The organism is Chryseobacterium formosum (assembly GCF_026460885.1).
Taxonomy (GTDB): domain Bacteria; phylum Bacteroidota; class Bacteroidia; order Flavobacteriales; family Weeksellaceae; genus Chryseobacterium; species Chryseobacterium formosus.
This window is the reverse complement of record NZ_JAOVZW010000003.1, coordinates 1-57,671: the sequence shown is the minus strand read 5'-3', so window position 1 is coordinate 57,671 and position 57,671 is coordinate 1. Positions and strand designations below refer to the sequence as shown.

The window sequence follows — 57,671 nt, the reverse complement described above, 5'->3', positions numbered from 1 at the left end:
GACGAACTTTGTTCCATAATTAAATTAAAATATTTCAACATGGAAAAAAGAATCATCAACCCGTGGACGTGGCAAGACGAAAGAAATTATGTACAAGCCGTAGAAGTAAAAAATGTTCAGAGCACATTGTATGTTTCCGGGCAAACCGCAATTAGCGACGAAGGAGTTTCGAGCGATGCAGATATGAGAACGCAAATCATCAAAACCTTTGAAAATATTGAAAAGGTGATCTTGCAGGCTGATTTTGAAGTTAAAAATATTGTACGACTAACTGTTTACACAACAGATCATCCAGCATTTTTTGAGAATTTTGACATTTGGCAAAACTGGATTACAAAACATGAAATTCAGCAAGCAGCTACCGTAATTGAAGTAAAAACTTTGTTTGAAACCCTGAAAGTGGAAATGGAAGCGACAGTTGTGAAGTAATTTTTAATTTACAACGTCTTAAAAACTAGAATCTGTTAAAATACCGGTAAAACTTAATTATATTCTAAATGATAATATTTATAAAATATTTGAATATATTTTCTGTCATAGCATATTCTTTCATTATGCTAATAGGGCAAATGATACCAATTCCTTTTATTATATGGTTAAGTTTTACTGTATTTGACTTTGGAAATATAGATCAGCTTTTTGCTTTTTCAGGTCTTGTAGGAATGATTTTAAATCTAGTAAAATCTAAGTATGAAATTTTATTTTCATTATTAAGTGTAGCTTTGATGATTACTGCTGTTGCAAGCAGACTAATGTATGTATTTGCAGAAGCTCTAAATTATCCTGCTTTTACAATTCCATTTTTTACTTTTATTATCACTCAAGCTTTATTGATAATTCTAAAAATGAGAATAAAAAATCCTTAAAACATAAAATTGAAAAACAAAAAAGCCCCGAAACCAAAATTTCGAGGCTTTTTTTATATAAAATCAACAATTATTCATTGTCGATTAATCATTAATTATCCTAAATACGGGTATTTATAATCTTTAGGCGAAACAAAAGTTTCTTTGATAGATCTTACAGAAGTCCATCTCAATAAGTTCATTTTAGAACCCGCTTTATCATTTGTTCCTGAAGCTCTTCCTCCACCGAAAGGCTGTTGACCAACAACTGCACCAGTTGGTTTGTCGTTAATGTAGAAGTTTCCTGATGCATTTTCCAACGCTTTGAAAGCTTCATTTACAGCATATCTGTCTTGTGCAAATACAGAACCTGTTAATGAATAAGGTGAAGAAGAATCTACAATTTTTAAAGTTTCAGACCAATCTGCATCTTCGTAAACGAAAACTGACAATATAGGACCGAAAATTTCTTCAACCATACTTTCGTATTGAGAATCTGTAGTTTCGATAACTGTTGGATGTACAAACCAGCCTTTAGAATCATCAGTTTTACCACCGATCACGACATTTGCAACGCTAGAAGCATTAGCTCTGTCGATGTATCCTTTACATTTTTCGAAAGAATTTTTATCGATTACTGCATTCACAAAGTTTGAAGGATCTTCAGGAGAACCTACTTTAATTGAAGCAATTTGAGTTTCCATTACTTTTTTCACGTCTGCCCAAAGAGATTTAGGAATATAAGCTCTTGAAGCCGCAGAACATTTTTGTCCTTGATATTCGAAAGAACCTCTTACCAAACCAGTTGCAACAGCTTCTACGTTTGCAGAAGGGTGAGCGATAACGAAATCTTTTCCACCAGTTTCACCAACAATTCTTGGGTACGTTCTGTAATTGTGAATATTGTCACCAATCATTTTCCACATTCCCTGGAAAACTTTTGTAGAACCTGTAAAGTGAAGTCCCGCAAAATCTCTGTGAGCCATTACTTTTTCAGCAGTTTCTTTTCCGTCTGTAAAAATCATGTTGATAACTCCGGCAGGAAGTCCCGCTTCGATCAAAACATCCATAATTACTTTTGCAGAATAGATTTGTTTGTCTGAAGGCTTCCACACCACTACATTTCCAAGCATTGCCATACAAGTTGGCAAGTTTCCTGAAATTGCTGTAAAGTTGAATGGTGTAACTGCAAAACAGAATCCTTCCAAAGGTCTGTATTCTACTCTATTCCAGATTCCTGCGTCAGAAACCGGCTGTTCAGAATACATTTCAGTCATAAACTCTACATTGAATCTCAAGAAATCGATGAATTCACAAGCGGCATCAATTTCAGTCTGATGAACATTTTTAGACTGTCCAATCATTGTTGCCGCGTTTATTATATCTCTGTAAGGTCCTGCCAAAAGATCAGCAGCTTTTAAGAAAATTGCTGCACGGTGCTCCCATCCAAGGTCATTCCAAGCTTTTTTTGCGGCTAATGCTGTATTGATAGCATCATCTACATGCTGCATTGTTCCTTTATGATAAAAACCGAAATCATGAGCATGATCCTGCGGAGACTGAAGCTGAACAGTATCACCCGTTTTCACTTCTTTTCCGTTGATAATCATTGGGATTTCTGTCTTTTCTGCCCACATTTTTTTGTAAGTTGCAAGAAGAGATTTTACTTCTGCTGATCCCGGTTCGTAAGAAGTTACCGGCTCATTTACTGCAAATGGTACTTGCGAAATTGCTTTTGACATATGAGTTGTATTGTTTGTTTTTGCTTTTTTACAAATTTACAACATTTAAAATTTATTTTGAAGAATTGTCAATAGGCAATTTAATAGTGAAGGATAATAATAAAATTATCTAAACGCAAAAAAAGCTAAGTTTTAATTTAAAAAAAATGAAAATATTTTCGTTCGCAGAGGCGTTTCACTTAGCAAAGGCTTAAATTTCATTTGCTGAACGCAGTGCCTTTGCGAACGGAAAATAAACAGTTATAATGAAAAATTTCTTTGTGAACTTAGCGTTAAAATATTTTATTGAATTTAAAATCAAAGCACGAAACGAATTAACCATTCACAATTCACTTTCTCACATCTTCTCAGTTTCCAGAATTTTTAGAACTAATTTTTCTTCGTGTGTTAATCCAGCTTTTCCGTCATTTTCTTCAATAATTTCCAATTCGTCGAGATATTTTTTAATCGTATTATTCTCATAAAGATTAATGACTAAAGGATGGACGTAGTATTTTCGGCAAACGGTACTTGTATTTCCTAAATGTTCTGCAACAATATCTAAAGCTGCCTTCACTTTCTTTTTATACTGAGAATTATTTTCAGCATAGCCAATTTCTTTAAAAGCAATCAAAGCATTTACTGTTCCCGACCAAGTTCTGAAGTCTTTTGCCGTAAAATCTTCTCCGCTCAACTCTTTGATGTAGTCATTCACCATTCCTGAATCTACAGAATGTCTGTTTCCATCATCATCAAGATATTGAAACAGTTCTTTGCCGGGAATTTCTTTGCATTTCATAATCAGTTTTGCCAGTCTTTTGCTTTTAAGATTGACATTATGCATGACACCTTTTTTTCCTTTAAACGAAAAATTTATCTTTTGACCTTCAACTTTTACATGCTTTTCCTTTAAAGTGGTCAAACCAAAAGAACCGTATAGTTTTTCATAAATATTATTTCCTATTCGGATGTTGGTGCGCTGCATTAAACTGACAATCAATGCCAAAACTTTTCTCTTATCGAAATTTCTTAAAGCTAAATCTTTCTCAAGCTGTAAACGGATTTCAGGCAAAGCATACCCGAACTGAAGCATTCTGTAAAATTTTGTATGATTTCTCAAAGCACTCCAAAGTGGATGATATCGATATTGTTTCCTGTTTTTAACATCAAAACCAGTTGCCTGAAGATGACCATTATCTAAAGCACAAATCCATACATTTTCCCAAGCCGGCGGAATAACCAAACTGTTTATCCTTTTGATTTCATCTTTATCTTTAACCCTTTCATCACCTTTAAAGTATTGAAATTTTTTGCCTCTTCTTCGCCGAATAATACCGATGGCTTCTGCATCGGAAGTGTAAATTAAATTTACAGCCTTTGCAGAAGCCACCGGATCTTTCATGATTTTGATGATCTTGGAAGGTTTTAAATGTGAAATAATTTCAAGATCTGAATTTTCCATAAGATCAATTATGAGTTTTTACCCCTTGAGAATAACCATAGAATAATTCCCAAAATTCCAACAACAACGATGATTCCCCACCACATTCCAGCTTTGAAAATTGTTTCCACTGCTTCACAACTTGTAAGAAGCATTAAGCAAATAGCAGTCATGCTGTATAAAGTCCACTTTTTCATAATATTTTATTTTAGGTTTATTATTTTAAATTCGATGAAGATCTGCTCTCCAGTTTTTAATTGATTTTTTAATTTGATCTCCAGAAATATTTTCATGTAAAGCTTTTTCTAAAAGTTCTTTAAATTCATCATCATAAGCAAAACGTAATGCGGCAATTTGCCCGAAAGTAAGCTTTTCCTCCACTTCATCTGATCTTTTGTTAAAAAGCTCAAAATATCTTTGTTTAAATTCTAATCTCACCAAACGATTTTGTAATTCCAAAGCATAGTGTTGACGAATCATAATCGCCAAATAAAAGATTAAAAATATAATAACTGAAAACAGAATCCATACAATTTGATCTTCTGAATCACTGAATGTTTTATAAATTCCAAAAACTTCTAAAACCAGCAACAATGGTAGATAAACAAAGTGATGTGGCAGATAATATTTCCTATGATTATTATAGTTTTGCGTTCCCATGAAGGCGATACTGCAATAATCTTTCCAAAATGTTAATTTTTCGTAATGAAGAATTATATGTGGTATGTAAAAATGTTAAAAATTGGATATCGAAATTAATTTTCAGTCTGCAATTTTATGTTGTTTTACTTTTCTAAAAAATGAGAAATATTAATATAATATTCTAATAGAACTTCTTACTTCAAGCTTCTAACATCTAGCAAATCATTCAAAATTTTGTAAATATTTTAACTCTTGAAATCAGCTTTAATTCGTAACTTCACGTCTTTAAAATTATTAAAATAATGACTTCAAAGGAAAAAATAGCTGCGCTTCGTGAAGAAATGCAGAAAAATAATGTTGATGCATTTATAGTATATTCTGCAGATCCTCATATGAGCGAGTATTTACCTGAAGAATGGCAGGAAAGAGCTTGGCTTTCTGGTTTTCTTGGTTCTGCAGGTTTTGTGGTAATTACAAAAGATAAAGCAGGACTTTGGACAGACGGAAGATATTTCACACAAGCTCCGATTGAATTGGCTGGTTCAGGAATTGATCTTTTTAAAGACGGAATGGAAGGAACTCCTAATTATATCGACTGGATTATTTCTGAAATTCCCGCAAACGGAAAAGTTGGCGTAAATGCTTTGGCAACATCACATTCAAACTGGGAGCTTCTGTATCAAAAACTGAATGCAAAAAGCATAACTTTAGCTGATCTTCCTTTATTGAAAGAAGTCTGGAAAGAAAGAGGAACTCCTTCAAAAAACCCTATTTATACTCATCCAGTAGAAAGAGCAGGGAAATCTGTGACTGATAAAATTTCTGCTATCCGCCAGAAAATGGAAGAGCAGGAAGTTGGGATCCATGTGATTTCAAGTCTTGATGATGTTGCTTGGACATTAAATTTGAGAGGAAGTGACGTTGAAAGTAATCCTGTATTTTTAGGATATATTTTAATTACTAAAAATGATGCAATTCTTTTCACTGACCTTGAAAAAATGGAAGTTGAAGCAAGAAAACAAATGGATGAAGCGTGGGTGAAAATGATGCCGTATGAAGAGTTTTATAATCATTTAAGAACAATTAAAAACGAGAAAATTTTAGTTTCACCAAACAGCAATCAGTCGATTTTTGAAGCTTTAAAAATTGATAATACGTTTGTAAAAGCTGCCGTTCCTGGAAATCTGATGAAAGCTCAAAAAAACGAAACAGAGTTGGAAGGTTTCAGAAAAGTAATGGTGAGAGACGGTGTTGCAATGGTGAAATTCCTTTACTGGTTGGCTCACAATGCCGGAAAAGAAGCTATGAATGAATATTCTATCGGTGAAAAACTAAGAGGCTTCCGTGCTGCAGGTGAAAATTTCGTGGGTGAAAGTTTTGGAAGCATCGTTGGTTTTAAAGAAAACGGTGCAATGATGCATTACTCAGCAAAAAACGAAGGAAGCAAAGAGGTAACGAACGATGCAAGTATTTTGGTTGATTCTGGCGGACAATATCTTGAAGGAACAACAGATATTACAAGAACTTTGGCTTTAGGAGCAGTTTCTGAAGAGTTTAAAATCAATTCGACCTTGGTTTTACAGGGAATGATCCGTTTATCGATGGTGAAATTTCCGAAAGGAACTAGAGGTGTTCAGTTGGATGCGATTGCAAGACTTCCGTTGTGGATGAATGCAAAAGATTACAATCATGGAACCGGACATGGTGTTGGAAGCTTTATGAACGTTCATGAAGGACCTCAAAACATCCGAAAAGATATGAATCCACAGGAACTTTTGGTTGGAATGGTTGTTTCAAACGAACCTGGTTATTATTTGGAAGGCGATTACGGAATCCGTCACGAAAATCTAATTGCCGTAAAAGAATCTGAAACTACTATTCATGGTACTTTTTATGAGTTTGAAACCTTAACATTCTGTCCGTTCTTTAAAAATGATATTGTGAAAGAAATTCTTTCTCAGGAAGAAATTAATTGGTTGAATTCTTATCATAAAACTTGTGAAGAAAAGCTTGCTTCGCATTTAGAAGGTGAAGTTAAAGAATGGTTTTTGGAATTGGTAAGCCCGATTTAAGTATGAATTTTTAATTTAAACCATTAAGATTTAATTAAGAAGTTTAGATTATTAAGATTGCTTCGCAACTAATAATTGATCATATAAAAATGTCCTGCAAATTTGTTGCAGGACATTTTTTATTTTGCAACCGTATTTTCACGGTTTTATTTTTAGGATAAACCCTGAAAATAATCACACTCTTCTCCCCTACTTTTGTACTTACAAACCGACCACTTTATATATAAGAAAGTTTATCTCTTTTGAAAATCATCTCAATTTATGGGATGATTTTTTTATTTAAAATTGAATTATTGATTCTGTTTTCTTCTTTTATAAATCTGCCACATCAGTATCCAATAAAATAAAAGCAAAAGAGGATACGTTACAACATATAAAAATACATAACCGTGTTTTGTATAACTTTTTCCTAGACTAAAATCGATGAGATCAAAAGACAGAAAATAAATAACATAAAAAAGTATCGGAACCAATATAATCCCTACAACCAAAATATATTTTTTAGAACTTCTTTTTATTAATTTTAAATGGATAAGAAACATTCCAACAAGAGCAATCAATGCAATTCCAAAGGGATCTAGAAGTAAGAGTATTTTTGAGATAAAAGATGTTTTCTCTGAAACTGTGATTGCAATATTTTCATGATTTTGAGGCGAAATCTTCCATTGATAGATGTTTCCCTCTTTTTTCTCTGAGCCAAGATTTGAATCTTTAAATTCCACTCCGTCATCTAAAATCAGATTAACTTCAATTTGTCCAAATGATTTCCAGAATTTTGATGGATAAAGGGAATATTCTAATTTATAATTTTTGATAAACCCGTAAGTATTATATTCTAAATCTGCGTTGTATGTTACCTCAATGATATTTTCACCTTCTACTAAATCGGCAGAAAAATAAAGCAGATCACTCGGATTTACCGATACTTTATCGGATTGATCATATTTAACAAAAAATCCTGATTCATCTTTTTGAATAAATGAATATTTCTTTTTCTCGATATTTAAAAGCTCAGTGGTTTTTGAAACACCATTAACTTTCACTTCTTTTTCATCATTAAGATTAATCGCTATGAACAATAAAGGAAGCGTTTGTTTTTGAGGTGAATAGATTCGATATTTTATAGAATATTTAGCAAAATAAATTTCATCAACAGATTCTTTTACCAAACGAATATTGATAATTTCACCCTTCACTGAGGCATTTCCCACACCGTATAAGACAGAATGTTGAGAACCATCCATCCATGGTTTTGCCATATTTCCGAATAGTAACAACGGAAAAAGAAGGAAGAAGAATAATTTTTTCATCGGTTTAATGTATTAGTTTTTATCAGTTCAATATATTTTTCTCCGCACTCTTCCAATTTCATATAGTAATTCATAGAATTTCCATAATTCTGAATGATAATTTCATTTTTATATAAAACTCCATCAAGATCTTGAGGTAATGATAAATCTTTTTGAATTGGTTCTCCCTCATTATCTAGTCCACCCAAATATTCGCTCCATTCAATATTTTTGAATGTAATATAATAACCGTCTTTTTTCTCATTTAATTCAATTTCAGCATCATCTGAAAATTCTCGAGTATTGGTTTTCAACTTATACTTCAACTGATTTTTTTTGTAATATAAAGTCAGATTCATTTTGCAGGTTGTTTCTTCCTTTTTAAATTCATAGTTACCCTCAATATTGAATAACAATGTTTTTATTTGTTCTGAATTATATTTTGGAGGATTTTCAGAAACCGTAGTGATTGCAGTATCTGATTTTTTTATGGTATCAAAATTTTTCTGAGCTTCTTCGACTTCTTCCCTCTTCGGCATTCTTCCACTGTCAAAACCTGTTATAAAAATGACAGTTAAAGTGATTATACACAGCAATAAAACCGAAATTACGATAAGTATTTTCTTTGCAACATTAAGTTTAGGGATTTTTAAGATAAAGAATATCAATACGATGATAACGATTAAAACCAATGCAACGATACCCATATAAATTTATTTTTTATGAAATGATATTCTAAAATTTTCAGTCAAAACCAAATCAATAATCTGAATTGTATTTGTCTTATTTAAATCTACAAAAAAGATGACAATTTTTCATTATTCAGAGAAATTTTGAATTACAGAGAACTTTTTAGCCCTGATTGAACGGCATGTTTGAGCTCTTTTCGGGATATTTTGCGGCGGCTTTGCCGCCGCAAAATATCCCGAAAAAGCGAGTAGTGAAAGCAGGTTCCCGGCTCCTGAAAAGAAAGTTAGAAGTTGAAAGTAAAAAAGTTTGAGAGTTTGAGAGGATTTGAATAGCTGAATTTTGAACATAAAATTTTGGATGTTTTGCCATATAAATTTCCGTAATTTTGCAGCATGAATAACGATACCATTTGCGCGCTTGCAACCGCCAACGGAATAGGAGCTTTAGGAATCATCAGAGTTTCGGGAAATGAAGCATTAACTGTTGTACAGAAATGTTTTCCTTCAAAAAATCTCGAAAAACAGAAGTCTCACACCATTCATTACGGTTATTTTATGGATGAAGATGAGGCGATTGATGAAGTAATGCTTTCTATTTTTTTGGCGCCAAGAACTTTTACAACGGAAAATTCTGTGGAAATTACTTTTCACGGTTCGCCGCATATTGGGAAACGTATTCTGGAAACTCTGATGAAAAACGGAGCGAGAATGGCAAAAGCAGGAGAATTTACGCTTCGTGCTTTTATCAACGGTAGAATTGACCTTTCTCAGGCTGAAGCGATTGCTGATGTGATTGCTTCTGAAAATGAAGCTTCAAGAAAAGTGGCAATTAATCAGCTTAAAGGCGGAATTACGAATGAAATTTCGTTTTTAAGAACCGATTTGCTGAATTTTGTATCATTAATTGAACTGGAACTTGATTTTGCAGAAGAAGATGTGGAATTTGCAGATCGTTCTGCTTTAAATCAACTTTTAAATAAAATTGAATTAAAATTAAATTCATTAATTGAAAGTTTCCAATACGGAAATGCCATCAAAAACGGAACTGCGGTTGCCATTATCGGAAAGCCAAATGCCGGAAAATCTACCCTTCTGAACGCTTTACTGAAAGAAGAAAGAGCTATTGTAAGCAGTATTGCAGGAACAACGAGAGATACCATTGAGGAAGTTCTGCATATTAAAGGGCATGCTTTTCGTTTAATCGACACTGCCGGATTGCGTGAAACAATCGATGAAATTGAAGCAATAGGAGTAAAAAAGGCCAAAGAAAAAGTAGAAAATGCTGATGTTTTGGTCTATTTAGCTGATGCTGCAACAAAGGATTTTACAGATGACATCGAAATGATAAAATCTTTATTGAGGAATGATTTAAAACTGATTATTTGTGCCACAAAAATTGACGAAGTAATCCCGACTCATTATGAAAATGCAGAACAAATTTTCAGAGACGAAATTTCTCACGAATTTGATTTCATAAAAATTTCAGCTGTTGAAAATCAGAACATTCAAGATTTGAAAAATGAATTATCATCTTATGTTGAACAGTTAAAAACTTCTGAGAACAATGTTATTATCACCAATCAACGTCATTTTGAAGCGTTACAAAAATCTTTAGACGCTGTTGATAAAGTAAAAGAAGCAATTAATTTTCAAATTTCAACAGAGCTTTTAGCCTACGAGCTTAGAAATGCTTTGGAATATCTTGGCGAAATTTCCGGTGAGGTTACTAATGACGAGGTTTTGGGGAATATTTTCTCTAAATTTTGTATCGGGAAATAAAAGTTACCTAATTAACAAATCAACAACAACCGATATTCTCCATTATTTTCCACTGGAGCACGATGAACACAGGGCAAAACTTTTTGTTCGGGATGATCTACAGCCAATCTCCAAAGATTTCCTGTTCCTAAATTTGTATGTTGAGCATCAGAACTTGGTTGATAATGTAAGTCAAAGAAATTTTCTTGTAAAAAAGATTCAAAATCTTCATCATTTCCATCATGCAATTCTTTAAGTTTTTGTCGAATTTCGGAAATTAATATTTTTTGAGTTACCTGATTATTGGGAATAATATCACTTGCAGCTCCATGATAAGTACATAAAAAAGTATCAGTTCCAATCGGAGAACGGTCTACATGATAGGAATATACGTCTGTTGAAATAAAATCAAACTCATCATCCCTTTCGTAGTTTTTAAGCAAATTAAGTGAGGGAGATGCTCCGAAATCTGTTAATAACTGTATATCATTAAGAATAATATCTCTTGCAGCACTACCCTTTTCCGACAATTGTAATTCTAAAAGATTTTCAACTGAAATTTCTGTAACATTTTCTTTTAGTTGAAGTTGAGAAACAATTTCTTTAAAATCTCCTATTAAACTTCTTTCCCAACAAAGTGCATTTACGTTTCCTTCAAAATTGGTATTGACAAGCTCAGAAAATGTAGAAACAACTTCTATTTGATTATGGTCAGAAAATGTATTACTCATCATATGGAATTGCTTAGGCTATTAAATTCTATGCAAAAATAGTAAAGAAGCATAATATGAATATTCAGAATGTAAAATTTATAGCTAAAAACAATTATTCAAATAACTCCAACATCCTTAAAAATATTTTCATCAAAAATCCGTAACTTTGCCGACTACGAAAAATTTTATGGAAAGTATTCAAGTTCACGACAAAACTTTTGTTCCCTATTTAAAGGATGCCGAGATTCAGGAAATTGTAAAAGCAACTGCTTTGAAAATCTATGAAGACTATAAAGATGAAGTACCTGTTTTCATCGGTGTTTTAAACGGTGTTATCATGTTTTTTTCTGACCTTCTTAAACATTATCCTGGAGAATGCGAGATTGCGTTTATCCAAATGAGCTCTTACGCAGGAACTAAATCTACAGGAATCGTTTATCAGAAAATGGAATTAACCAAAGACGTTAAAGACCGTCACATTATTCTTGTTGAGGATATCGTAGATACAGGAAATACTGTTGAAAGTCTATTTAAATATTTTAACGAAACTCAACGTCCGAAATCTGTAAAAATCGCTTCATTCTTATTAAAACCTGATGTTTACAAGAAAGATTTTAAGCTGGATTATATCGGAAAGGAAATTCCAAACAAATTTGTTTTAGGTTACGGATTGGATTATGATGAATTAGGCAGAAACTTAGCCAATTTATACCAATTGGAAGACGGACAAATCAACCATTAAACGCTGTTGGCTATTAGCTGATAGCTTTTAGCCTAAAAAAGTAAAATAAAGAAATAAATTTAATAATAACTTAAAAATGCTAAAGGCTAAAAGCAGATAAGCTAACGGTAAAAGCCAAAAGCAAACTGCCAATCGCCAAAAGCCCTTCAACACTATGATAAATATTGTTCTGTTTGGCCCTCCAGGAAGTGGAAAAGGTACTCAAGCTCAAAACTTAATCGAGAAATTTAATTTAAAACAAATCTCAACAGGTGATCTTTTCAGATTTAATATGAAAAATGATACTGAACTTGGGAAATTGGCTAAATCTTATATCGATAAAGGAGAATTGGTTCCGGATCAGGTAACAACAGATATGCTGATTGACGAAATCAGAAAACCAAGCGATGCTGCAGGATTTATTTTCGACGGATATCCTAGAACAGCAGTTCAGACAGAAGCTTTGGAAAAAATCGTTAAAGAAGAACTGAATGATAATATCGACGTTTGTCTTTCTTTGGTTGTAGAAGATTCTCTTTTGGTTGAAAGATTACTGAAAAGAGGAGAAATCAGCGGAAGATCAGATGACAGCAATGTTGAAATCATTGAAAATAGAATAAAAGAATACTACACAAAAACAGCAGAAGTAGCCGAACTTTACAAACAACAAGGTAAATATGTAGAGATTAACGGTGTAGGAGAAATCAATGAGATTTCTGAAAAACTTTTTGCTGAAGTAGAAAAAGTAAAGTAGTTAAAAGTTATGAGTGATGAGTTATAAGTTCTTAAAATTCATTCTCATAATTCATAGCTCATAACTCATAATAAGAAGAAATGTCAAATTTTGTAGATTACGTAAAGATTCATTGTAAAAGCGGTCATGGTGGCGCAGGTTCTGCCCATCTTCGTCGTGAAAAATATATTCCTAAAGGTGGTCCTGATGGTGGAGACGGAGGTCGAGGCGGTCATGTGATCATGAGAGGAAATGCACATGAATGGACTTTGCTTCCGCTTCGTTATACCCGTCACGTAAAGGCTGAACGTGGAGAAAACGGAGCAAAAAACCAATTAACCGGTGCTTTTGGTGAAGATGTTTATATTAATGTTCCAATTGGAACGATTGCAAAGAATGAAGAGGGAGAAATTGTAGGAGAAATATTAGAAGATGGTCAGGAAATCATCTTAATGGAAGGCGGTAAAGGTGGAAGAGGAAATGAATTTTTTAAAACATCTACCAACCAAACTCCCAGATTTGCACAACCAGGAATGGAAGGTCAGGAAGGTTACATTGTTTTCGAACTTAAAATCCTAGCTGATGTAGGTCTTGTTGGTTTCCCAAATGCCGGAAAATCTACTTTATTAGCCTCTGTTTCTGCTGCAAAACCCAAAATTGCTAACTACGCATTTACCACATTAACTCCCAACTTAGGGATTGTTGATTACAGAAATTACAAATCTTTTGTAATGGCAGATATTCCTGGAATTATTGAAGGTGCTGCAGAAGGTAAAGGTCTTGGTCACAGATTCTTAAGACATATTGAAAGGAATTCAATTTTACTATTCTTAATTCCTGCAGATTCTGAAGGTCATTTTCAGGAGTTTAAAATTCTGGAAAACGAGCTGAAGGAATACAATCCTGAGCTATTAGATAAAGATTTTATTATTTCGATTTCTAAATCAGATCTTTTGGATGATGAATTGAGAAAAGAAATTTCAGCAGAATTTCCAGAAAACAGGCAACCTTTATTTTTCTCAGGAGTTACCGGAGAAGGATTAGTTGAGCTGAAAGATGCTATTTGGAAAAGACTTCATGGATAGAAAGATATTCTTTTTTATAATAATTTTAATTCATCAATTTTACTTTTCACAAAGTAAAGTTTTATCAAAAATAGACAACCTCGAGACAACACTTGAGGTTGAGTCTTTTATAAGATCTCAATCTAAAGATAAAAGAGATTATTTATCTCAATTTGAATTAAGAACAATTGGGCGTTTTGATGATAATAATCTGTCAAAAAAAATTAAAAGATCTGCAGATAGTTTAGGCATTAACAAAAGCTTTTACAAAGGAGATTTCAATCATGACGGTAGAACCGACTTAATATTTATAGGCGATGATAAGTCTTGCCAATCATCTCGAAAAAATAGTGACGGCACGAACAGTTGCAATACAAGTACTAAAGTTTTTTTTGATTTAGGAAATACCTATATTTTAAAAAATCTTCAACCCAATCATAGTGATTTTGTAATTCCTGTAATTTCAAAAATTAATGGCCAAGATTATATTACTGTATTTTTTGAAGAATTTACTGAAGATTTAGAAGCTTCAACTTTTAGGTATAATTCTAAAATTATTAGTAAAACACTAGACTACAAATTTAATAATTTTGTTGAATACAACCCATATCCTACATCACATTTCATCCAAAAAATAGAATATTCTACTGGTATGTGTTACGGAACATGCCCTATGTTTAATATTGTCCTTAATAAAAATGGAAGGTCTACATTTATTGCTAAAGCTTTTAATTTTATTGATGATAACAACCCTAAATCTCAAGAAAAAGCTTATAAAGATTTAAACAAAAATAGAAATGAAGGGAGTTTTGAGGCGCAATTAAATATAGAAGATTTTGCTAAAATTGAAACTATACTTAATTATATCAATTTTTCTAATCTTAGTGATAATTATTTTGTTAATTGGACAGATGATCAAACATCTAATCTAAAAATAACTTACAACAACGGAGAAGTCAAAACTATTGAAGACTATGGTTTATCTGGAACTTATGGCCTAAAACTTCTCTATAAAAAGTTATTTGACATTCGATTCAGTCAAGAATGGAAAAAGATAAAATAATCTTTGGAACGTTTATTGACAGAAACTTTTCAAAATTTAAAACAATGAAATATTTATTAAGTCTGTTTGCAATTGTTGCATTATTTTCTTGTCAATCGCAGAAAATGCAGTCAAAATACTCAACTATAGAGTATGAAGCAGGAGCATGTTTTGGTTCTTGTCCGATTTTCAAAATGACAATTAATCCGGATCGTACAGCAGTTTTGGAAGCTGAACATTTTAATTTTTCTCAAGGATTTTCTAAAGGTGAATTTGACAAGCCAAGAGAAGGAACTTTTAAAACAACCATCAAAGAAGAAGATTATAAAAAATTGACTGCTCTTCTTGATGATTTAAATGTAAAAAGTCTTAATGAAAAATATGGAACACGAAATATTACAGATTTGCCAACTTCTTATCTGAGAATTAAATTTTCAGACGGTACCGCTAAAAATGTAGAAGATTACGGAAAACGTGGAACCGAAAAACTGACTGCAGCTTATAAATTTTTTGAAGATTTGAAACATAATCAAAAGTGGGAAAAGGTTCAGTAATTTTTGTTAAAATAATTTAGACTATCTTTGCAGTATATTTCGCGGCATTCTCAGCCAAATAGTAAATGATTTTACTTAAAAATTCTGTTAAAATTTTTAGCAGATTTGCTAAAAATGATGAAGTATACTGCTTCAACCGCATTATTTTAATACACAATAAACATTTTGTTATTTACAGACTTAAAATTGATTAAGCCCATTTTAGATGCGCTTCAAACTCAAGGTTACGAAAAACCAACACCAATTCAGGAACAGGCGATTCCATCAATATTAGAACAAAGAGACGTTCTAGGTACAGCACAAACGGGAACAGGAAAAACAGCAGCTTTTGCCATCCCAATTCTACAAAATCTTACAGAAAGAAAAGGACCGAAAAGCAATCATATAAAAGCATTAATTCTTACTCCAACGAGAGAATTAGCGATTCAAATTGAGGAAAGTTTCAATGCATACGGAAAAAATTTACCTTTAAAACATTTGGTAATTTTTGGAGGTGTAAAACAAGGAAGTCAGGTGACAGCTTTAAGAAAAGGTGTCGATATTTTAGTGGCAACTCCGGGAAGATTGCTTGATTTTATTGCTCAGGGAATTATTTCTCTTAAAAATCTTGAAATTTTCGTTTTAGATGAAGCCGACAGAATGCTTGATATGGGTTTCGTACATGATGTAAAGAGAATCATTAAACTTTTACCTCAAAGAAGACAGACACTTTTCTTCTCGGCAACAATGCCTACAGAAATTCAAAAATTGGCAGATTCTATTTTGAATACTCCGATTAAAGTATCTGTAACCCCAATTTCTTCAACTGCAGAAACTATTAAGCAATCGATCTATTTTGTAGACAAGGATAAAAAGCTTGATCTTCTTACTCATATTTTACAAAACAATATTTCGGAATCTGTTCTAGTTTTCTCAAGAACAAAACATGGAGCCGATAAAATTGCTAAAAAATTATTAGCCGGAAAAATCACCACAGAAGCGATTCACGGTAATAAATCTCAAAATGCGAGACAGAATGCTTTAAATAATTTTAAATCAGGGAAAACGCGTGTTTTGGTGGCAACCGACATTGCAGCAAGAGGTATTGACATTGATGAATTGAAATATGTCATCAATTTTGAACTTTCAGACGTTGCAGAAACTTACGTTCACAGAATTGGAAGAACCGGTCGTGCCGGATCTGAAGGAAGTTCACTTTCATTTGTTGATGGTTTAGATTTGCTTAACCTAAGAGATACAGAAAAATTAATTGGGATGAAAATTCCTGTTGTAAAAGATCATCCTTATCATACCGATGATTTGACTGTAGAAAAAAGGGACTCAAATAATAAACCTTTTACTCCAAGACCAAAACCTGCAAATCCTACTCAACAGAGAAAAGATGCCGGTTTTAAAAAGCCGAAAAATAAAAATAATTTTTCAAGAAATAAATAAAAGTAAAGCCTTCCGATTTGGAAGGCTTTTTTATTAGTATCAAAATTTCGTTTTGTATATGCTTACCGAATCATAATTTATCTGCCAAGTTTTTGCCGGGTTTTCATATTCTTTGATTTTAAGAAGATCCTTTTCTTGTAAACTGTCGGTCACACTTTTCTTCATGGTGTTTTTAATATAAAAAACATTTCCTGATTTTTCTTTTTTGATATTTAAACCCATGAAATAAATCTCCTTTTCATTTTTGGCAAGTCTGCTTGGAAAAAGAAGATAATTAATTCTATTTTTTTTGAGATAATCTTTAAAATCCCTGTTATCAATATCTTTAAAAAATGTAGGATTTCCAACTAAAGCATCCGCAGGAATAAAATTTAAATCAGAATAAAATGCGAATTTGCCTGGAAAATCGTAAATATAAATACGTGATTTAAAAGGTATCAAATTTGTGAGATCTTCAGAAATTTCTTTCATTTTATCCACTTGCTTTTTCTCAACTTTAGAATCATTCCCAAATAAATTTGACATAAGACTTACGTTGGTGGTAAGTTTCATATATCCAAAAAAACAAATTAAAATAACCAAAAAAGATGAGAAGAATGTCAAAAAAACTTTATTACGGGTAAAAGAAAAATTAAATCTAACAGAAATATCATTTATAAAAAAGCCAAAAAGCATAAACTGCGATACAAAATACCATTGCCCAATCTGAGATTGATAAAATATATTGTAAAAGAAGTGCAACAGACAACCTATAACAAAGCTAATCTTGAGAAATCTTTGCTCGGTTTTACTGTTTAAAAATAAAAAGACCAAGTATAGAAAGCATCCTGCAAAACAGAATTTAAATAATATTCCAAAAGGAATTTCATCTGTAATGATCGGAAATGAACTTTTAATTTTACCACTTATTGGCACTGCACTTTCAAAAAGATAAATATTTGAAAGAAGATACGGTAAAGATAAAAATGAAAACCCTAAAAGGATTATTATTAAACTTTTATAATTCCAATTGCGGAAGTTCCAGTAAAAAAATCCAAAAGGTATTATAATAAAAATATGGTCAAGTCGTGATAAGAAAACAAGGCTGCAAATGAAGCCAAAAACTACATCATTTTTAAATTTTCTCCAGACAAAAAACAATAATAATGATAAAGTAAAAAATGCAAGATGAGCTTCTGTAAGGTACAGTGCACCAATACCAAAAAATATAAAAGTGTAAAACGCCAAACCTAAAATCTTCCCTAATTCTGAGTTTTTGAATACCGTCTTTTCTAAAAGTTTAAAGCCACTAAAAATAAAAATTACCTGAAATAGCCAGAGAATATTTAATGCAAATTGTTTATCAAAAGGATTCAGAAGTTCTGCTATTACGCAAAAGACCATCCATAAAGGATGAAAACCATTGGTAAGATAGAGATCATTAAATCCCATAAAACCATGATGAACAATATTATAGGCAATCTGAGGATAAAAAAAACCGTCATCAACCGGAAACTTTGCCGGATTTCCTAAAAAGAAAACAGAAGAAAGTAAAAGTAGATAATGAAAATTCTTTTTAATAAATTCCATGGTTGATTATAATTAGTTTACACTGTCTAACTGTAAGTTTAAGTTTTCCGAAATCAGATAACAATAACCAATAATTGCAAAAGGTAATGCTGAAGCTAAATACGTTATTCCAAGATGATTGTAGACAATTCCGTTTAATGAAGACTCAATCAGGAAACTTCCAATTAATAAAAAATAAATTAACGCTGAATAAAAAAATACCTGCTTAATATTTTTAATAAAAAATGAAATAACAGCTGTTATAATTATGAAAAAAAGCATGATAAATTCACTCCCCTGTCCTTGTGTTTTAAGTGGATTATATTGTTGAAGATATTCAAAACTTTTAACAGGAAAAATAACTGTTGCCAAAAGTAAACTGAAACTAATCATGAAACCAATAATGGCTTTTAATTTATCTGAATTATTTGCTTTGAAAAATGGATTTAAAAGAAATAATAGAAGCGGAATAATCACAAGACTTCTTGTAAGACATAGAAACCCTAAAATAAGTCCCAGTAAAAAAGGTTTCACAAAATAATTATCCGGAAACTTTTTATGCCAAAAAACAATAAATGATGCTGTAAATATAAATGACGAAATAAAATCACTTTTACAGATTATTTCATAAATAAAAGATAATGAAGAAATCAATAAAAATGCAGCTACAAAACGAATATAATTACCTTTAAACAATGCAAAAATAGTTATCACAAATACAACGAATGCAAAAACCTGAAGATAACCTACATTCCCAATTAGATAAAAACCAACGGCAGCAAGTAATTGTCCCGGAAGATAAGAAGGCATTTGACCAATAAAATTAGGCTTATCATAAAAGAAATCGCCTTTCAGCCAATCTTTTAAACAATATTCAATAGTTTGCCAACGATCGATATTAACTTTATACGGACTGTCTATTAAATGACACAAAGCAACAGAGACAGAAATAATAATTGCTAAAAAAAAATATAAAACAGCTTTAGAAATCTTATTTTTTTTAATAAAAAATGATTCTGCTTTATAGATTAAAATATGAAAGCCTAAAAAGACACTAACTAAAATCCAAATAGAAATTTTTTCTTGTCGAACACCGTATTTTATAACAAATAATAAATTTACAGTGAAATAAATAATGAACAAAGCTAACTTCATTATGCTATTTTTATTAATGAAATTGAATTGATTCATTATTGGCTATTTAATTTTATTGAAACATTTTCTTCGCATTCTCACTCGTAATCCTATCAATCTCAGCAAAATCTGTTTTATAAATATCCACAAGTTTTCCTGCAACTAAATCTAAATACGAGCTTTCATTTCTTTTTCCTCTAAAGGGAACAGGAGCAAGATAGGGAGAATCTGTTTCCAGAACGATTTTATCTAATGGTATTTCATTCAAAAACTGATCGATTTTACCATTTTTAAAAGTCACTACTCCACCGATTCCCAAGATAAAGTTCAAATCTAAAGCGTGTTTTGCCTGTTCTAAATTACCTGAAAAACAATGGAAAATCCCGCGTAGCTTATGATGCTTTTTTCTTTCTAAAACTTCAAAAGTTTCGTCAAAACTTTCTCGGGTATGAATTACAATCGGTAAATCTTTTTCGATGGCCCAGTCAATTTGCTGCTCAAAAGCTTTTATCTGAATATCTAAAGTCGATTTATCCCAATATAAATCAATTCCTATTTCCCCGATTGCCGGAAAATGTCTTTGGTCGAGGTAATTTTTTACAATTTCAAGTTCTTTTTCCCAAGATTCCGGTTTTACGTAACAAGGATGTAATCCCATCATTGAGAAAATTTGGTTTGGATATTCACTTTCCAGTTGAAGCATTTTTTCGTGAGATTCAGAATCGATTGCGGGAAGATAAAATTCATGAATCCCTTTATTTAAAGCTCTTTGAATAGCTTCTTTTCTATCTTCATCAAATTCTTCAGCGTATAAATGCGTATGTGTATCAATCATTATTTTAAAATTTCAAAAGATCTTCGTAAGGATTTTCTAAATTCAAAAGCATTCCGAAAGCGGGCTCGGTTTTTATTCCTTTTTTCTTAAGATCTATTATTTTTTGTTTAAACTCCTCTCCTTTTTCCTGCAAAATTTTGTGTTCAGCAATCATGTGGAGATAAGCATTTTGTTGAGTTGTAGGTTTATTTTGTCCGAAAATTTCAATAGGAAAATCTTCCAAAATAAAATTAAGAACAATACATTTTTTGCCATTGATAATCGGGTAATCTACTTTTACTTCTATATCTCCGGGAATAAACCGGCTAAACATTAAATCATCCAAAAAGTCTTCTTCAAACTTAAGATCAACCTCACAAATAATATCTAAATCACTCCCTTCAATATCAATTTCAATAGGAATTGTTCCGGCTAAAATCGGTGAATAGAACTCGAGCTTTTCAAAAAGTTTATTTCTTGTGAGAAGTTCGTAAGCTCTTTTCTGTCTTTCATTTCCAACTTTCAGATAATCAAGTTTTGTAAAATCAATCATCTGAAAATATTTTATGCTTTACTTTCTGCCGCTGAACTTCAATTCTTTCATTTAATTTTTCTTTAAATTCAATGAATTTTGGATCTTTTTCATCATCAGTTCGATGTTCTAAAGCTTTATTAATTTTAAAATTTTCTTTGATAAAATCTTTAGTTTCATCTGAAAAATAAGCTTCACCAAATTTTTCAAAAATATAATTGACTGCCTGAGAATTAGGATGAATTAAATCATCTTTATAAAATCTGTAATCTCGCAAATCATCCATTAAAATCTCATAAATCGGAAGATAATGACAGTTTTCAAACTGAGAAATCACTTCATGAACCGAAGTAATTAATTTTGATTTGCTTAATTGATTTTCAATCATTCCGTCTTTGGTATGACGAACCGGCGAAACCGTGAAAAGAATCTGCACATCATCTTTACAAATATCAGTCAGGTTAATAATTGTATCGTAAATAGAATCTGTTAATTCCTGATTCGTCAAAAGTCTTTTCTCAAAGAATTTCTGTGGAATTTTATGACAATTGGCAACTAGCTTTTTTTTAGGTTCAAATTCATAGATAAATGAAGTTCCATAAGTGATAATTACCCAATTAGAGTCTTGTAGGAAATGATTTCCTTCCTCTATTTTTGAATTAATTTTATCTAAAGTCTGATGAATAAATCTTGTGTCAAAACTTGTGTGATGATCTAAAGAAATAAATTCATCATGATAAGTAATTAATTCGTCTTCATGGTAAAATTCTGAATCGTGAAGTCTTTTAACCGAATTATTAATAGAAAAAGGATTGAAAATTGTTCCAAAAGGATTATTAACCGTCTGAATCTGACCTTTTTGAAATAAATCTGACATTTCCGAGGCAAAACAAGAACCTATTGAAAATATTTTATCTTCAATCTCTATTTTTTTCTGCGACGGCTTTATGTCAACTTCGGTACGGAATTTCATTTTGTAGGTAAAAGGTTGCAGATTTTAGGTTATAGGAAAACTATTAACTGCAACCTAAAATCTACTATCAAAATTTAACTTTCTCTTCTCAGCAAATAGTTTGCAAGTTCAGAGAAAGGCTTTTTCTTTTCTTCCGGAACATCTATTTTAGCTAGATAGCTTTGTCCGATCTCGTTATGAGATTCGATCAAACGTAATGCTTTTTCATCAACTCTCGTTCTTCTGAAAATCTTTTCAACACCGTAAACTTTATCAATATTATCAGTCTTTTTAGAATACCAATAATCTAATTCTTTACGCTCTTCATCCGTTCCGTGCTCTCTTGCCAGAAGATAAAGTACCGTTTTTTTATTTTCATAAATATCTCCTGCATGTTTTTTACCAAACTGAGCCTGATCACCGAAAACATCCAAATAATCATCCATAATCTGGAATGCAATACCAATATGTTTTCCGAAATTGAAGATTGCTTTTGCATCTTTAAACTGCGCTTTTGCAATCATTGCTCCAATCTCAAAAGAAGAAGCACTTAGAACCCCTGTTTTATAAGTAATCATTCTGATATAATCATCAAAAGTTACATTTTCCTGAGTCTCAAAATTGATGTCGTATTGTTGACCTTCACATAAAAGCAAACCTGTATGAGTAAAAATTCTGATACATGCTTTAAAAATTTCAGGCTCCAAATCTTCAAAAAACTTATAAGCTTTCAGCATCAAACCGTCTCCCGAAAGAATTCCTGTATTAAGGCCGTGAATGGTATGAATTGTTGGTTTGTTTCTTCTTAAAGGTGCTTCATCCATAATATCATCATGAATCAGCGTGAAATTATGGAAAAACTCGATTGCCAAAGCAGGCTTAATCGCTTCTTTTAAATCACCTCCAAATAAATCACAAGCCATTAAAACCATAATCGGACGGAGACGTTTTCCACCGTGCGAAATGATGTAATTCATCGGCTCATAAAGCTCTGTAGGTTTATCTTTAAAAGTATATTTGGTAATGGCATCAGCAACAATCTGTTGGTAGGTGTCTAAAAATTCCATAAAATCTAATAGTTTGAACAAAAATACGATTTTCTGAGGGGTTTTAAAACAAAAAACTCTATCTGTTAGGATAAAATTTCTTTATCATTAAGATGAGTTTCTCATTGCAAAAATCAAATTTCAAAATGCATAGTGAGCAATTTTAAAATGCAGGTGTGCTTTTCAAAAATGGTTACTTAGCTTTTTAAAAATGTACGCCTGCATTTTCTAAAAGCTCTCAAGGATTTGTCTAAGTCGTCGAGAGCTTTTGTCATAATCGTCGAAGGGATTTTTCTAAAACCATCAAAACAGTACAATTATGATGAGTATTATAACAAAAAAAACTTTGCCCAAAAGAACAAAGTTTTAATTATAATAAAGATTTTTATTTAAGTCAAATAAGTAATGGCTAAATAAGTAATTCCTGCAACAATTGCTGAGATAGGAATCGTTAAAACCCATGCCCAAAGTAAACTTACAGTGATTCCCCAACGTACGGCAGAGATTCTTTTGGTAAGACCAACTCCGATAATTGAACCTGTAATGGTGTGTGTTGTAGAAACCGGAATACCAAAGTGATCAGTAATGAAAAGCGTGATTGCTCCCGCAGTTTCCGCACTTACCCCTTCCAATGGAGTTACTTTTGTAATTTTCGTACCCATTGTTTTGATAATTTTCCAACCTCCACTCATTGTTCCCAATGCAATGGCAATGAAAGAAACTAAGGGAACCCACATATAATGTTGAGAAAAATAATTAAATCGATCTGCAGCAGGAATATTCAGATATTGAGGATCCTGCAACATATTTACGTGGTAGTAAATAAGAGCCGCGCCAATGATTCCCATTACTTTCTGTGCATCATTCAAACCGTGTCCTAAACTGAATAGAGCTGAAGACGCCAACTGAAGTTTTTTGAATGCTTTATCAGCTTTGTAAGGATTTGATTTTTTATAAAGGTGTACAATGATTAAAGTGATGATAATAGAGATAACCATCCCGATAACCGGTGCCAAAAATATAAACAAGAAGATTGGGATTACTTTGCCGAATTTCACAACATCCTGCGTTGTAACTTTCATAATCGCTTCTTTTACTGTTGCAAACATTCCCAAATCTGGTTGGGTTGCAACAACTTCACGATAATCCATTAGAAAAGCATGCATAAGAGCCGCCCCCAAAAATCCGCCAATTAAAGTGTGAGATGATGATGAAGGAATACCAAACCACCACGTCAAAAGATTCCAGGCAATGGCTGCAATAAGACCTGAAAATATTACTTCAAGAGTAATAAAGTTTTCGTTTACGGTTTTTGCAATCGTATTACCGATTTTAAATTCTCCGATAATGTAAACAGCGATAAAAAATGCTGCAAAATTCCAAAGTGCCGCCCAAAGTACTGCCTGAAATGGCGTAAGAACTTTTGTGGAAACAATTGTTGCAATAGAGTTTGCCGCATCATGAAAACCATTGATATAATCGAAGATTAAAGCTAAAGCAATAATAACCGTAAGTAAAATAGGAAATTCCATTTCTGTTATATTGTTTTATGCGTATTTAATCATGATGTTCTCAATCGTATTGGCAACATCTTCTGCTTTATCTGTTACTACTTCAAGATAATTTAATACTGATGAAATTTTAATGATATTAATTGCATCATTTGTTTCAAACAATTCTACCATAGAATTTGAAAGAAGATCATCTGCAATGTTTTCAATAGAGTTTACTTTAATACAAGCTTCTTTTACCTGCTCCATATTTTTGAAACCTTTAAGGTTTTTCATTGCATTCTGAATCTCAAGACAAGCTTTGTGAATCAATAATGAAAAATCTGCATAAGCTTTCATCAAAGGAGATTTGTAAAGGAAAATATACTTTGCAGAAGCATAGATATAATCTGCGATGTCATCTAAACCTGTTGCCAAAGTGTGAATATCTTCACGATCGAAAGGTGTAATGAAGTTTTTCCCCAATTCAACGAAAATCTCGTGAGTAAGTTCATCATTTTTGTGCTCATAGTCGCTCATTAATTTCAACATAGAATCGTCGTTAAGATCAAAATCTTTGATTCCGTGATTAAAATCGTTAGACATAGCAACCAAGTTATCTGTAACTTTTTCGAAAAGCACAAAAAAGATTTTATCTTTCGGTTGAAAAGCGTGGAAAATATTACCAATGCCCATTTTATAGTATTTATAATTTCGTGTGCAAATTTCCTAAAAAACCATCTTACCAAAAAGCTTCTCGCGTTAATTTTTGTTCACATTGAGGGAATATTTGTTCACATAAAACAACAAAAAAGCCGACAAAATTGCCGGCTTCAAATATGTTTTAAGAATAAGATCAGTTCGCTTCTTCAGCTCTCATATCTTTTCCTTTGAATTTCATTGAAGAAATATTTCCTAAAAGCTCATTTTTGTAAGATTTTTCAATCTCAAAGAATGAGAATTTCTCAAGGATTTCGATGTTACCGATTTCCGCTCTCTTACTTCCTTTGCTTGAAGTAGCTTTATTGATGATTTCTAAAACATCTAGCTTTTTCAATTGGTCTTTTTTACCAAGGTTGAAGAAAAATCTAGTCATATTTTCGTCTCTCTGTCTTGGTTTTCCACCACGATCACTTCTACCTCTGTCGCTTCTTCCGTCACGATCTCCTCTTGGCCCTCTGTCACGATCACGATCTCTTCCTCTGTCACGGTCTCTACCTCTATCACGATCTCTTCCTCCTCTATCATCATCTCTGTTGCTCATTTTCTGCTCAGACAAATCTTGTCTGTCTTTGTAATACAAAGCCATGTCTTTCAACTGGAACTGTAGCAATTGCACAACCAATTCTTCTTTAGTGAAATTACTTAAATCAGGAACAAGACTTTGATCAAATTCAAAGATATTTTCGTGCTCTGTCATAAGTTTTTCAAAAACTCCTTTTACCTGAGCTGAAATTACTTCGTCACCTGTAGGAATTTTCTTCTCAACAATATCAATTTTCGTCGTAGATTTTATCTGCTTCAGCTTTCTGCTCTCTTCAGGTTTGATCAATGACATAGAAATACCGTCTTTTCCTGCTCTACCTGTTCTACCACTTCTGTGAACAAATACTTCAGGATCATCTGGTAATGAGAAATGGATAACGTGAGTTAATGAATCTACATCCAAACCTCTCGCTGCAACATCTGTCGCAACTAAGATATCGATATTTTTCAGCCTGAATTTCTTCATTACTGTATCTCTCTGCGCTTGAGAAAGATCACCATGAAGAGCATCTGCTGCATAACCATTCTGCATCAAGAAATCGGCAACTTCCTGAGTTTCCATTCTTGTTCTACAGAAAATAATTGAGTATTGATTAGGGTTTGAATCTATCAATCTCTTCAACGCCTCCTTTTTATTACGATAACCAGCAACATAATATTCATGCTTGATGTTCTTTTTAACTTCGTTAATAGAACCAACAGAAATTCTGTGAGGGTTTGTCAAATAATTTTTAGAAATTCTCTCTACTTCTTTGCTCATCGTTGCGGAGAACAAGAAAGTTTGTTTCGTTTCTGGAGTTTCTCTCATAATTGTTTCCAATTCGTCTTTGAAACCCATAGAAAGCATTTCATCTGCTTCATCTAAAACCAACCAGTGAATTGCTGAAAAGTCTAATGCTTTTCTGTTAATCAAATCGATTACTCTTCCAGGAGTACCTACAATAATTTGCGGCTTTTCCTTTAAAGAACGCATTTGATCCATAATACTGCTCCCTCCATAAACCGCTGTAGATTTAATGTTCGGCATGTACTTCGTGTAATTTTTTATGTCTTTTGCAATTTGAAGACATAGTTCTCGCGTCGGACAAAGCACCAAAAATTGGATTTTGCGACTCGTATCGTCAATCATATCCAAAATCGGAAGCGAAAACGCTGCTGTTTTGCCTGTCCCTGTCTGCGCAAGTGCGATTAGATCGCGAATATCTGAAAGAATGAAAGGGATAGTCTGTTTTTGGATTTCTGTCGGGCTTTCGTAACCCAGTTCGCCAACTGCCTTCAGAATATCAGGACTTAAATTGGACTCCGTAAATAAATTCATTAAATATTATAAAATTTTTTGCAAATATATAACTTTTTTCTGAATACTCAATTATGTAATATTAACGAATTAATAATTTTATTTTAGAAAACCTTAATCATTTTTATATTTAAACAAAAAAACCACATCTTTTTTATTTTTAATTTAAAAATTTTTCAACATTAATTAATTTTATTGAATTATACATTTTCCTTAGTAATAATTATGAATGATTGAAAATTTTACAAGAATCCATTTTCAATAATATTATTTACATTTGAGTAAAATATAAAATATGGCATCTCAGCTTTCAGCAAAAATATTCGATTTCTTAAAGCTTATTGAAAAGAATAATAACAGAGATTGGTTTAATGAAAATAAAAATCTTTTTCTGGAAGCACAATCAGATTTTCAGGATTTTGTAGAAGAACTAATTGCTGAAATGGGAAAATTTGATGAAAACATTTTAAAACTTGATGCAAAGAAATCTTTACTAAGAATTTATCGCGATACCAGATTTTCAAAAGATAAAACTCCTTATAAAACCTATTTCGGAGCCTCTTTGGGAATGGGAAAAATGAATTCGAAATCAGGATTTTATTTACATGTAGAATCCGGAAAGTCATTTCTTGGAAGCGGAATTTATTTACCCGACGCTCCTATTTTAAAAGAAATCAGAAAAGAAATTTCATTGTTTAAAGATGATTTCATAAAAACTATTGAAGACAAAGATTTTAAAAAATATTATGGTGAACTTGATCCGGAACACAAACTTAAAAACGTTCCGCAAGGTTTTGAAAAAGAAGATCCGATGGCAGAATTTTTAAAAATGAAAAGTTTCATCGGGGTTCATCATATCACAAACAAAGATTTAATGGATAAAAATGCAGTAAAAAATGTCTCAAAAATATTTGAAGCAGCAAAACCGTTGAATGATTTTCTTGACACCCCAATTTTAAATACTCAAAATTAGACAATAGCCAAATTACAACTGATAATCAACTTATTACAATTGCGATTTTTTAACACCAATTTAACATTTTTCATTACCTTTGCTGGTCGTCAAATAATCACACATGTCTTTATACCAACAATTAGCCGAAAAACTGCAGTATATCAGTCCAAGTTTTTACAAACAGAGGTATTTTAAAAGTTTAAAAAACCTTACGAAAGAAAATTTTTCAGGACGAAATGTAGAACCGGAATTGGTTTGGATTAAAGAATATTTACAAAACGACGCTGTAATTTTCGACATCGGAGCAAACGTTGGAACTTTCCTTTATCAGTTTGAAAACAAGCTGAATCACAAGAATATTTTTGCTTTTGAGCCTAATAAAAAACTCAACATCAGACTGAAGAGACTTTTTCCGTCGATGAATGTTTCTTCTGTGGCACTTTCAGATGAAAATACAACAGCAAAGTTTAAAGTTCCAATTATTAAAGGAAAAATAGTTGCTTCAAGAGGAACGCTTAATACTTCTTACAAAGAAAAAGACGAAGAAAACAGCTATACAGAAACTGTAGAAGTGGTAAAATTGGATGATTGGACGAAATCTAAAAAAGTCAACAAGATTGATTTCATCAAAATCGATGTAGAAGGAAATGAAATGAAAACACTTTTTGGTGGAAAAGAAACCATCCAGAAATTTAAGCCAACTTTAATGGTTGAAATGGAACAGAGACACCACGAACAACCCATTTGGAATGAAATTTCCGAAGTTGAAAACTGGGGGTTTGAATCTCATTATCTTAACCGAAAAACTTTCACTCTCGAAAAATTAACCGAAGAAATTTTACTTAAAAATATCAGCGACGAAAAAAATAAAACAGAATACATCAACAACATTATTTTCCTTCCTAAAAACATCTAAAATCTAAGTATGAGTGTAGTTGCAAGGCAGGGTTTTAAGTATTCGATTATAGGATATGCCGCGACGCTGATCGGGATGTTCTCGATTTTTATTTTCACAAACGACCTCTTTTTTTACGGAACATTACGATACATTATGTCGGCCGCAGAAATGCTGGTTCCATTTGTCGTTTTGGGAATTTCTTATTCTAACGTAAAGTTTTTTGGGAGAGCTCACGAAGATGATAAGCACCAAAATATGTTATCACTTTCTTTAGCATTGGTTTTTATCAATTTTTTCCTGTTTCTGATTATCTTTTTTCTCATCCCAAGTGTTTACCCGGATTTTACAAAAATGAAAATTTGGGAGAGTAAAAAATATATTCTACCACTTGTTTTAACGCTTTCTTTGTGTGCAATTTTCAATAAGTACATTTCCAATTATAAAAGAATTGTTGTTTCTAATATTTTCGATAATATGTTACCCAAATTAGCCAATCTCGGTGCATTTTGTTTGTTTTTTTATTTTCAGTTTTCAGAACAAGTTGCATTGGCATTTTTCTTTGGAATGTTTGCTTTAATGCTTACAGGGTACATTTATTACACCAACAAACTTGAAAAAGTAAACCTTGATTTAAGTAGAGATTATTTTAAAAAAGATAATTTTTATAAAGAATTTGCAGCATATAGTTTCTTTGGATTTTTAGGAACTTTCGGAAATCATATGGCAATTAATAATTACATGATTGGTGAGTTTATTGGTGAAGAAGAAATTGCAGTTTACAGCATTTTATTAGCTTTAATTTCTTTGATTTCTATTCCACAATTGGGTTTATTTAATATTTCTGCGCCATTAATCAGAAAAAATTTAGCTGATGGAGATATGCTGGAACTCGACAGATTCCATAAAAAAACATCTTTAACGATTTACTTTTTAGGAGCTGTTTTATTTGGATGCATTATGGTAGGATTTCCTTACTTAACTCATTTTATGCCTAATAAAGGAGATTTACTGAGAATGTACGAACCGGTCATTTGGATTTGGGGCTCTGCAGTTTTAATGGATTTGGCAACAGGTTTTAATGGAAATATTATTTCGCTTTCAAAATATTACAAATTCAACATCATTGTAATGCTTTTATTGGCTGGATTAACAATTGGATTAAATTGGTACTTCATCCATCATACAGATCTTTCTTTGATCGGGATTGCTCTATCTACGGCAATTTCGGTGACTATTTACAATCTTATTAAAGTTGTATTCAATTATTTTGTGTTTAAAGTTTCACCTTTTTCTATTGAGATGATTTTTGTTTCGATTATCTGTACTTTGGCGATTACAGTTGCGATAGTTTTACCGGTTTTTGATAATAATTTCATCAATTTAATATACAAACCAGCCGTTGTTTTATTGCTGATTTTTATTGGAAATCATTTCACAAAAATTTTCCCTATTGAACAATATATCAATATGAAATTTATCAAAAGTATTCTTAAATTTAAATAAGTCGAATTAGCAATTGTTCTAAATTCTCAAGAACATTTTTTTTGCTGTAATCTTTCTGAAAATCAAATTGATGATTTTTCAACTCGTTAAATTGTTGAATAATATTTTCTTTCTCAGGAACAATAAATTCAAGCTTTGATGAATAGTTTTTAGGAAAAACAGCTATTTTACCGAATTTGATCGCATCACCAATATTCCCCGTCATTTTTGTTGAACCATAAATTTCTTCTTGACTAAAAAACTCTGTTTTCTGTTGAATCGGGCACCAAAGAACATCTGCTTTTTTCATCCAAATTTCAAAATCATCCTGGGAAACTCTTTCTGTAAAATATTTTAGATTAAATTTCTCAGCAATCTTTTTAATATTCTCAAGCTCCTCACCTTTTGCTTTTCCAAGAAAAACAAAGTCAATATTCTCACCGCCATCAGATTTTTGAATTACATCTAAAACATGGTTATAATCACGTCTTTTTTGAGAAACTCCACCCGGAATTAGAACTGTTAGTTTTTCATTTTTATTCTGAAAAAATTCTTTAGAATAAAAAAGTGGTAGAAACTGATGTTCTGATGTTGAAAATTCTTTATCTAAAACCAAAAGCTGACTGGCATTTCTGTAAACTTTTGAAGAATTAAACAAACCTTCTTTCCACCATAATTTCAGTCGGTAAAGAACATCTTCTTTAAAAATATTTTTAATTAAATCTAATTTGGAAGCTTTAGAAAAATTAAGATTATGAACAATTACCGCAGTTTTATATTTCTGAGTAATATTTAAAAAAGTGTTGAAATAACGGTGAACAGTTCCGATAATAACCAAATCATATTTCTTCGTTTCTAACTGATCTAAAATCATCGAATTATCCGACAAAAAAACATTTTCATTACTTTCATGAATTTGCTTTTTAATCTTTTCCGAAAAATAATAATCCACAGAAAATCCTTTTGAATCTTCCATTAAATCCATAAAATCTGCAGCGATTTCTGCATGAGTGTCGATTTCTATGTAGGCTATTTTTTTCAAACTGAAAATTTACATTTTAGGTTTTGGCTAAAGCCAATTGTATTAATTTTATTTAAAAAACGGGCTAAAGCCCGTTCCTATTGAATCATATCTTAAACCATTTCTTTTTAAACTGATTCCAGCGTTGCTGATTAATCACTTTTTGCTCGTCTTTAGAAATTTTCAGTTCAAGATTTTGAGATTTACATTTTTCGTAATAACTAATGATTTGAAACAGAAACGAAGGCGATTTTATTTTCAACGCTTCTTTTGCAGAAGCAACATAAGTTAGAAATCGGTTTAATCCTAAAAAATAAAAATATCTTCCGTAGTAATCGGCCGGTTTTATAGTGTAATCCGCGCCTTTTACTTTAATTAATTTCACATGCAATTCAGGTAAAACCACTTCTTTCCAGCCTAAATTCTGCAACAAAATTGCATCGATATTATCCCAACCTAAAGTTTCACGCAAACCATTCATTTGTACAAAACATTCTTTTCTGTAGGCTTTCATCGGACCACGAACGTGATGTTTATTGGAGTTTCCTTCATAAACCCATTCTCCGTTTTTTTCAACATATAAAAGTCCTCCAACCAAACCGTAATCTGGATTTTCAACAAAAGCATTTGCAACAGTTTGCAGATAATTTGTTTCTAAAATAATGTCTGAGTCGAATTTACAAATGATGTCAAATTCATTAAAATTTTGAGTCTGTAATCCGCTTTTGAAAGCTGCAACGACTTTTGAACCCGGTTGATGTGAAGATTTTTGAAGATTTATGGTTTCAAATCTAACATCGGTTTCAGTATACTTTTTAATTACTTCCGAAGTTTCGTCGGTAGAGCCATCATTTACAACTACAACTTTAAAATCTTTAAAACTTTGTTGCTTTAAAGAATCTAAAGTAAACGGAAGATTATTTTCCTCGTTGTGAGCAGGAATTATGATTAAAAACCTCAACTTATTTTTTAATTTTTAGATTTACTTCAAACAGAAAATCAGGGCTTTTCAGCTCTTCAAATTCTTTTGTTTTAAAATTTTCTTTTGTAAAAACTGCGCACATTGTATTGGCCACATGATATAAATTTGAATGAAATTCTGTTGGCAATCCATCTAAAATCCCTTTGAAAACATCATATCGTACTTTCTCAGGATTGAATGCGTAATCATGCCAAACAACAACCGAATTTTCGTGTACAAGACTTTCAAAAACCTTCGCAGTGTCATTTTTCACCATTTCATACGAGTGATCTCCATCGATGAAAATCAGATCATATTTCTTATTTAAATCTTTAAAATCAAAAGTTTTAGAATTACCTTCCAAATGAAGAATATTCGGATTTTTTTTAGATATAATTCCATGCAATTCAGCATATCTTTTATCTAAACCTAACGTATTTATTTCTTCTTTTGAAAGATTAAAAGTTGTGCAATCTTTAATAATTTTGGCCACATTCCAAACGCTCTCACCTCTCCAGGTTCCGATTTCAAAGTAACTGTTTTTGCCTTTCGCCAATGTCTTCAACAAGGCCAAATCTGTAGGCAAAGATCCTCCATCTAAAAATGCCAAGTCAATGCTTTCATCAAAATCTTCAGCCAAATCAGTAAAATTAATTTGCGGAAGACTTTTTAAATGAGGATATTTTTCAAGAAACTCTTTTTTTCTTGATTCATTGTCATTAATTACCAAATTGAGCAAACTTGGTTTCTGCGCAATATTTTGTAAAGCCTGAAAAGTTTTCTTTATTTTACTCACCAGATACTATTTATTGTGTGGTTTCAGCATATTTTTAGGATCAAGAATTTCATCTAAACTCTCCTGTGAAAGCAAACCATGTTCAAGAACCAAATTGTAAACACTTTTACCGGTTTCCAAGGCTTCTTTTGCAATTTTTGTAGATTGTTTGTATCCGATATAAGGATTTAAAGCAGTTACGATTCCGATGCTGTGTTTTACCATATTCAGACAAACGTCTTTATTGGCGGTAATTCCGACAACACATTTGTCACGAAGCGTGTCTAAAGCGTTGCAAAGGAAATGGATATTTTCCATGATGGCATGAGAAAGAACCGGCTCCATGACATTTAACTGTAATTGTCCGGCTTCTGCTGCGAAAGTTACCGTAAGATCATTTCCGATCACTTTAAAACAAACCTGATTTACTACTTCCGGAATCACAGGATTTACTTTTCCAGGCATAATTGATGAGCCTGGCTGCATTGGAGGAAGATTTATTTCAGATAAACCAGCTCTTGGTCCTGAAGATAGCAACCTTAAATCATTACAGATTTTTGATAATTTTACGGCAAGACGTTTCATTGCAGAAGAATAAATCACGTAAGAACCTGTATCCGGAGTTGCTTCAACTAAATTTGGCGCAGAAACAACAGGATAACCAGTAATTTCAGCCAAATTTTTAGCGCAAAGAATTGCATATCCAATTGGAGCATTAATTCCTGTTCCAATCGCAGTTGCACCCATATTAACCTCAACAAAAAGATTAGCGTTATTATTCAGTTTTGAAATATCTTCTTCCAAAGTTGCTGCAAAAGCCTCAAATTCCTGTCCCATCGTCATTGGAACCGCATCCTGAAGCTGAGTTCTTCCCATTTTAATCACATCCTGAAACTCTTTTCCTTTGTCACGGAAAGCTTCAACAATGCTTTGAAGTTTTTTCACTAAAGTTTCGTTCATCTGCAACAATCCCATTTTGATTGCCGTTGGATAAGCGTCATTTGTTGATTGGGATAAATTGATATGATCGTTTGGTGAACAAAATTCGTATTCACCTTTATTTTTTCCTAATTTTTCTAAAACTCGGTTTGCAATCACTTCATTAGCATTCATGTTAATCGAAGTTCCTGCTCCACCTTGAATCATATCTATCGGAAACTCACTGTGAAATAATCCCCCAATTAATTCATCACAGGTTTCTGCAATTTTAAAATATAAATCCTGGTCTAAAAGCCCTAATTCGTAATTGGTTTTTGCTGCAGCTTTCTTCACGAACGCCAAACCTTTGATAAATTCTGGATATGATGATAAAAGCTGTCCTGAAATTTTAAAATTATCAATAGCTCTTTGAGTCTGAACACCATAATAAGCACCAATCGGAACGTTTAATTCACCGAGAAGATCACTTTCCTGTCTGAAATTTTCCATTAAATGATATTTAATAGTTTATTGTATTTAATTAATAAAAAACGCACCGTAAAGATGCGCTTTAAAAATTTATTTTGTTGGATATTTTTGATTTAAAGCTTGAAGAATTGCCCATGTTTCGGCATCCATAATTCCGTTATAGTTTTGAGGACGGAAATGATATTGTAATGCTTCAATAGTTTTTTTTGTCGCATCATCCCACTTTCCGCTGCTGTCAAGAGCATAACCAAACTTTTGCAATGCCATCTGAATTGTATAAATAAATGCGGCATCATTATATTTTGTAGAAATATCAGTTTGTGCCGCAGTAAGCAAAGTTTGTTTTGCTGCTTCATCATACCACATTCCTATTTGATAATCATCATACAGTTTTTTCCAAGGGAAAAGTGGTCCCGGATCTTGCTTTCTAGTCGGTGCAATATCTGAATGTGCTAAAACATTGGTAGCAGGAATTTGATATCTCGTCACAATATCCTTTGTTAGAGCTGCCACTTTTTTGATTTGATCATCACTAAACGGTTCAAAAGTTTTTGCGCCAGTTGCATCTGCCTTATAACCCATGTTTACAATTTCAATTCCTATGGATGTATCATTAAGGTTTTTATCGGCACGCCAAGCGCTTACTCCCGCATGATAAGAACGTTTATTTTCATCAACTAATTGATAAATTTCGTTGTCACCCAAGTTATTGACTAAATAATGCGCACTTACAGACTGTTTTGTAAGAACTTCAATAGATTTATCATCCGGTAAAACCGTGTAATGCAAAATCAGATATTTTTGTCTGAAATTTTGGGCAATCGCAGGGAAATGCGTTTTTACAACTTTATATCCCGCAGGTTTTGCCGACACGATGGAACCATAACTTGCGGTGTTATCATTTTTCGTAACATCTGCAATATTTGTAGTAAAAAATTCCACGCCATGTTCTTTTGTGACTTGTGGTTTTATTTTTTCCTGTGAATCAGAATTAACAGCTGTTTTTGGCTGTACGACAGCTGTTTTAGTACGATAAATATTTTTATTATTATTTTTCTGCGATGTACATGAAAAAACCAATGTACTTAAGCCGATGATATATAATGTTTTACGCATCAGATTAGATTTTTAATCATTTATAAGCGTAAAAATACACAATTTTTTCTTGAATTTTATTTGGTAAATAAAGAAATCTATTCTATATTTGCACTCGCAATAACGGAACAGCGATCTTTACAAAAACGTTATTATTGGAGAGTTGCCTGAGTGGCCGAAAGGACATGTTTGCTAAACATGCGTACTGGTAACGGTACCAAGGGTTCGAATCCCTTACTCTCCGCAGCATGACTTATTCGGGGCGTAGCGTAGTCCGGTCATCGCGCCTGGTTTGGGACCAGGAGGTCGCAGGTTCGAATCCTGCCGCCCCGACTGTTTTAGTAATTTTCTCAAAATTACAAATGGGTGCGTAGCTCAGCTGGATAGAGCATCTGCCTTCTAAGCAGACGGTCTCAGGTTCGAATCCTGACGCGCTCACTTAAAACTCATAACATCTGTTGTGAGTTTTTTTGTTTATAGTAATTTCATGTGTTTTTGCTATATACTTTATTCAAAATCTCTTGACCAATATTACATTGGACATTCTTGTGAAGTTTTACAAGAGAGACTAAGAAAGCATCTTTCAAATCATAAAGGATTTACTTCAAAAGCTAAAGACTGGATTATTATATATTCTGAAAATTATAATTCTAAATCTGAAGCTTATAAAAGAGAATTTAAAATAAAAGCTTGGAAGAGTAAATTGAAAATAATAAAGTTAGTCGAAAGCTCAACTAGATAGAACATCCCGATTTTAATCGGGACAGTCTCAGGTTCGAATCCTGATGCGCTCATATAAAACTTACAACGTTTGTTGTGAGTTTTTTTTATTTATATTTTCTAAAGATTATCCAAATCCGGAACTCCATTGCCAATCATTAAGTAAGATTTCACTCATTATTAAAACCATAACTTGATAAAATATTCTGCAAAAAGTTTCAATCCACGCTCTACTTTTTCATTAATATCTTTAAGCTCTAAGTGTTTAAAATTCTCGGGATAAACTTGATATTCGAAGGGAATGATCATTTCACCTAATATCTCACTCCAATACTTTTCTTTTTCTGCAAAAGATCTCTTCTGAGAAAAATGTTCAACGTTTGAAAAATCTGGAACTGAAGGCGCACTTTTACTGTCTACTTTATCTTTAAACTCTTTTAATCTGGGATAAATAAAATCTGACAGTGTATATTTCAGATCATAAAGCTCTTCTTTTGTCATTATATAAAATTTAAAAACCACCGTAAATATACAGTGGTTTTCAAATTTATGATTAAAAATTTTATTTTAGTTTGTAAGAATTTCCGTTCCAAAGATAGGTTTTCGAAACCTTTTTCTTCTTCTCCCGATCTTTCTCATCTTTTTCCATTTCCTCCATTTTAAAAATAAAAGCATTTGGAACTCCACCTTTATCATTCGGGAAAATAAATTCTTCGGAGTGATAATATACATCGGCATCTCCAACATTCATTAATTGTGGAAGAGCAACCAATTTTTTATCTTTAAAGAAAACATATTGATCATAACTTGCAATTCCGCACGCTTCCCCCGAAACAGTAGCTTTAATAGTCAATTCTACATTTTGTAGTTTATGATTACTTTCAATATTGAATGTTCCATAACTCAGACTTTCACCCGAACCTGTTTCAAAAGAAACCTCATCAATTAAAATATTTCCTTTAACAACTTTTACAGAAGCATAATTCTGTTGAATATTAATTTCAGGATATTCTTTATCTTTTTTATTAACTGTTTTTGTTAAACCAAAAAGAAAATCGTAGCCATTTTTATTTCTAAAACCCACACAAAGATTTCCACCCCAAATGTAACCTTCAGAAGTTTTATCGCCTTTCTGATACGATATTTTATACCAATTAGCTCTTCTTTCGCCCAATTTTAAAATAGTTTCATCTTTTTTAAGAATCAAAATTTGCTGATTGGTTTGCAAAGAATCCAAAATTTGAGCATTGACATTCGGAGATCGTCGAATTCTCGTCCAGTCGGTGAATATTTTCTGGGGTTTATTTTCTTCAAAACTGAAAACTCCGTTTGCATAAACGTAATCTTCTTCCTGCGCAGAAAAAATCTGAACAGTGAGTAGAAATAAAACGGTGAATAAGCTTTTCATAACTTAAGGTTGAGGCTAAGTTTAAGGTTTACGGTTAGCTACTTCTTTTCAAGTAATAAACTTACCCATTCTTCTCTCTGCAATTTCTTTTTCAGTTCTAAATTGTTTTCTTTACAAACTTCAAGAATATCGTCAACATCAAAGAAACACAATCCTGAAAGCAATAATTCCCCACCTTCATTCAATACAGAAACGTAAGTCGGAATGTCTGAAATCAAAATATTTCTATTGATATTCGCCAAAATAATGTCGTAATTTTCTTTTCCTAAATTTTCTGCAGTTCCCAATTCAATATCCAATTCTACCCCATTTCTTACAGCATTTTCCTTTGAATTTTCAACTGACCATTCGTCGATGTCAATTGCTTTTGTATCACCTGCTCCGATTTGTTTTGCATAAATCGCTAAAACTGAAGTTCCACAACCCATGTCCAAAACTTTTTTGTCATTGAAATCAATATCCATCATTTGTTGGATCATCAAATGCGTTGTTGGATGATGTCCCGTTCCGAAAGACATTTTTGGCTGAATGATAATTTCGTGCATTCCGGGAACAGATTCGTGAAATTCGGCTCTGATTAAAACTTTATCATCAATATTGATCGGCTCGAAATTCTTTTCCCATTCTTCGTTCCAATTGATATTCGGCATTTCTGTGAAAGTATACTCAATTTTCACTTCTTCATTTTGGAAAAGTGGCAAAGCTTTCAATTCTTCTTCTTTAAATAAATCTTTCTGAATATATCCTAAAATACCATGAATTTCTTCCGTGAAACTATCAAAACCTATCTCAATAAGTTCTGCCATTAATATATCACTCCAAGGCTGAAGCGGGAAAATCCTGAAATCGAATTCTAAATAATTTTGCATGTGAATAATTTGTTGCAAAAATAAAACTTTAAAAACGGAATACTTTAATGATTTTAGATTTAAATAACAAAGATTAAATCAGTAAAACAAAAATAAACTATGAAAACATCAACTTGATTTTAAATTTACACAACATCATAATTATTGGTTCATATTTTGAATGAAATTCACTTGAAAAATGATTTCATTTAAGCTTTAAATATTTTGATTTAAAAGAGAGATGAGCCAAAACTAAGTTTTAATACTAAATAAAACTGTATTTTTGTGTCACCAAACCCAATATTCATAAGCCTTTCATGGAAAAGTTACTCAGCATTTATAATTCGATAGAAGGTCTTTCTCAGGAAGAAGCAAATTATCACGTCAATAAATTTGAAAGAATGGTTTTCCCTAAAAAAACATTGATTTTAGAGGAAGGAACCGTCGAAGATTACCTCTATTTTATTGACAGCGGAATTATCCGTTTTTTTGTAAATAAAGTGCATCCAACAGAGCCTTCCAAAGAAATTACATTCTCTTTTATTGCTGAAAATATGTTTTGCAGCGCTTATGATTCGTTCATTACGAGAACTCCATGTGCATATAATGTAAAAACTGTTCAGGAAACGGTGGTTTATAGAATTCATCATGATGATTTGCAGGAATTGTATGAAAGAAGCAAAATTGGAAATTATCTGGGAAGAATTTCTGCAGAAAATCTTTATGTAAGAAAAACTCAGCGTGAAATCTCATTATTAATGCACAGTGCAGAAGAGCGATATTTAAATTTAGCAAAAGCTTACCCAAAATTTATTCAGGAAATTCCGTTAAAACATATTGCTTCTTATATAGGAATCACTCCACAAGCGCTAAGCCGTATCAGAAAACAGATTTTATGAACATAGGTTCATTTTTTATCCCGAAAATTATCTGTTTCTTTGCCAACAAATAAAGGAACACAAGTGATGAAATTTCTTTATTTCAAAATCAATGAAATATAACATCATCACAGTGTAAGAGATTTTTAAATTTATTTATAAAATCTTTAGCTGAAAAAAACATAATCCCGGAAGACCCTTTCTAAATTTAAATTTTAGGAAGGGTTTTTCTTTTTGCAAAAAATTAAAATGTGTATTTTTAGGCAAAATTTTTAAATAATGATAAAACGTAATATTCTTATTGCTTCGGCTTTCTTCAGTTTTTCTTTAGGAATGGCGCAGCAATACGGTGGAATGTGGATTCCTACGGAACTCAATGAAAAAGAAATGAAAGATCTCGGTATGAAAATCTCTGCAAAAGACATTTTCAATACTCAAAAACCGAGCATCAAAGATGCAGTAGTACAGTTCAATGGTGGTTGTACAGCCGAAATCATCTCTCCGAAAGGATTATTACTTACCAATCATCACTGTGGTTACGGGCAAATTCAGGCGCATTCTACTGTACAAAATGATTTGCTTTCCAACGGTTTTTGGGCTAAAAATATGGGAACAGAACTTCCAAATCCGGGAGTTACCGTAGATTTCATTGTTGACATTAAAGATGTTTCTGCACAGATTTTAGAAAGTACAGATAATCTTCAGGATCAGGATTTAGCTAAAAAAATTGCCAACAATATCGAGGTTTATAAAAATTCTCAGAAAATTGAAAGCTATCAGTCGATTTCTGTGAAGCCAATGTATTATGGTAATAAATATTATGCTTACGTCATCGAAACTTACAAAGATGTACGTTTGGTTGGAGCACCGCCACAAAGCATCGGAAAATTCGGTTCAGATACTGATAACTGGGTTTGGCCAAGACATACGGGAGATTTCTCGATGTTCAGAATTTACGCTGATAAAAACAACAAACCTGCAGAATATTCAAAGGACAACGTCCCTTACGTTCCGAAGCATTATCTTCCGGTTTCCATTAAAGATAAAGCTGAAAATGATTTCACATTCGTATTTGGATTTCCTGGAAGAACAACAGAATACCTTCCGGCAATTGCAGTTGAAAAAATCATGAAAGAGATTGACCCTGCAAGAATTGCTGTGCGAGATGTTGCCTTGAAAACTTTAGATGAAAAAATGCGTACAGATGATGCAACGAGAATTAAATATGCTTCAAAATTCGCATCTGTAGCGAACTACTGGAAAAAATGGATCGGTGAAGTAGAAGGTTTGAAAAAATCTAACGCAGTACAGAAGAAAGTAATGTATGAAGGTTCTTTGGTTGCAAAAAATCATGAAATCAAAACGACTTTAGATCAACTGAACAAGTTATACAATGACCAGGCTCCTTATGCTTTAAACAATGCTTATTACAGTGAAGTGATAAGAAATGCGGAGACTTTTGCGCTTGCAAATCTATATTCAAATTACATCACTTCTTTGGAAGCAGGAAAAATGGATGAAAAAGGCACAACGGCCTTCAAAACCAAATTGACTTCTTTCTACAAAGATTATAGCGCAGAATTAGATTCTAAAGTTACTGCTAAACTTTTAGCTTTATACGCCAACAAAACTGAAGCGCAGTTTTTACCAGCAGGTTTCGATAAATATAAAAATGAAGCGCAGAATATTGCAAGCTTTGAAGAATTGTCGAAAAATTCTGTGATTACGGGAAGAAGTCAGGTAAACGGTGCAGTTCTTAATGCAGATATTGAGAAAGCATTTTCTAATCAGGACAAATTAATAAAAACGATTAAAAAAGATGCTGTTTATCAGTTATTCATGAGTATAAAAGATACTTATATGAAAACTGCTGATCCGCAATTCACAGGTTTACAGTCTAAGATTGATGTTTTGCAGAAGAAGTTTATGGCGCAGCAAATTTCTACAGATAAAGACAGAAAATTCTTCCCGGATGCAAACTCAACACTTCGTGTAACATACGGAAAAGTAAAAGGTTCTACACCGAGAGACGCAGTTTCTTATGATTATCAGACTCATTTAGCTGGAGTAATCGAAAAATATGTTCCGGGAGATTACGAATTTGATGTTCCACAAAAACTGATCGATTTGTACAATAAAAAAGACTACGGAAATTACAAAGATAAAAGCGGTGACGTTCCTGTAGGATTTACAGCAACCAATCACACAACCGGTGGAAATTCCGGGAGCCCGGCTTTGGATGCACACGGAAATTTGGTTGGATTAAACTTCGACAGACAATGGGAAGGAACAATGAGCGACATTAATTACGACCCTCGTTTCAGCAGAAATATTATGGTTGACACGAAATATATTCTTTTCATTATCGATAAATTTGCCGATTCAAAATGGCTGATTGATGAGATGAAAATTGTGAAGTAATTTTTAAATTTCATATATTTAGAATCTATTTAGGTTTTGCTTTTGGTAAAAATTTAAATAGATTCTTTTTTTTAATAATTTCTAATGCTAAAAGATAAAATCATTCAGTTTTTTTCACAATTTGAGAGTGAAAATATTGAAAATTCATTTCCTCTTAATTACTGTCTTCCCGTTTATCATTGCGTTTCGGATGAAAACTTACCTCATCTTAATCAAATTATTAAATATAAAAACATAAAACAGTTTGAAAGTGATTTAGATTATCTTTCAAAGTATTTTCAGTTTGTAAATTGGGATGAATTTAAAGATTTTATTAAAGGAAATTTTAAACCTAAAAAGAAAATTGCTTTATTAACTTTTGATGATGGGTTGAGTGAATTTTATGATATTATTGCTCCGATTTTGGAGCGAAAAGGTATTTATGCTATCAACTTTATCAATCCTGCTTTTATTGATAATAAAGATTTGATGTTTAGATCTAAAGCAAGTTTAATTGTTAATAAAATTAAATCCGGACACATTAAAAATCAAGAAATCAACCCTATTTTTTCATCTGAAAATCATATTGAAGAAATTCTAAAAATCAAGTATGAAAACAGAATAGAGCTTGATGAAATTGCCGAAAAACTTGACATCAGTTTTGATTCTTTTCTTCAGGAACAAAAACCTTATTTAGATTTAAATCAACTTAAAGAACTCACCAGTAAAGGTTTTGGAATTTCTGCTCACAGTTGGGATCATCCTCTTTATCATGATTTATCATTGACTCAACAGTTGGAAACAACACAAAAAACATTAAATTATTTAAAAGAAAATAATCTGATGACCGACAGTTTTGCTTTTCCTTTTACAGATTTTAGCGTGGGGAAAGATTTTTTTGAAGAACTTTTTAAAAACAAAAATCTCTTCTGTACTTTTGGAAGCGCAGGAATAAAAACTGACAATATTGAAAGAAATTTTCAAAGAATACCTATGGAAACAGGTGAAAACGCTGAATTGATTTTAAAAAAAGAAATTTCGTATTACAAAATGAAAAGATTTATCAATAAAAATAAAATCGTCAGAAAATGATTCAGCTTAAAACTTTAAATAAAAAACAGCTTGCAGAATTTGTTTCGTCTGGTGATTTTGAAAAGTATGATTTTCTTCCGATTACAGCTCACAGAGCCAAGTCTCACATCAACAATCCAAAAGCGAAAGATGAACAGACATTACTTATTTTAGCTTTTGAAAATGAAGATTTAGCAGGATATATAGGATGTTTTCCGGATGAATTTAATATTAAAGATAACAGATTTTCTTATGCCTGGTTGAGCACTCTTTTCATCAGTGAAAAATTCAGAGGAAAAAGAATTGCTCAGCAACTTTTAAATAAAGTATTTGAAGAATACAATGGAAATATCGCCATAACTGAGTTTACCAAAGAAGCAGAAAGTCTCTACAATAAAATTGGAGTTTTTACTTATATTGAACCTAAAGTCGGGAAAAGATTTTATTTTAAAACAGATTTAGCAACGATAATTCCTGTAAAAAAACCTAAATTTAAATCTATACAACCTCTCTTTTCAATTGCAGATGGAGTTTTTAACGGTGTTGTTTCATTAAAAAATATTGGTGCTAAAAAACCTAATTTTAAATTTGAAATCATTGGAAAACCCGATGAAGAAAGTACAAAGTTTATCAATCAATTTGAAAGCAACAGAAATACTGACGATTTTAAATGGATGATAGAAAATCTCTGGGTTTTGGAAGGCAAGAAACCTGATGAAAGATATTTATTCTCAAGCTTTTCTCAAGTTTTTAAATACTTTTGGGTAAAAATCTATAATGAAAATAATGAATTAATCTGTTGTTCTCTTCTTCTTTTAAGAGACGGACATTTAAAAATTTCATATCTATTTTCAAATAATAAGTTGGATAGATTTATTGATTTTCTTGGCTGGTTTGTCACAAGAAATAAGGTAAAAATCCTGACAAGCTATCAGACTCAACTTAACGAAGCGATAAAAAAGAAAAGCAATTTCCCAAAGATTTACGAGAGAGATTTGGAGCGGCGATATATGTTTCACCAAAATCTAATTAAAAATCTACCCGAAAATTTCAATCCAAATTTCCAGGATGGTGACGGAGATTGTGTGATGACTTAAAATAAAATGCCGGAAAAGATATCCGGCATTTTTGTTTATTTTGAATTAAGGATTCGTAGAGAAAATAGATCCATTCGCAATCAATGCACGTCTGTTCATTTTCAAAATATCTCTTACCCATTCTGCGAAATCTTCAGGCTGAAGAACTTTCTCAGGATTTCCATCTGTTAATCCGCCTTCAATTGACATATCAGAAGCGATTGTACTTGGCGTTAAAGTTACTACTCTGATGTTTTGTTTTCTCCATTCTGCCATCATTGATTGAGATAATGAAACTACTGCCGCTTTTGAAGCCGCGTAAGCCGACATATTCGGTCCGCCTTTTAAACCTGCAGTTGACGCAACGTTGATGATATCGCCTTCACCTCTTTCTTTCAGAAATGGATAAACAGCTTTTGCCGCATAATAAACTCCAAAAAGATTGGTTTTAATAACCTGTTCCCACACTTCAGACGACATCTCTTCGATGCTTCCAAAGTCCCCGATTCCTGCATTGTTGATGAGAATATCTACTCCGCCTAATTGCCCTACAATTGATTCTATTCCTGCTTTTACATGAATTTCATTGTCTATGCTGAAAACTGCGTACGCTGCTTTTACACCCAATTTCTGGATTTCGTCGACAGTCATTTTAAGATTTTCTTCGTTTCTTCCGGTGATTCCTACATTCACTCCTTCACTGGCAAGGATTAAAGCTACAGCCTTTCCCAGACCTCTTCCACCACCTGTAACGATGGCGTTTTTTCCGTTTAGATTCATTATTTAAATTTTATTGGTACAAATTTACGAAACCATTTTTTTAAACAAGTGTTTATTAATTTGATTTAATAAAAATTAATGATCTGCAAATTCTATTTCAAAACAAAACCAACTTACGAATAAGCTGGTTTCTTGAAAGTAATATATAAAAGAAAAATTAAATTAAGGTATAAGAATTGAGTTTTCAACTTCAAATTCTTCTGTCGCAGTAAACTCATTTCCGTACATATCTTGAGCTTTTACTTCAACTTTATGTTTTCCGAGACTTAGTTTATTTCCAAATCCTCCTGTCCAAATATGTTTTGACTGTTCAGGATTTGAAGGTCTTCTTCCCGGGAACAAATCATTCGTAGTATCCCATTTGAAAACTGACATTGCAAAGTTGGGATCGATGGTTTCGTTGTATTCCATATCTTCCCATTTTCCGCCGTCGATTCTGTATTGCACCTTATCTTTTTTGCTTCCCATAAAGAAATTAGCTAAGATTTTAGCAGAAGTTTTCAACGGATGAGGAATTACTTTAGGTACATACAACTGAATCTGATAATCTTCAGATTTTCCGGCTGTTTTGTATTTAACTTTATATTCATTATCATTAAAACTGATAAAAGAATATCCTTTTGCAGTACCGTCTCTCATTGTTGAAGTTGGTAAGCCAATTTCATCTGAAGTTCCTGACCACCAATCTCCGCAGGTTGTTCCTACATTATATTCATGAAGATCTTTTGTATTGTTCCAACCTTGCGCTTTTCCATAGAAAATCTGCTGTTGAATATGCGTATGAGCCGATAAAAGCAATGCATTTTTGAATGGTGATAAAGCATCAAATAATTTCTGACGGTCAGCATTTCGGAAATTATCCTCATTATTATGATCTAATGGAATGTGAAACGAAACCACAATCAGTTTGTTTTTATCAACATGTTTCAAATCATTTTCTATAAACTGAATCTGATCTTCTCTGAAACCACCCCAATATCCTTTTCCGTCTCTTGGATCCGGATAAAGAATATCATCAAGTACCATAAAATGTACGTTTCCGTAGTTGAAAGAATAATTTGCAGGACCGAAAGTTGCTTCAAAAGTTTCGTCTGAAAGCTGGTCTTCTTTCGCATCATAATTCATGTCATGATTTCCCATCACATTGTACCAAGGCAAACCAATTTCCTTCATTACATCTGCATAGGGTTTTTGAAGACTTAAATCATCGCCCACCAAATCACCCAAACTGATTCCGAAAACTGCATTTTTCTTATTTCCTTTAACTTCATTTACAATCGCTCTTTTAAAATAATCAAGCTGTTTTTCTGTGTAGGGTTGCGGATCTCCGAAAACTAAGATATCGAAATTTTTGCTTTCATTTTGTTTGTTTAAGGCGAAATTTAATTCTTTCGGAAGTGTTCCGGTTGGCGCAGTTCCTTTATACTTGAAATCTGAAGGTGAGCCTTTTGGTTTATACTGATAATAATATTGTGGTAAATTGTTTTGATTTAAAGCAACCATATAACCGGAAGGTTTAATTACAAAAATAGTCTGTCCTTCTACGATTGGTAAACTGTATTTTCCCTTTTTATCGGTTAAAACAACCTGAGCTCCGTTGGATACGGCAACATTTTCAATACCTTTTTCTCGGTTTTCCTTTTTCTGATTTTTATTTGAATCTTCAAAGACATATCCTGAAATTGAAGTTTGTGAAAGTGCCATTGATGATATTAGCAATGACGGAATTATATATTTTAAATTCATATTGATTTAGATTATTGATTAATTTAGAATTACTGGTTCCACCACATTTTTACATTGATATTGTCACCACCCATTTGCTGAACTGCCGCTTGATAGTTTGTTGCATTTAAAACTCTGGGATTTGGCGGATACATCAATCGTGAAGGAAGCATACCATTGTTTAAAAGCCCTCCGTTATTTGGAAGTACAGGAAAACCGGTTCTTCTTTTTTCAAACCATTGCTGCTGATCTACAAAAAACAACGCTACATACTTTTGCAACATGATTCTTTCTAAAGAATTATTGTAAGCCACATTTGAATTTGCAAAATAGTTAGTTGGTACGGCTGTTCCCCATTGTTCGATTGCTGCTTTTACTCCATTTTCATAGAAAGTTTGTGCATTTCCGGGAATAATTCCTTTAAAAGATAATTCAGAAAGGATAAATTGTAATTCAGCATACGGGAAAATCAAAATATTCAGTGGTGCTTTTGCTAAATTCTGATTCATATTCGAAGGTTGATAATTAAAGGTTGTTCCATACGCATATCCTGTAGGAGCACCTTTGTAGCCAATATTTGCCTGCGGTGGAGCAATATTTTTAGCCTGACCAAAAAACAACGCCATTCTGGGATCGTTATTTGCCTTTAATGTTTCTACAAAAAACTCAGAAGCTACTCTTCCCGTCGTAAAATCCTGCGGTCTGGCAATTGGAGGAAGTAGTGGCGCAACTCCTGTTACACTTACTTTTGCCGTTTCTGCATTGCTTTGAAAAACAGGATATTTTGTAGGATCATTTACGATTTCTAAAATTCTTTCGTTGACGTTAACTTCTCCGTTTTTCTTTAATATTCTGGTTAATAATCTTAATGAAAGAGAATTACAGAATTTTTTCCAGTTTATAATTCCGTTTGCATCACTTTCTGCTTTATAGAAAATATCTGAACCTGTAAGCGTTTTAGTTGTTACAAAAAGTGAGTTAGCCGTTTTTAATTCATCCAACAATTTCACATAAATATCTTTCTGCTTATCAAATTTTGGCTGAGTGACTCCTTCATCCAGATTTGAAGCTTCAGAAAAAGGAACATCGCCGTAAGTATCTGTAAGATTAGAATAAACCCATGCATTTAGTACCATAGAAATTGCCCGATAATTGGGATCATTATCTCTTTCTGCGGCATCTCTCATGTCTTTAATTTGCTTAAGCCATTTGTAGCTGTTATTCCAAAAACCGGCACCTGTGTTTTCAGTAATATTGTATCTGCTCAAAGTGTTTCCTTCATTGGGAAAATCTAATGACACCTGCATAATATCAAATGTAAAATCATTGGCACGCATATAATTAACTGCCGCCATGTTGTACTGTATAGGAACCAAAAGTTTTGAAGCTACAGGTTGATTTATCCTGCTTTCGTCAACATTTACTTCATCCAGATTTCTGTCACAAGAAACTGAGATCATACCAATTCCTGCAATTAATACTATATTTAAAAGTAATTTTTTCATGATTAAAATTTTAAAATTTAACGTTAAGCTGAATACCTACTGTTCTCGCTGTTGGCAACTGCCCCATCTCAACACCCGGTGTAATTTGATTATCATTGAGAGTTGCAGCTTCAGGATCAAATAATGGAAACTTCGTCCACATCCAAAGATTCCTTCCGAATAATGAAAGTGTAAGATCTGTGATTTTTAGCTGTTCGGTAACATTTTTAGGAAAAGTATAGGCAATTCTTGCATCTCTTAATTTAATGAAAGAAGTGTCGAAAGTATTTGTTTCTACATTGGCCCTTCTGTAATAATCTGCGTAATAAGCCGAAGCCAAAATACCTTTTGTATTCGGTGAGAATGATCCGTCTGGATTTTGTACAACCCCATTTCCGATAATTAAACCTCCCGGATTATCTCTTCCAGCCAATGTATGACCCAATTTTCCCTGTTCTGACATCTTGTGATGCGATTGCGAATAAGCCATTCCTTTATACTGACCATCAAATGAGAAGCTCACCGTAAAATTTTTATATTTGAATTCATTTTGAATTCCTGCACGCCATTTCGCATACGCATTTCCTATTTTTTTCATCTGCGTTGGCTTACCCGTCAAACCATCTGTAGCGTTATAAATTACCTGACCATCCGGAGAATACATCAACCCATAACCATACATATCTCCCAACGAACCGCCAACGAAAGCATTATAGTAAACAACTCCACCTACACTTCCCATTGTGTAAGGTTCACCCTTAAATTCTTCTGGAAGAGATAAAATTTTGTTTGTGTTCATCGACCAGTTTGCATTTACGCTCCATGAAAAGTTTTTGTTTCTGACAGGAAACGTATTTAAAGTCATTTCTAAACCTCTGTTTCTTACTTCTCCGGCATTGATCATTCTGTTACTGTAGCCTGTTTCCCATAAAGTTGGGATTTTTACAATCTGATCTTTTGAATTGTTCTGATAGGCTGTAATCGTGTAATTGATTCTGTTTTTAAGAATACTTATATCCATTCCTGCCTCCATATTCGAAATCATGTTTGGTCGAAGATTCGGATTTGGATACAGTGACGGAGATTCTACGGATCCGTTGAAATCACTGTTGTTATAATATTTAATCAATAAATAAGGATCTGTATCATTTCCTACTTTTGACCATGAGGCTCTCAGTTTCCAATAATTAAACTTATCCGAAGTCAGTTTAAAAATATCTGAAAGGATAAATGAAGTTCCTACCGATGGATAGAAATAAGATCTGTTTTCCTTTGGCAAAGTACTGCTCCAGTCGTTTCTGGCTGTAAGATCCAAAAACATTTTATTCTGATATCCTAAAGTTGCTAAAGCATAAGTACTGTTTACCTGTTTGTCGTTTGGCTTTGCAAATTTTATAATGGTTGATATTGCATTTGGCATTGTGTAAACACCTGGTTTTAGCAATCCTTCCGCCAAGTAATCATTCATTGTATATTCAGTATAACGGATGTTTCCTCCGACCGATGCACTGAAATCGAAATCTTCGTTAAACTGTTTCTTGTAAGTAAATAAAACATCATTATTAAGATCCATTAATCTTATATGCTGCTCTCTGTACATTCCCTGAAGGTAATTTGCAGAACTCCAAGGTCTTTTTTGGGTACGCAATTCGTTATTCAATTCCATTCCGGATCTTACCATCACCTCCAGGTTTTTGGTAATTTTATAATTAAGATTTACATTTCCGGTAAGAAAGTTTTTGTCTACACCATTCAGCATTTCATAGGCAATCAGATAAGGATTATCAATAAATGAACTGAACGGGTGTACCTGATCAATTTGCTCCTGACCTTTTTTCCAGATCGGTCTATACCATGATAAGTCAACATTTGGATTCTGGAAAATCATGAAATATGAAATCGACTGATTGCTATATCCTGTAGCAGGTAAATTATCACTTTTGGTTTTATTATAATTTAATTTAATACCCATTTTTAGTTTTTCACTTAGCTTGTGATCAACTGAAAACGCTGCATTAAATCTATCAAACCCTGTATTTGGCATCATCCACTCATTTTTCAAATAAGTAAGAGAAGAACGGAATGCTGTATTGTCATTGGAAGCCTCAACCGAAATATTATTTGAAAAAGTAGTTCCTGTTTCCCAGAAATCTTTAATATTATTCTTGTAAGGCTGCCACAATTTTCTTTCTGCACTTTGTCCTTCTATTGTCGGATCATACTGAAAATAATACTGTCCTGCGAATCTTGGTCCGAAAGCACTACTCGTTCCACCTGTATTTACACCATCTGCAGAAGCTTGATATGAATAGAAATAATTTCCTTTTGTATCTTTCTGCATCGTTCCCTGACCATATTCATACTGATAATCCGGCCATTTCAAAACTGTATCGTAACTCGAATAAGAATTCAAACTTACCTGAACTTTTCCTTTTCTGCTTTTCCCGGATTTTGTAGTGATCATAATTGCACCACCCGCTCCTCTTGAACCGTATAATGCAGATGCAGTAGAACCTTTCAGCACCGTAACTGATTCAATATCGTCAGGATTTATGGTATTAATTCCATTTCCATAATCGATTGGTAAATCTGCTTTCGCTCCTGCTCCGTATGATGAGAAACCGGTTCCGGTTGTATTATTATTTAAAGGAACACCATCTACAACGATTAATGCATTATTTTGATCAGGATTCATTGAAATATCACCTCTCAATTTAATAATCGAACTACCTAATGGTCCAGCTCCCGCTGTCTGAATTTTCAGACCGGCAACTTTTCCTTCCAATGCTTGCGACCAGTTGTTGTTCTGAGTCTTTAATAATTCGTCAGACTTAATGGTTTCTGCAACATATCCTAAAGATCTATCCTGCCTTTTGATACCAAGAGCCGTCACTACAACTTCATCTATTGTTTTGATGGAATCTTTCTTTACCTGCTCTTGAGCTGCAATATTTACACTCACCAATCCCAAAACAGATAAAAAAAGTAATTTTTGAGTCTCTTTACGCATATACTTTTTTGTTTGCGCAAAATTAGAAAGCTATGACGAGCATAACTTTAATATCATTTTAACATATTTTAAATAATTTTTAAACATCATATTAATTTATGATTAACGAATATTCATAAACTTTTAAATTACAGACCGTTAAAAGAATGAACTATTTTTAATACAAAAAGTGAATTATTTTCGCATACCTTTATTGTCTTTTCCTGAGAAAATAAAACATACCACATAAATACCACGAAGTATTTTAAGTTTAAAACAATTTGTTTTTAAAGAAAAAAATCTGCCTCAGTTTGAGACAGATTTATATTTGGAATTTATTTTAGCTGAATTTTATTTCCCTTTCAACTGATCCGGAATGTTGGTCGTAACAAATCCAATTCCATGAGCTTTTAATTCTTCGTAAACTTTCATATCGTTTACCGTCCAGGAATTTGTAATCAATCCTAAAGATTTAGCTTCCGAGATCCAAGTTGGATTTTTCTGAAAAACACTAAAATGATAATCTAAACCATCTAAATTTTCACTCTTGATTTGCTCAGGAGATAATTCTCCATTTAGATATTGAACTTTAAATTTAGGTTCAACCATTTTAATTTCCTTACAGATATTTAAGCTAAACGAGATAAATTCACTTTGAGATTCAAGCTTCATATCTTTTACCATTTTAATGGTTTTTGCCACAATCTCATTTTCTTTTTCCTGAGATTTAATCGGTTTAATTTCGATAATTAGCTTCAAAGATTGGTCTTTCTTCCCTTGTTTCAAATAATCTTTTAAGGTTGGAAGCTTTTCACCGTTTGAAAGTTTTAATTTTTCCAATTCTTTGAAATCGGTTTCTTCAATAATCATTTTTCCGTGATGCTCATCATGATTAATGACCAAAACACCGTCTTTCGTCATTCTCACGTCGAATTCAGCTCCGTAAATTTTTAATTTCTGTGCATTCTCTAATGCTTTGATAGAATTTTCTGTTGTTGGAGGATTGGTTTGAAAATAACCTCTGTGTGCGATAATTTGAGTTTGTGCATTCATAAAAGCTGTCGTTAAAACTGCAAACCCTAAGATAAACTTTTTCATAATTTAATTATTCTTCTGCATTATTATTTTTTCAGTTAGAATGAAATCTATTTTAAAACTGAAATTTAAAACAATATAATGATATAAATAGATTTGAGCGCAAAGGTAGAAAGAGATTCCTGATTAGCTTTAAAATGAATTTAAACATTTCCTGAATTTAATCTTAATTTTAATCGCCATTTTCTCCGCAATACTTATTATTTTTGTTGAAAAGATACAAAACCCATGTCCGAAAACATTCAGCATAAAATTGAGCAACTAAGAAAAGAACTTCATCAGCATAACGAAAACTATTATCTTTTGGATGAACCGAGTATTTCTGATATGGAATTTGATCTTCTCTTAAAAGAACTTCAGGATTTGGAAGCAAAACATCCGGAATATCACGATGATAATTCACCTACAATTCGTGTTGGTGGTGGAGTTACAAAAATTTTTCCGACGATTCAGCATCAGTTCAGAATGTATTCTTTGGATAATTCTTACGATTTTGATGATTTGGAAGACTGGGAAAAACGTATTATCAAAACGATTGATGAGCCTGTAGAATTTGTCGCCGAGTTAAAATATGATGGTGCATCTATTTCGATTCTTTATGAAAACGGAAAACTGACTCAAGCTGTAACTCGTGGTGACGGATTTCAAGGTGATGAAATTACGGCAAACGTTCGCACAATTTCAGATATTCCTTTAAAACTGACTGGAGATTTTCCTGAAAGTTTTTTTATGAGAGGTGAAATTTATTTAACGAGAAAAAATTTCGAAAAAATCAATAAACTTCGTGAGGAAGAAGGTCTTGATCCATTTATGAATCCACGAAATACGGCAAGCGGAAGTTTGAAAATGCAGGATAGTGGTGAAGTAAGAAAACGCAGACTTTCATCAGTTCTTTATCAATTTGTTTCAGGTGAAGTTCCCACAGAATCTCATTGGGAATTGTTGCATAAAGCTCAAGATTGGGGTTTCAAAATTTCCAATCAGGCAAAATTGTGCAAAACATTAGACGAAATAAAAGAATTTATTAATTTTTGGGATGTTGAAAGACACAATTTACCTTTTGAAATTGACGGAATTGTCTTAAAAGTAAATTCATTAAAACAACAAAGACAACTTGGTTACACGGCAAAATCCCCACGTTGGGCAATGGCGTATAAATTTAAAGCCGAAAAAGTAGAAACCGAATTACAAAGCGTTTCTTACCAAGTTGGAAGAACGGGCGCAATTACTCCTGTTGCTAATTTGAATCCCATTTTATTAGCCGGAACGATTGTAAAAAGAGCTTCTTTGCATAACGAAGATATTATCAAAAAACTCGATTTACATGAAAATGATTTTGTGTATGTAGAAAAAGGAGGTGAAATTATACCAAAAATTGTTGGCGTAAATACTGAGAAAAGAACTTCCGAAAGCAAAGAATTAGAATACATTAAAAACTGTCCGGAATGTGGAACTGAATTGGTAAAAGTAGAAGATCAGGCAATCCATTTTTGTCCGAATGATTTGCATTGTCCACCGCAAGTTGTAGGAAGAATGATTCATTATGTTTCCAGGAAGGCTTTAAATATTGATAACTTAGGAAGCGAAACGATTGAACAGCTTTACAAAGAAAGACTGATTGAAAATCCTGCAGACTTTTATGCTTTAACGAAAGAACAGCTTCTTCCATTGGAAAGAATGGCTGAAAAATCTGCTCAGAATATCATTGACGGAATTGAAAAATCAAAAGAAATTGCTTTTGAGAAAGTTTTATACGGAATCGGAATTAAACACGTTGGAGAAACTGTTGCTAAAAAATTAGTGAAAAATTTCAACACGATTGATGATTTAAAAAATGCTACTGCAGAAGAACTGTGTCAGGTTGAAGATATCGGGATGAAAATCGCAGTAAGTATTGTAGATTTCTTCAATAATTCTGAAAATATCCTGATGCTTGAAAGACTTAAATCTTATGGAGTTCAGCTGGAGAAAGGCGAAAATACAAACGAGATTTTATCTAATGCTTTAGAAGGAAAAACATTTTTATTTACAGGAAAATTATCCCTTTTTACAAGAGAATCTGCTGAAGAAATGGTTGAAAAGCACAACGGTAAAAATATTTCTGCGGTTTCTAAAAATCTGAATTATCTGGTTGTTGGCGAAAAAGCAGGAAGTAAACTAAAGAAAGCGCAGGATATCGGTACGATTACGATTTTGGATGAACAGCAGTTTTTGGATTTAATAGGATAGAAAGATTAAGGCAAAGGTTGATATTCTATCTGCAAAAATTTGTAAGTATACCGAAAATTTTAGCCCTGATCGTAACGACATCCTTTTGCGGAACGAAGTGGAGCAAAAGATACAGTGAAGAGCAGGTTCCTGGCTCCTAAAAAAATAAACTCTCAGAATCTATCTGAGAGTTTTATGTTTACTGATTTTTTTTCAGCCATTCCAAACGACGCTGATCCGGAAGATGCTTTACCGAAAAGTTTTCAAAGGTTGCTTTAAAACCATTTCCATCAGGACTTGCCGCCATGAAGCCCACTTTAACGGGAATGTTGTCTTGCAAATAAGCATTTCTCATCATCACATATTCTTTATCATCAAATGAATAAAAAATTTCAACTGCATCCAATCTACGAACTGCTTTTATCCAGACAAAAGGCGGCGTTTTATCTAAAACAATCACACTCCAATCGCTAGTTTTATGGGTTACAACGGTACTTAAATTAAATTTTCCATCTACGAATTCCACTCCTGCTTTAATATAATTTTGTTCATCAATTCTCAGCATCAATCCCATTTGGTCAAAACGGGCTTTGTAATCGCCTGTAATTTTCACTTTTGTTTCAAATTCTCCGCCATAGGTTGAATAATAAAATGGAGCATCATCAACCGTAAAGCCATAATGTGAAATTCTCCAGTAATCACTTTGAGGTGTTACTGTCATTGTAAGTTTTTTATCTTTGATTTCCCATTGAGATGGCTCATTGAACCAGGTCATTTTTTCTAAAGATTGGGCTTTCAATCCTTCAAAAAAAGATAAAATCATCAAGGATGCAAATATTTTTTTTTTCATTTCTTAGATTTAAATAGTAGATTTTGATCTCGCAGATTATTGTTTTTAAATACTAAATCAGAATAACCAGCGAGAATTTAAAAGATTCTAAATTTCTCGAATTACTTTACATGGATTTCCGAAAGCCAGAACATTAGCAGGAATATCTTTCACCACCAAACTTCCTGCTCCAATTACAGTATTATCACCAATCGTAACACCGGGAAGAATGGTGCAACCGCCGCCAATCCAAACATTATTTCCTACTGTGATGGGTTTTGCATCTTCCAAACCTCTATTTCTTTGTTCCGTGTCTAAAGGATGTCCTGCCGTATAAAATCCGCAGTTGGGAGCGATGAAAACATTGCCACCAAAAGTCACTTTTGCACAGTCGAGAATAATGACATTGTGGTTGGTATAAAAATTTTCGCCAATCTCTATATTGTAGCCGTAATCACAGTAAAATGGCTGTTCGATAAGAAATCTATCCGCTGCTTTGCCAAAAAGATTTTTGATTATGCTTTTTCTTTCCTCAATTTTAGATGGTAATAGATGGTTGTATTCGAAACACAAATCTTTACATCTTTGTCTTTCCTCAACCAAAGTAGAATCACCTGCATCATATAATTCACCGGAAAGCATTTTTTGTTTTTCGTTCAGATTATTCATTGTATTTTTACATTAATAACAAAGCAAAAATAAAGGCTTTGCATTGTAATATCAATACTGAATAATAACCATTTTAAATGATTAATCCCAAATCTAACCTTCAAAACCAACTTCTGCAGCAAGATTTTTCCGAAAACGAAGAAGTAGAAAAACTACAGTTGAAAGATTGGCAAAAAATGGGAAAGGACTTTGCCCAACTCGAAAACGGAATTGCTATTTTAAGCGACCTCAAAAATAATAAAAGCTATATTTACTCGGGAAAGTTAGCGGATGAATTACATATTTTTCAGGAAAAAGATGCTCAAGAAATTGAAAGCATTTGGGAAGATGAACTTTTTAACAAACTCAATCCCGAAGATGTTTTGCAGAAACATGTTTTGGAACTTCAATTTTTTCAAATGATGAAAATGATTCCTTTTGAAAAACGCAGTGATTTTTGTGTAATGAGCAGATTAAGAATTTTAAATAGCTCACAATCTTTGATTCATAAAATGTTTTATTTCTCAAATTCAAAGCATCATAATGTTGAACTAGCACTTTGTCTTTATCATTTCGATTTCTTTCAGAATCAATCGTATTTGGGGATGATTTCCAATACTTCCAACGGAACTATTATTTATCAAACAGAAACAGAAAATTCTACTTTTCTTTCCCTCCGTGAAAAAGAAATATTAAAAATGATTAAGCAAGGAAGAAAAAGTAAAGAAATTGCAGAAATATTATTCATTAGCATTAATACAGTAAATCGTCACAGACAAAATATTCTTGAAAAAATGCGCGTTTCCAACACCACGGAAGCCTGTATTCTAGCAATGAAGATGAATTGGATTTAATAGACTGAAGTGTTTATTAATGTTTGAGTATGTATGTTTTAAAATAATGTAACTTTATTTAAAATAATAGCTAATGGATTTTTTAAAAGACCACTCCATACAAAACGAATTGTTACTGATTTTCATTTCAGTATTACTTGGTCTTTGCATCGGCACAGAACGAGAATACCGTAATAAATCTGCAGGATTAAGAACTTTTATTCTAGTTTGCTTCGGTTCATGTCTTTTTACTATTCTTTCCATCAAAATCGGGGTAAGTAATCCTGATCGATTAGCTGCAAATATTATTACTGGAATCGGTTTTCTCGGAGCAGGAGTAATTTTCAAAGGAGACAATAAAATCGACGGAATTACAACGGCCACTACAATTTGGGCAACAGCATCAATCGGAATGGCAGTTGGTTCAGGATATGTTTATTTATCCGTTTTAGGAACTGTTTTGGTGTTACTAATTTTAAGTTCACTTACATATTTTCAGAATTTCATCGATAAAAATCATAAGATAAGAGAATATAAAATTGTCGTTTCAAATAAAGAAGATCTTCAATATTGTGAAAGTTTGTTTAAAGAAAATAATCTTAAATTTATTGTTATTAAGCAACAGTTTTCATCAGAAAATTTAGTTACAATATGGCGCCTTACAGGCAAAAATAGGCATCATGATATACTGATAAAAATGATGATGAATGAAGCGAAGATAAATTCTTTTGCATTTTAAGTTCAATTTATATTTTGCCTAGTCTTTTTTAGATTATCTAATATCCAAATCTTTGTGAATAATTGTTTAGTTACTCAAAGGATAGAAAACTTGTATGAAGTGTATATACTTCTCCTTATTAAAGTCAAAATTCATCACAAGTAGGAACAAACTATAAATCTCTATTTATTTGATTAAAGATAAATGCAAGTGAAGTGATAACTTTTTCTATCCGAGCTAGGGAATATTTTGAATAAAAAAATTTTATGATTAATATAAATATTCAGATATGAGGTGAGCCTTGAACCTTGGCTCATAAAATATTGGCTTTTGAATATTTTTATAGCTTATTGAATGAAAATATATTCGTTAAGGATAAAATACAAATACTCGAATTCTATTTCAAAGATATTCACTTGTGAATAAACTTTTAAATTTTGATTTAACTTCTCAGTAATAAATCTTGAATAAATAGTTTGAACCTAAAACATAGAAGTTTATGTGTATAATGGTGTGATACTACTGATCCTTGAGTTTAGGGTATAAAAAAACTCCTCGAGTCATAAAGAC

53 protein-coding genes and 3 tRNA genes are annotated in these 57,671 nt (G+C 32.5%); 24 read left to right on the top strand and 32 right to left on the bottom strand.

The window, feature by feature from the left end; translation table 11 throughout:
- Nucleotides 1-39: 39 nt before the first annotated feature.
- Both OF897_RS03665 and OF897_RS03660 read left to right on the top strand, forming a co-directional pair.
- On the top strand, nucleotides 40-429 hold the full coding sequence (locus tag OF897_RS03665; RefSeq protein ID WP_267264340.1) for a RidA family protein: 390 nt from the start codon (nucleotides 40-42) through the stop codon (nucleotides 427-429).
- Nucleotides 430-497: 68 nt separating this feature from the next.
- The gene (locus OF897_RS03660) at nucleotides 498-866 is read left to right on the top strand and encodes a hypothetical protein (RefSeq protein WP_267264339.1); all 369 of its coding nucleotides are present in this window, start codon (nucleotides 498-500) and stop codon (nucleotides 864-866) included.
- 95 nt (nucleotides 867-961) lie between these two features.
- On the opposite strand, the gene pruA is transcribed toward OF897_RS03660, so the two are convergent.
- From pruA to OF897_RS03640, 4 genes are all read right to left on the bottom strand, one after another.
- A complete protein-coding gene (gene pruA, locus OF897_RS03655; RefSeq protein WP_267264338.1) occupies nucleotides 962-2,587 on the bottom strand; it encodes an L-glutamate gamma-semialdehyde dehydrogenase in 1,626 nt (541 codons plus the stop codon).
- Nucleotides 2,588-2,924: 337 nt separating this feature from the next.
- Nucleotides 2,925-4,028: a DNA topoisomerase IB gene (locus OF897_RS03650; RefSeq protein ID WP_267264337.1), complete on the bottom strand. Its 1,104-nt coding sequence runs from the start codon at nucleotides 4,026-4,028 to the stop codon at nucleotides 2,925-2,927.
- An 8-nt stretch (nucleotides 4,029-4,036) separates the two neighbouring features.
- Nucleotides 4,037-4,204, bottom strand: a complete 168-nt coding sequence (locus OF897_RS03645; protein WP_267264336.1) for a phosphatidate cytidylyltransferase — start codon at nucleotides 4,202-4,204, stop codon at nucleotides 4,037-4,039.
- A gap of 25 nt (nucleotides 4,205-4,229) precedes the next feature.
- The gene (locus OF897_RS03640) at nucleotides 4,230-4,667 is read right to left on the bottom strand and encodes a DUF6526 family protein (protein WP_267264335.1); all 438 of its coding nucleotides are present in this window, start codon (nucleotides 4,665-4,667) and stop codon (nucleotides 4,230-4,232) included.
- 284 nt (nucleotides 4,668-4,951) lie between these two features.
- Here OF897_RS03640 and OF897_RS03635 point away from each other — a divergent pair, with 284 nt between their 5' ends.
- Entirely contained in the window at nucleotides 4,952-6,721 is a 1,770-nt protein-coding gene (locus OF897_RS03635) for an aminopeptidase P family protein (RefSeq protein WP_267264334.1), read from the top strand.
- Nucleotides 6,722-7,011: 290 nt separating this feature from the next.
- Here OF897_RS03635 and OF897_RS03630 read toward each other — a convergent pair whose 3' ends face one another.
- The 3 genes from OF897_RS03630 to OF897_RS03620 form a co-directional block, all read right to left on the bottom strand.
- Nucleotides 7,012-8,031, bottom strand: a complete 1,020-nt coding sequence (locus OF897_RS03630) for a hypothetical protein (RefSeq protein ID WP_267264333.1) — start codon at nucleotides 8,029-8,031, stop codon at nucleotides 7,012-7,014.
- Nucleotides 8,028-8,717, bottom strand: a complete 690-nt coding sequence (locus OF897_RS03625; RefSeq protein ID WP_267264332.1) for a hypothetical protein — start codon at nucleotides 8,715-8,717, stop codon at nucleotides 8,028-8,030. The genes OF897_RS03630 and OF897_RS03625 overlap by 4 nt, the downstream gene beginning before the upstream one ends.
- Nucleotides 8,718-8,862: 145 nt before the next feature.
- Nucleotides 8,863-9,069, bottom strand: a complete 207-nt coding sequence (locus tag OF897_RS03620; protein ID WP_267264331.1) for a hypothetical protein — start codon at nucleotides 9,067-9,069, stop codon at nucleotides 8,863-8,865.
- Between the two features lie 23 nt (nucleotides 9,070-9,092).
- Between OF897_RS03620 and mnmE the strand changes: the two genes are divergently transcribed.
- Entirely contained in the window at nucleotides 9,093-10,478 is a 1,386-nt protein-coding gene (mnmE, locus tag OF897_RS03615) for a tRNA uridine-5-carboxymethylaminomethyl(34) synthesis GTPase MnmE (protein ID WP_267264330.1), read from the top strand.
- Between the two features lie 11 nt (nucleotides 10,479-10,489).
- Here mnmE and OF897_RS03610 read toward each other — a convergent pair whose 3' ends face one another.
- Nucleotides 10,490-11,188 (bottom strand): DUF1826 domain-containing protein, encoded by a 699-nt coding sequence (locus OF897_RS03610; protein ID WP_267264329.1) that lies wholly within the window; start codon nucleotides 11,186-11,188, stop codon nucleotides 10,490-10,492.
- Between the two features lie 169 nt (nucleotides 11,189-11,357).
- On the opposite strand from OF897_RS03610, the gene OF897_RS03605 reads away from it, so the two are divergent.
- The 6 genes from OF897_RS03605 (at nucleotide 11,358) to OF897_RS03580 (ending at nucleotide 16,718) form a co-directional block, all read left to right on the top strand.
- On the top strand, nucleotides 11,358-11,912 hold the full coding sequence (locus OF897_RS03605) for a phosphoribosyltransferase (protein ID WP_267264328.1): 555 nt from the start codon (nucleotides 11,358-11,360) through the stop codon (nucleotides 11,910-11,912).
- 154 nt (nucleotides 11,913-12,066) lie between these two features.
- The gene (locus OF897_RS03600) at nucleotides 12,067-12,645 is read left to right on the top strand and encodes an adenylate kinase (RefSeq protein ID WP_267264327.1); all 579 of its coding nucleotides are present in this window, start codon (nucleotides 12,067-12,069) and stop codon (nucleotides 12,643-12,645) included.
- 80 nt (nucleotides 12,646-12,725) lie between these two features.
- A complete protein-coding gene (gene obgE / locus OF897_RS03595; RefSeq protein WP_267264326.1) occupies nucleotides 12,726-13,709 on the top strand; it encodes a GTPase ObgE in 984 nt (327 codons plus the stop codon).
- A complete protein-coding gene (locus OF897_RS03590; RefSeq protein ID WP_267264325.1) occupies nucleotides 13,702-14,751 on the top strand; it encodes a DUF6438 domain-containing protein in 1,050 nt (349 codons plus the stop codon). Before obgE ends, OF897_RS03590 begins: the two co-directional genes overlap by 8 nt.
- A 44-nt stretch (nucleotides 14,752-14,795) precedes the next feature.
- A complete protein-coding gene (locus OF897_RS03585; protein ID WP_267264324.1) occupies nucleotides 14,796-15,284 on the top strand; it encodes a DUF6438 domain-containing protein in 489 nt (162 codons plus the stop codon).
- 165 nt (nucleotides 15,285-15,449) lie between these two features.
- Nucleotides 15,450-16,718: a DEAD/DEAH box helicase gene (locus OF897_RS03580; protein WP_267264323.1), complete on the top strand. Its 1,269-nt coding sequence runs from the start codon at nucleotides 15,450-15,452 to the stop codon at nucleotides 16,716-16,718.
- A gap of 39 nt (nucleotides 16,719-16,757) precedes the next feature.
- Here OF897_RS03580 and OF897_RS03575 read toward each other — a convergent pair whose 3' ends face one another.
- The 9 genes from OF897_RS03575 to OF897_RS03535 all read right to left on the bottom strand — a co-directional run bounded on the left by OF897_RS03575 (nucleotide 16,758) and on the right by OF897_RS03535 (nucleotide 26,818).
- Nucleotides 16,758-18,287: a hypothetical protein gene (locus OF897_RS03575; protein ID WP_267264322.1), complete on the bottom strand. Its 1,530-nt coding sequence runs from the start codon at nucleotides 18,285-18,287 to the stop codon at nucleotides 16,758-16,760.
- Between the two features lie 12 nt (nucleotides 18,288-18,299).
- Nucleotides 18,300-19,421 (bottom strand): hypothetical protein, encoded by a 1,122-nt coding sequence (locus OF897_RS03570; RefSeq protein WP_267264321.1) that lies wholly within the window; start codon nucleotides 19,419-19,421, stop codon nucleotides 18,300-18,302.
- 52 nt (nucleotides 19,422-19,473) lie between these two features.
- Entirely contained in the window at nucleotides 19,474-20,235 is a 762-nt protein-coding gene (locus tag OF897_RS03565; protein WP_267264320.1) for a TatD family hydrolase, read from the bottom strand.
- Nucleotides 20,236-20,239: 4 nt separating this feature from the next.
- Entirely contained in the window at nucleotides 20,240-20,767 is a 528-nt protein-coding gene (locus OF897_RS03560; protein WP_267264319.1) for a DUF4269 domain-containing protein, read from the bottom strand.
- Nucleotides 20,760-21,719, bottom strand: coding sequence for a GSCFA domain-containing protein (locus OF897_RS03555; RefSeq protein ID WP_267264318.1), 960 nt, complete (start codon nucleotides 21,717-21,719; stop codon nucleotides 20,760-20,762). The genes OF897_RS03560 and OF897_RS03555 overlap by 8 nt, the downstream gene beginning before the upstream one ends.
- A 74-nt stretch (nucleotides 21,720-21,793) precedes the next feature.
- Nucleotides 21,794-22,765: a polyprenyl synthetase family protein gene (locus tag OF897_RS03550; protein ID WP_267264317.1), complete on the bottom strand. Its 972-nt coding sequence runs from the start codon at nucleotides 22,763-22,765 to the stop codon at nucleotides 21,794-21,796.
- A 368-nt stretch (nucleotides 22,766-23,133) separates the two neighbouring features.
- Entirely contained in the window at nucleotides 23,134-24,276 is a 1,143-nt protein-coding gene (locus tag OF897_RS03545; RefSeq protein WP_267264316.1) for an inorganic phosphate transporter, read from the bottom strand.
- Nucleotides 24,277-24,291: 15 nt separating this feature from the next.
- Complete coding sequence (locus OF897_RS03540) at nucleotides 24,292-24,930, bottom strand: DUF47 domain-containing protein (RefSeq protein ID WP_074229593.1); 639 nt, start codon at nucleotides 24,928-24,930, stop codon at nucleotides 24,292-24,294.
- 160 nt (nucleotides 24,931-25,090) lie between these two features.
- Complete coding sequence (locus OF897_RS03535) at nucleotides 25,091-26,818, bottom strand: DEAD/DEAH box helicase (RefSeq protein WP_267264315.1); 1,728 nt, start codon at nucleotides 26,816-26,818, stop codon at nucleotides 25,091-25,093.
- 274 nt (nucleotides 26,819-27,092) lie between these two features.
- Between OF897_RS03535 and OF897_RS03530 the strand changes: the two genes are divergently transcribed.
- The 3 genes from OF897_RS03530 to OF897_RS03520 all read left to right on the top strand — a co-directional run bounded on the left by OF897_RS03530 (nucleotide 27,093) and on the right by OF897_RS03520 (nucleotide 30,153).
- Entirely contained in the window at nucleotides 27,093-27,770 is a 678-nt protein-coding gene (locus OF897_RS03530) for a DUF2461 domain-containing protein (RefSeq protein WP_267264314.1), read from the top strand.
- Nucleotides 27,771-27,873: 103 nt separating this feature from the next.
- Nucleotides 27,874-28,668, top strand: a complete 795-nt coding sequence (locus OF897_RS03525) for an FkbM family methyltransferase (protein WP_267264313.1) — start codon at nucleotides 27,874-27,876, stop codon at nucleotides 28,666-28,668.
- 9 nt (nucleotides 28,669-28,677) lie between these two features.
- Nucleotides 28,678-30,153: a lipopolysaccharide biosynthesis protein gene (locus tag OF897_RS03520; protein WP_267264312.1), complete on the top strand. Its 1,476-nt coding sequence runs from the start codon at nucleotides 28,678-28,680 to the stop codon at nucleotides 30,151-30,153.
- Here the strand turns inward: OF897_RS03520 and OF897_RS03515 are convergent.
- From OF897_RS03515 to OF897_RS03495, 5 genes are all read right to left on the bottom strand, one after another.
- A complete protein-coding gene (locus OF897_RS03515) occupies nucleotides 30,146-31,174 on the bottom strand; it encodes a hypothetical protein (protein WP_267264311.1) in 1,029 nt (342 codons plus the stop codon). The two genes, OF897_RS03520 and OF897_RS03515, sit on opposite strands and share 8 nt — an antisense overlap.
- Before the next feature lie 85 nt (nucleotides 31,175-31,259).
- Entirely contained in the window at nucleotides 31,260-32,114 is an 855-nt protein-coding gene (locus tag OF897_RS03510) for a glycosyltransferase (protein ID WP_267264310.1), read from the bottom strand.
- A gap of 1 nt (nucleotide 32,115) precedes the next feature.
- Complete coding sequence (locus tag OF897_RS03505; RefSeq protein WP_267264309.1) at nucleotides 32,116-32,910, bottom strand: class I SAM-dependent methyltransferase; 795 nt, start codon at nucleotides 32,908-32,910, stop codon at nucleotides 32,116-32,118.
- A 6-nt stretch (nucleotides 32,911-32,916) separates the two neighbouring features.
- Entirely contained in the window at nucleotides 32,917-34,317 is a 1,401-nt protein-coding gene (aspA, locus tag OF897_RS03500; RefSeq protein ID WP_267264308.1) for an aspartate ammonia-lyase, read from the bottom strand.
- Nucleotides 34,318-34,386: 69 nt separating this feature from the next.
- Nucleotides 34,387-35,412, bottom strand: a complete 1,026-nt coding sequence (locus OF897_RS03495; RefSeq protein ID WP_267264307.1) for an N-acetylmuramoyl-L-alanine amidase — start codon at nucleotides 35,410-35,412, stop codon at nucleotides 34,387-34,389.
- Between the two features lie 136 nt (nucleotides 35,413-35,548).
- Here OF897_RS03495 and OF897_RS03490 point away from each other — a divergent pair.
- The 4 genes from OF897_RS03490 to OF897_RS03475 all read left to right on the top strand — a co-directional run bounded on the left by OF897_RS03490 (nucleotide 35,549) and on the right by OF897_RS03475 (nucleotide 36,133).
- A tRNA-Ser gene (locus OF897_RS03490) sits at nucleotides 35,549-35,635 on the top strand.
- A gap of 14 nt (nucleotides 35,636-35,649) precedes the next feature.
- Nucleotides 35,650-35,724, top strand: a tRNA-Pro gene (locus OF897_RS03485).
- Between the two features lie 31 nt (nucleotides 35,725-35,755).
- A tRNA-Arg gene (locus OF897_RS03480) sits at nucleotides 35,756-35,829 on the top strand.
- 49 nt (nucleotides 35,830-35,878) lie between these two features.
- Nucleotides 35,879-36,133 (top strand): GIY-YIG nuclease family protein, encoded by a 255-nt coding sequence (locus OF897_RS03475; RefSeq protein WP_267264306.1) that lies wholly within the window; start codon nucleotides 35,879-35,881, stop codon nucleotides 36,131-36,133.
- 158 nt (nucleotides 36,134-36,291) lie between these two features.
- On the opposite strand, the gene OF897_RS03470 is transcribed toward OF897_RS03475, so the two are convergent.
- From OF897_RS03470 to prmA, 3 genes are all read right to left on the bottom strand, one after another.
- The gene (locus OF897_RS03470) at nucleotides 36,292-36,612 is read right to left on the bottom strand and encodes a hypothetical protein (RefSeq protein WP_267264305.1); all 321 of its coding nucleotides are present in this window, start codon (nucleotides 36,610-36,612) and stop codon (nucleotides 36,292-36,294) included.
- Between the two features lie 61 nt (nucleotides 36,613-36,673).
- A complete protein-coding gene (locus OF897_RS03465) occupies nucleotides 36,674-37,519 on the bottom strand; it encodes an SH3 domain-containing protein (RefSeq protein ID WP_267264304.1) in 846 nt (281 codons plus the stop codon).
- Nucleotides 37,520-37,557: 38 nt separating this feature from the next.
- Entirely contained in the window at nucleotides 37,558-38,388 is an 831-nt protein-coding gene (gene prmA / locus OF897_RS03460) for a 50S ribosomal protein L11 methyltransferase (RefSeq protein ID WP_267264303.1), read from the bottom strand.
- 296 nt (nucleotides 38,389-38,684) lie between these two features.
- Between prmA and OF897_RS03455 the strand changes: the two genes are divergently transcribed.
- The 4 genes from OF897_RS03455 (at nucleotide 38,685) to OF897_RS03440 (ending at nucleotide 43,813) form a co-directional block, all read left to right on the top strand.
- Complete coding sequence (locus OF897_RS03455; protein ID WP_267264302.1) at nucleotides 38,685-39,266, top strand: Crp/Fnr family transcriptional regulator; 582 nt, start codon at nucleotides 38,685-38,687, stop codon at nucleotides 39,264-39,266.
- 258 nt (nucleotides 39,267-39,524) lie between these two features.
- The gene (locus tag OF897_RS03450) at nucleotides 39,525-41,666 is read left to right on the top strand and encodes a S46 family peptidase (RefSeq protein WP_267264301.1); all 2,142 of its coding nucleotides are present in this window, start codon (nucleotides 39,525-39,527) and stop codon (nucleotides 41,664-41,666) included.
- An 84-nt stretch (nucleotides 41,667-41,750) separates the two neighbouring features.
- Complete coding sequence (locus tag OF897_RS03445; RefSeq protein ID WP_267264300.1) at nucleotides 41,751-42,737, top strand: polysaccharide deacetylase family protein; 987 nt, start codon at nucleotides 41,751-41,753, stop codon at nucleotides 42,735-42,737.
- A complete protein-coding gene (locus OF897_RS03440) occupies nucleotides 42,734-43,813 on the top strand; it encodes a GNAT family N-acetyltransferase (RefSeq protein WP_267264299.1) in 1,080 nt (359 codons plus the stop codon). Before OF897_RS03445 ends, OF897_RS03440 begins: the two co-directional genes overlap by 4 nt.
- Nucleotides 43,814-43,858: 45 nt before the next feature.
- Here the strand turns inward: OF897_RS03440 and OF897_RS03435 are convergent, their stop codons facing one another.
- The 5 genes from OF897_RS03435 to OF897_RS03415 all read right to left on the bottom strand — a co-directional run bounded on the left by OF897_RS03435 (nucleotide 43,859) and on the right by OF897_RS03415 (nucleotide 51,868).
- A complete protein-coding gene (locus OF897_RS03435) occupies nucleotides 43,859-44,572 on the bottom strand; it encodes a 3-ketoacyl-ACP reductase (protein WP_267264298.1) in 714 nt (237 codons plus the stop codon).
- A 162-nt stretch (nucleotides 44,573-44,734) separates the two neighbouring features.
- Nucleotides 44,735-46,276, bottom strand: coding sequence for a calcineurin-like phosphoesterase C-terminal domain-containing protein (locus tag OF897_RS03430; RefSeq protein WP_407648269.1), 1,542 nt, complete (start codon nucleotides 46,274-46,276; stop codon nucleotides 44,735-44,737).
- A gap of 71 nt (nucleotides 46,277-46,347) precedes the next feature.
- Nucleotides 46,348-47,802 (bottom strand): SusD/RagB family nutrient-binding outer membrane lipoprotein, encoded by a 1,455-nt coding sequence (locus tag OF897_RS03425; RefSeq protein WP_267264296.1) that lies wholly within the window; start codon nucleotides 47,800-47,802, stop codon nucleotides 46,348-46,350.
- A gap of 10 nt (nucleotides 47,803-47,812) precedes the next feature.
- Nucleotides 47,813-50,791 (bottom strand): SusC/RagA family TonB-linked outer membrane protein, encoded by a 2,979-nt coding sequence (locus OF897_RS03420; RefSeq protein ID WP_267264295.1) that lies wholly within the window; start codon nucleotides 50,789-50,791, stop codon nucleotides 47,813-47,815.
- A gap of 330 nt (nucleotides 50,792-51,121) precedes the next feature.
- Nucleotides 51,122-51,868 carry a glycerophosphodiester phosphodiesterase family protein gene (locus OF897_RS03415; RefSeq protein WP_267264294.1) on the bottom strand — a complete coding sequence of 249 codons (747 nt, stop codon included), beginning with the start codon at nucleotides 51,866-51,868 and terminating at the stop codon, nucleotides 51,122-51,124.
- 225 nt (nucleotides 51,869-52,093) lie between these two features.
- Here OF897_RS03415 and ligA point away from each other — a divergent pair, with 225 nt between their 5' ends.
- Nucleotides 52,094-54,094, top strand: coding sequence for an NAD-dependent DNA ligase LigA (gene ligA, locus OF897_RS03410; protein WP_267264293.1), 2,001 nt, complete (start codon nucleotides 52,094-52,096; stop codon nucleotides 54,092-54,094).
- 178 nt (nucleotides 54,095-54,272) lie between these two features.
- On the opposite strand, the gene OF897_RS03405 is transcribed toward ligA, so the two are convergent.
- Entirely contained in the window at nucleotides 54,273-54,923 is a 651-nt protein-coding gene (locus OF897_RS03405; protein WP_267264292.1) for a DUF1349 domain-containing protein, read from the bottom strand.
- Nucleotides 54,924-55,010: 87 nt separating this feature from the next.
- On the bottom strand, nucleotides 55,011-55,571 hold the full coding sequence (locus tag OF897_RS03400; protein WP_267264291.1) for a sugar O-acetyltransferase: 561 nt from the start codon (nucleotides 55,569-55,571) through the stop codon (nucleotides 55,011-55,013).
- A 77-nt stretch (nucleotides 55,572-55,648) separates the two neighbouring features.
- Here OF897_RS03400 and OF897_RS03395 point away from each other — a divergent pair, with 77 nt between their 5' ends.
- Nucleotides 55,649-56,404 carry a helix-turn-helix transcriptional regulator gene (locus OF897_RS03395; protein ID WP_267264290.1) on the top strand — a complete coding sequence of 252 codons (756 nt, stop codon included), beginning with the start codon at nucleotides 55,649-55,651 and terminating at the stop codon, nucleotides 56,402-56,404.
- Between the two features lie 73 nt (nucleotides 56,405-56,477).
- The gene (locus OF897_RS03390; RefSeq protein WP_267264289.1) at nucleotides 56,478-57,122 is read left to right on the top strand and encodes an MgtC/SapB family protein; all 645 of its coding nucleotides are present in this window, start codon (nucleotides 56,478-56,480) and stop codon (nucleotides 57,120-57,122) included.
- Nucleotides 57,123-57,671: the final 549 nt, after the last annotated feature.

What these genes read in the sequence shown, in the direction of transcription:
- OF897_RS03665 (WP_267264340.1), top strand. Translation starts at nt 40, where the DNA reads ATGGAAAAAAGAATCATCAACCCGTGGACGTGGCAAGACGAAAGAAAT.
- OF897_RS03660 (WP_267264339.1), top strand. Translation starts at nt 498, where the DNA reads ATGATAATATTTATAAAATATTTGAATATATTTTCTGTCATAGCATAT.
- pruA (WP_267264338.1), bottom strand. Translation starts at nt 2,587, where the DNA reads ATGTCAAAAGCAATTTCGCAAGTACCATTTGCAGTAAATGAGCCGGTA.
- OF897_RS03650 (WP_267264337.1), bottom strand. Translation starts at nt 4,028, where the DNA reads ATGGAAAATTCAGATCTTGAAATTATTTCACATTTAAAACCTTCCAAG.
- OF897_RS03645 (WP_267264336.1), bottom strand. Translation starts at nt 4,204, where the DNA reads ATGAAAAAGTGGACTTTATACAGCATGACTGCTATTTGCTTAATGCTT.
- OF897_RS03640 (WP_267264335.1), bottom strand. Translation starts at nt 4,667, where the DNA reads ATGGGAACGCAAAACTATAATAATCATAGGAAATATTATCTGCCACAT.
- OF897_RS03635 (WP_267264334.1), top strand. Translation starts at nt 4,952, where the DNA reads ATGACTTCAAAGGAAAAAATAGCTGCGCTTCGTGAAGAAATGCAGAAA.
- OF897_RS03630 (WP_267264333.1), bottom strand. Translation starts at nt 8,031, where the DNA reads ATGAAAAAATTATTCTTCTTCCTTCTTTTTCCGTTGTTACTATTCGGA.
- OF897_RS03625 (WP_267264332.1), bottom strand. Translation starts at nt 8,717, where the DNA reads ATGGGTATCGTTGCATTGGTTTTAATCGTTATCATCGTATTGATATTC.
- OF897_RS03620 (WP_267264331.1), bottom strand. Translation starts at nt 9,069, where the DNA reads ATGGCAAAACATCCAAAATTTTATGTTCAAAATTCAGCTATTCAAATC.
- mnmE (WP_267264330.1), top strand. Translation starts at nt 9,093, where the DNA reads ATGAATAACGATACCATTTGCGCGCTTGCAACCGCCAACGGAATAGGA.
- OF897_RS03610 (WP_267264329.1), bottom strand. Translation starts at nt 11,188, where the DNA reads ATGAGTAATACATTTTCTGACCATAATCAAATAGAAGTTGTTTCTACA.
- OF897_RS03605 (WP_267264328.1), top strand. Translation starts at nt 11,358, where the DNA reads ATGGAAAGTATTCAAGTTCACGACAAAACTTTTGTTCCCTATTTAAAG.
- OF897_RS03600 (WP_267264327.1), top strand. Translation starts at nt 12,067, where the DNA reads ATGATAAATATTGTTCTGTTTGGCCCTCCAGGAAGTGGAAAAGGTACT.
- obgE (WP_267264326.1), top strand. Translation starts at nt 12,726, where the DNA reads ATGTCAAATTTTGTAGATTACGTAAAGATTCATTGTAAAAGCGGTCAT.
- OF897_RS03590 (WP_267264325.1), top strand. Translation starts at nt 13,702, where the DNA reads ATGGATAGAAAGATATTCTTTTTTATAATAATTTTAATTCATCAATTT.
- OF897_RS03585 (WP_267264324.1), top strand. Translation starts at nt 14,796, where the DNA reads ATGAAATATTTATTAAGTCTGTTTGCAATTGTTGCATTATTTTCTTGT.
- OF897_RS03575 (WP_267264322.1), bottom strand. Translation starts at nt 18,287, where the DNA reads ATGGAATTTATTAAAAAGAATTTTCATTATCTACTTTTACTTTCTTCT.
- OF897_RS03570 (WP_267264321.1), bottom strand. Translation starts at nt 19,421, where the DNA reads ATGAAGTTAGCTTTGTTCATTATTTATTTCACTGTAAATTTATTATTT.
- OF897_RS03565 (WP_267264320.1), bottom strand. Translation starts at nt 20,235, where the DNA reads ATGATTGATACACATACGCATTTATACGCTGAAGAATTTGATGAAGAT.
- OF897_RS03560 (WP_267264319.1), bottom strand. Translation starts at nt 20,767, where the DNA reads ATGATTGATTTTACAAAACTTGATTATCTGAAAGTTGGAAATGAAAGA.
- OF897_RS03555 (WP_267264318.1), bottom strand. Translation starts at nt 21,719, where the DNA reads ATGAAATTCCGTACCGAAGTTGACATAAAGCCGTCGCAGAAAAAAATA.
- OF897_RS03550 (WP_267264317.1), bottom strand. Translation starts at nt 22,765, where the DNA reads ATGGAATTTTTAGACACCTACCAACAGATTGTTGCTGATGCCATTACC.
- OF897_RS03545 (WP_267264316.1), bottom strand. Translation starts at nt 24,276, where the DNA reads ATGGAATTTCCTATTTTACTTACGGTTATTATTGCTTTAGCTTTAATC.
- OF897_RS03540 (WP_074229593.1), bottom strand. Translation starts at nt 24,930, where the DNA reads ATGGGCATTGGTAATATTTTCCACGCTTTTCAACCGAAAGATAAAATC.
- OF897_RS03535 (WP_267264315.1), bottom strand. Translation starts at nt 26,818, where the DNA reads ATGAATTTATTTACGGAGTCCAATTTAAGTCCTGATATTCTGAAGGCA.
- OF897_RS03530 (WP_267264314.1), top strand. Translation starts at nt 27,093, where the DNA reads ATGGCATCTCAGCTTTCAGCAAAAATATTCGATTTCTTAAAGCTTATT.
- OF897_RS03525 (WP_267264313.1), top strand. Translation starts at nt 27,874, where the DNA reads ATGTCTTTATACCAACAATTAGCCGAAAAACTGCAGTATATCAGTCCA.
- OF897_RS03520 (WP_267264312.1), top strand. Translation starts at nt 28,678, where the DNA reads ATGAGTGTAGTTGCAAGGCAGGGTTTTAAGTATTCGATTATAGGATAT.
- aspA (WP_267264308.1), bottom strand. Translation starts at nt 34,317, where the DNA reads ATGGAAAATTTCAGACAGGAAAGTGATCTTCTCGGTGAATTAAACGTT.
- OF897_RS03495 (WP_267264307.1), bottom strand. Translation starts at nt 35,412, where the DNA reads ATGCGTAAAACATTATATATCATCGGCTTAAGTACATTGGTTTTTTCA.
- OF897_RS03475 (WP_267264306.1), top strand. Translation starts at nt 35,879, where the DNA reads ATGTGTTTTTGCTATATACTTTATTCAAAATCTCTTGACCAATATTAC.
- OF897_RS03470 (WP_267264305.1), bottom strand. Translation starts at nt 36,612, where the DNA reads ATGACAAAAGAAGAGCTTTATGATCTGAAATATACACTGTCAGATTTT.
- OF897_RS03465 (WP_267264304.1), bottom strand. Translation starts at nt 37,519, where the DNA reads ATGAAAAGCTTATTCACCGTTTTATTTCTACTCACTGTTCAGATTTTT.
- prmA (WP_267264303.1), bottom strand. Translation starts at nt 38,388, where the DNA reads ATGCAAAATTATTTAGAATTCGATTTCAGGATTTTCCCGCTTCAGCCT.
- OF897_RS03455 (WP_267264302.1), top strand. Translation starts at nt 38,685, where the DNA reads ATGGAAAAGTTACTCAGCATTTATAATTCGATAGAAGGTCTTTCTCAG.
- OF897_RS03450 (WP_267264301.1), top strand. Translation starts at nt 39,525, where the DNA reads ATGATAAAACGTAATATTCTTATTGCTTCGGCTTTCTTCAGTTTTTCT.
- OF897_RS03445 (WP_267264300.1), top strand. Translation starts at nt 41,751, where the DNA reads ATGCTAAAAGATAAAATCATTCAGTTTTTTTCACAATTTGAGAGTGAA.
- OF897_RS03440 (WP_267264299.1), top strand. Translation starts at nt 42,734, where the DNA reads ATGATTCAGCTTAAAACTTTAAATAAAAAACAGCTTGCAGAATTTGTT.
- OF897_RS03435 (WP_267264298.1), bottom strand. Translation starts at nt 44,572, where the DNA reads ATGAATCTAAACGGAAAAAACGCCATCGTTACAGGTGGTGGAAGAGGT.
- OF897_RS03430 (WP_407648269.1), bottom strand. Translation starts at nt 46,276, where the DNA reads ATGGCACTTTCACAAACTTCAATTTCAGGATATGTCTTTGAAGATTCA.
- OF897_RS03425 (WP_267264296.1), bottom strand. Translation starts at nt 47,802, where the DNA reads ATGAAAAAATTACTTTTAAATATAGTATTAATTGCAGGAATTGGTATG.
- OF897_RS03420 (WP_267264295.1), bottom strand. Translation starts at nt 50,791, where the DNA reads ATGCGTAAAGAGACTCAAAAATTACTTTTTTTATCTGTTTTGGGATTG.
- OF897_RS03415 (WP_267264294.1), bottom strand. Translation starts at nt 51,868, where the DNA reads ATGAAAAAGTTTATCTTAGGGTTTGCAGTTTTAACGACAGCTTTTATG.
- ligA (WP_267264293.1), top strand. Translation starts at nt 52,094, where the DNA reads ATGTCCGAAAACATTCAGCATAAAATTGAGCAACTAAGAAAAGAACTT.
- OF897_RS03405 (WP_267264292.1), bottom strand. Translation starts at nt 54,923, where the DNA reads ATGAAAAAAAAAATATTTGCATCCTTGATGATTTTATCTTTTTTTGAA.
- OF897_RS03400 (WP_267264291.1), bottom strand. Translation starts at nt 55,571, where the DNA reads ATGAATAATCTGAACGAAAAACAAAAAATGCTTTCCGGTGAATTATAT.
- OF897_RS03395 (WP_267264290.1), top strand. Translation starts at nt 55,649, where the DNA reads ATGATTAATCCCAAATCTAACCTTCAAAACCAACTTCTGCAGCAAGAT.
- OF897_RS03390 (WP_267264289.1), top strand. Translation starts at nt 56,478, where the DNA reads ATGGATTTTTTAAAAGACCACTCCATACAAAACGAATTGTTACTGATT.